General features: G+C 60.3%; 44 protein-coding genes and 10 pseudogenes. 33 read left to right on the plus strand and 21 right to left on the minus strand.

Features of this window, described 5'->3' with window-relative positions; genetic code table 11:
• Positions 1–671: 671 nt before the first annotated feature.
• The 8 genes from NKH89_RS32950 to panB form a co-directional block, all read right to left on the minus strand.
• Positions 672–932, minus strand: a complete 261-nt coding sequence (locus NKH89_RS32950; RefSeq protein WP_352496595.1) for a helix-turn-helix domain-containing protein — start codon at positions 930–932, stop codon at positions 672–674.
• A 415-nt stretch (positions 933–1,347) separates the two neighbouring features.
• The gene (gene glmS, locus NKH89_RS32955; protein ID WP_352911447.1) at positions 1,348–3,171 is read right to left on the minus strand and encodes a glutamine--fructose-6-phosphate transaminase (isomerizing); all 1,824 of its coding nucleotides are present in this window, start codon (positions 3,169–3,171) and stop codon (positions 1,348–1,350) included.
• A gap of 799 nt (positions 3,172–3,970) precedes the next feature.
• Complete coding sequence (locus tag NKH89_RS32960; RefSeq protein WP_084643024.1) at positions 3,971–4,381, minus strand: DNA -binding domain-containing protein; 411 nt, start codon at positions 4,379–4,381, stop codon at positions 3,971–3,973.
• A gap of 58 nt (positions 4,382–4,439) precedes the next feature.
• The gene (locus NKH89_RS32965; protein WP_352484151.1) at positions 4,440–4,814 is read right to left on the minus strand and encodes a transcriptional regulator domain-containing protein; all 375 of its coding nucleotides are present in this window, start codon (positions 4,812–4,814) and stop codon (positions 4,440–4,442) included.
• Positions 4,815–4,836: 22 nt separating this feature from the next.
• Positions 4,837–5,469: an acyl-homoserine-lactone synthase gene (locus NKH89_RS32970; RefSeq protein ID WP_352453545.1), complete on the minus strand. Its 633-nt coding sequence runs from the start codon at positions 5,467–5,469 to the stop codon at positions 4,837–4,839.
• 93 nt (positions 5,470–5,562) lie between these two features.
• Positions 5,563–6,288: a LuxR family transcriptional regulator gene (locus tag NKH89_RS32975; protein ID WP_352453544.1), complete on the minus strand. Its 726-nt coding sequence runs from the start codon at positions 6,286–6,288 to the stop codon at positions 5,563–5,565.
• A gap of 94 nt (positions 6,289–6,382) precedes the next feature.
• Positions 6,383–7,243, minus strand: coding sequence for a pantoate--beta-alanine ligase (gene panC, locus NKH89_RS32980; RefSeq protein ID WP_352453543.1), 861 nt, complete (start codon positions 7,241–7,243; stop codon positions 6,383–6,385).
• On the minus strand, positions 7,240–8,100 hold the full coding sequence (panB, locus tag NKH89_RS32985) for a 3-methyl-2-oxobutanoate hydroxymethyltransferase (protein ID WP_352458526.1): 861 nt from the start codon (positions 8,098–8,100) through the stop codon (positions 7,240–7,242). Before panB ends, panC begins: the two co-directional genes overlap by 4 nt.
• Before the next feature lie 172 nt (positions 8,101–8,272).
• On the opposite strand from panB, the gene NKH89_RS32990 reads away from it, so the two are divergent.
• The 11 genes and pseudogenes from NKH89_RS32990 to NKH89_RS33040 all read left to right on the plus strand — a co-directional run.
• Positions 8,273–9,241 carry an NUDIX hydrolase gene (locus tag NKH89_RS32990; RefSeq protein WP_023722073.1) on the plus strand — a complete coding sequence of 323 codons (969 nt, stop codon included), beginning with the start codon at positions 8,273–8,275 and terminating at the stop codon, positions 9,239–9,241.
• Positions 9,242–9,308: 67 nt separating this feature from the next.
• Positions 9,309–10,283: a quinolinate synthase NadA gene (nadA, locus tag NKH89_RS32995; protein ID WP_352508058.1), complete on the plus strand. Its 975-nt coding sequence runs from the start codon at positions 9,309–9,311 to the stop codon at positions 10,281–10,283.
• Positions 10,280–11,821 carry an L-aspartate oxidase gene (locus NKH89_RS33000; protein WP_352911449.1) on the plus strand — a complete coding sequence of 514 codons (1,542 nt, stop codon included), beginning with the start codon at positions 10,280–10,282 and terminating at the stop codon, positions 11,819–11,821. The genes nadA and NKH89_RS33000 overlap by 4 nt, the downstream gene beginning before the upstream one ends.
• Complete coding sequence (gene nadC, locus NKH89_RS33005) at positions 11,821–12,675, plus strand: carboxylating nicotinate-nucleotide diphosphorylase (protein ID WP_352684191.1); 855 nt, start codon at positions 11,821–11,823, stop codon at positions 12,673–12,675. Before NKH89_RS33000 ends, nadC begins: the two co-directional genes overlap by 1 nt.
• Positions 12,676–12,770: 95 nt before the next feature.
• Positions 12,771–13,769 (plus strand): biotin synthase BioB, encoded by a 999-nt coding sequence (gene bioB, locus NKH89_RS33010; RefSeq protein WP_352911493.1) that lies wholly within the window; start codon positions 12,771–12,773, stop codon positions 13,767–13,769.
• Positions 13,766–14,905, plus strand: coding sequence for an 8-amino-7-oxononanoate synthase (locus NKH89_RS33015; protein WP_352911452.1), 1,140 nt, complete (start codon positions 13,766–13,768; stop codon positions 14,903–14,905). Before bioB ends, NKH89_RS33015 begins: the two co-directional genes overlap by 4 nt.
• Before the next feature lie 11 nt (positions 14,906–14,916).
• Positions 14,917–15,552, plus strand: coding sequence for a dethiobiotin synthase (gene bioD, locus NKH89_RS33020; protein WP_023679599.1), 636 nt, complete (start codon positions 14,917–14,919; stop codon positions 15,550–15,552).
• Positions 15,552–16,817, plus strand: coding sequence for an adenosylmethionine--8-amino-7-oxononanoate transaminase (locus tag NKH89_RS33025; RefSeq protein WP_352453537.1), 1,266 nt, complete (start codon positions 15,552–15,554; stop codon positions 16,815–16,817). Before bioD ends, NKH89_RS33025 begins: the two co-directional genes overlap by 1 nt.
• Positions 16,814–17,797, plus strand: coding sequence for a 3-oxopimeloyl-[acyl-carrier-protein] synthase BioZ (bioZ, locus tag NKH89_RS33030; RefSeq protein WP_352911455.1), 984 nt, complete (start codon positions 16,814–16,816; stop codon positions 17,795–17,797). The genes NKH89_RS33025 and bioZ overlap by 4 nt, the downstream gene beginning before the upstream one ends.
• Positions 17,798–17,848: 51 nt before the next feature.
• Entirely contained in the window at positions 17,849–18,130 is a 282-nt protein-coding gene (locus NKH89_RS33035; RefSeq protein WP_352911457.1) for an aspartate 1-decarboxylase, read from the plus strand.
• Between the two features lie 58 nt (positions 18,131–18,188).
• Positions 18,189–18,395: pseudogene (locus tag NKH89_RS33040) on the plus strand (NrtR DNA-binding winged helix domain-containing protein); the annotation flags it as partial.
• Between the two features lie 770 nt (positions 18,396–19,165).
• Here the strand turns inward: NKH89_RS33040 and NKH89_RS33045 are convergent.
• Complete coding sequence (locus tag NKH89_RS33045) at positions 19,166–19,768, minus strand: S46 family peptidase (RefSeq protein WP_352911460.1); 603 nt, start codon at positions 19,766–19,768, stop codon at positions 19,166–19,168.
• A 4-nt stretch (positions 19,769–19,772) separates the two neighbouring features.
• Positions 19,773–20,135 (minus strand): S46 family peptidase, encoded by a 363-nt coding sequence (locus NKH89_RS33050; RefSeq protein WP_352707389.1) that lies wholly within the window; start codon positions 20,133–20,135, stop codon positions 19,773–19,775.
• A gap of 426 nt (positions 20,136–20,561) precedes the next feature.
• Here NKH89_RS33050 and groES point away from each other — a divergent pair, with 426 nt between their 5' ends.
• The 5 genes from groES to NKH89_RS33075 all read left to right on the plus strand — a co-directional run bounded on the left by groES (position 20,562) and on the right by NKH89_RS33075 (position 23,292).
• Positions 20,562–20,858 (plus strand): co-chaperone GroES, encoded by a 297-nt coding sequence (gene groES / locus NKH89_RS33055; RefSeq protein WP_352458515.1) that lies wholly within the window; start codon positions 20,562–20,564, stop codon positions 20,856–20,858.
• A 65-nt stretch (positions 20,859–20,923) separates the two neighbouring features.
• Complete coding sequence (groL, locus tag NKH89_RS33060) at positions 20,924–22,579, plus strand: chaperonin GroEL (RefSeq protein ID WP_352509329.1); 1,656 nt, start codon at positions 20,924–20,926, stop codon at positions 22,577–22,579.
• 185 nt (positions 22,580–22,764) lie between these two features.
• Positions 22,765–22,920, plus strand: a complete 156-nt coding sequence (locus tag NKH89_RS33065; protein ID WP_352503077.1) for a hypothetical protein — start codon at positions 22,765–22,767, stop codon at positions 22,918–22,920.
• On the plus strand, positions 22,871–23,038 hold the full coding sequence (locus tag NKH89_RS33070) for a hypothetical protein (RefSeq protein ID WP_352452641.1): 168 nt from the start codon (positions 22,871–22,873) through the stop codon (positions 23,036–23,038). The genes NKH89_RS33065 and NKH89_RS33070 overlap by 50 nt, the downstream gene beginning before the upstream one ends.
• A gap of 98 nt (positions 23,039–23,136) precedes the next feature.
• Positions 23,137–23,292: a hypothetical protein gene (locus tag NKH89_RS33075; protein WP_352452640.1), complete on the plus strand. Its 156-nt coding sequence runs from the start codon at positions 23,137–23,139 to the stop codon at positions 23,290–23,292.
• Positions 23,293–23,354: 62 nt separating this feature from the next.
• Here the strand turns inward: NKH89_RS33075 and NKH89_RS33080 are convergent, their stop codons facing one another.
• Positions 23,355–23,756: a hypothetical protein gene (locus NKH89_RS33080; RefSeq protein WP_352911462.1), complete on the minus strand. Its 402-nt coding sequence runs from the start codon at positions 23,754–23,756 to the stop codon at positions 23,355–23,357.
• 259 nt (positions 23,757–24,015) lie between these two features.
• On the opposite strand from NKH89_RS33080, the gene NKH89_RS33085 reads away from it, so the two are divergent.
• Complete coding sequence (locus NKH89_RS33085) at positions 24,016–25,098, plus strand: HPP family protein (RefSeq protein WP_352911465.1); 1,083 nt, start codon at positions 24,016–24,018, stop codon at positions 25,096–25,098.
• A 1,053-nt stretch (positions 25,099–26,151) separates the two neighbouring features.
• Here the strand turns inward: NKH89_RS33085 and NKH89_RS33090 are convergent.
• The 3 genes from NKH89_RS33090 to NKH89_RS33100 all read right to left on the minus strand — a co-directional run bounded on the left by NKH89_RS33090 (position 26,152) and on the right by NKH89_RS33100 (position 27,660).
• Positions 26,152–26,790 carry a hypothetical protein gene (locus NKH89_RS33090; protein ID WP_352593218.1) on the minus strand — a complete coding sequence of 213 codons (639 nt, stop codon included), beginning with the start codon at positions 26,788–26,790 and terminating at the stop codon, positions 26,152–26,154.
• 33 nt (positions 26,791–26,823) lie between these two features.
• Entirely contained in the window at positions 26,824–27,354 is a 531-nt protein-coding gene (locus tag NKH89_RS33095; RefSeq protein ID WP_352593215.1) for a DUF7931 domain-containing protein, read from the minus strand.
• A 66-nt stretch (positions 27,355–27,420) separates the two neighbouring features.
• Positions 27,421–27,660 (minus strand): DUF6471 domain-containing protein, encoded by a 240-nt coding sequence (locus tag NKH89_RS33100; protein WP_352593212.1) that lies wholly within the window; start codon positions 27,658–27,660, stop codon positions 27,421–27,423.
• A 102-nt stretch (positions 27,661–27,762) separates the two neighbouring features.
• Between NKH89_RS33100 and NKH89_RS33105 the strand changes: the two are divergent.
• Positions 27,763–28,437, plus strand: a pseudogene (locus tag NKH89_RS33105) (IS1595 family transposase); the annotation flags it as partial.
• Between the two features lie 362 nt (positions 28,438–28,799).
• Here NKH89_RS33105 and NKH89_RS33110 read toward each other — a convergent pair.
• Positions 28,800–29,524, minus strand: a pseudogene (locus tag NKH89_RS33110) (IS110 family RNA-guided transposase); the annotation flags it as partial.
• Between the two features lie 178 nt (positions 29,525–29,702).
• Here NKH89_RS33110 and NKH89_RS33115 point away from each other — a divergent pair.
• The 3 genes and pseudogenes from NKH89_RS33115 to NKH89_RS33125 all read left to right on the plus strand — a co-directional run.
• Positions 29,703–30,807 (plus strand): annotated as a pseudogene (locus tag NKH89_RS33115) (IS5 family transposase).
• A complete protein-coding gene (locus NKH89_RS33120) occupies positions 30,804–31,148 on the plus strand; it encodes a hypothetical protein (RefSeq protein WP_352593209.1) in 345 nt (114 codons plus the stop codon). The pseudogene NKH89_RS33115 and the gene NKH89_RS33120 overlap by 4 nt, the downstream one beginning before the upstream one ends.
• Before the next feature lie 20 nt (positions 31,149–31,168).
• Positions 31,169–31,438, plus strand: a pseudogene (locus NKH89_RS33125) (transposase); the annotation flags it as partial.
• Here the strand turns inward: NKH89_RS33125 and NKH89_RS33130 are convergent.
• Positions 31,383–33,149: a DNA methyltransferase gene (locus NKH89_RS33130; RefSeq protein ID WP_352593206.1), complete on the minus strand. Its 1,767-nt coding sequence runs from the start codon at positions 33,147–33,149 to the stop codon at positions 31,383–31,385. The pseudogene NKH89_RS33125 and the gene NKH89_RS33130 overlap by 56 nt on opposite strands.
• A 1,090-nt stretch (positions 33,150–34,239) precedes the next feature.
• On the opposite strand from NKH89_RS33130, the gene NKH89_RS33135 reads away from it, so the two are divergent.
• Positions 34,240–35,895 carry an MFS transporter gene (locus NKH89_RS33135; protein WP_352911497.1) on the plus strand — a complete coding sequence of 552 codons (1,656 nt, stop codon included), beginning with the start codon at positions 34,240–34,242 and terminating at the stop codon, positions 35,893–35,895.
• Between the two features lie 32 nt (positions 35,896–35,927).
• Positions 35,928–36,475, plus strand: a pseudogene (locus NKH89_RS33140) (ABC transporter transmembrane domain-containing protein); the annotation flags it as partial.
• Here NKH89_RS33140 and NKH89_RS33145 read toward each other — a convergent pair.
• Both NKH89_RS33145 and NKH89_RS33150 read right to left on the minus strand, forming a co-directional pair.
• Positions 36,450–37,049 (minus strand): cold-shock protein, encoded by a 600-nt coding sequence (locus NKH89_RS33145; protein ID WP_352911471.1) that lies wholly within the window; start codon positions 37,047–37,049, stop codon positions 36,450–36,452. The pseudogene NKH89_RS33140 and the gene NKH89_RS33145 sit on opposite strands and share 26 nt — an antisense overlap.
• 279 nt (positions 37,050–37,328) lie before the next feature.
• Positions 37,329–37,545: pseudogene (locus NKH89_RS33150) on the minus strand (3-methyl-2-oxobutanoate hydroxymethyltransferase); the annotation flags it as partial.
• A gap of 147 nt (positions 37,546–37,692) precedes the next feature.
• On the opposite strand from NKH89_RS33150, the gene NKH89_RS33155 reads away from it, so the two are divergent.
• The gene (locus tag NKH89_RS33155; RefSeq protein ID WP_352452634.1) at positions 37,693–38,655 is read left to right on the plus strand and encodes an NUDIX hydrolase; all 963 of its coding nucleotides are present in this window, start codon (positions 37,693–37,695) and stop codon (positions 38,653–38,655) included.
• A 7-nt stretch (positions 38,656–38,662) separates the two neighbouring features.
• On the opposite strand, the pseudogene NKH89_RS33160 reads toward NKH89_RS33155, so the two are convergent.
• Positions 38,663–39,055 (minus strand): annotated as a pseudogene (locus tag NKH89_RS33160) (transposase); the annotation flags it as partial.
• 92 nt (positions 39,056–39,147) lie between these two features.
• On the opposite strand from NKH89_RS33160, the gene NKH89_RS33165 reads away from it, so the two are divergent.
• Positions 39,148–39,432 (plus strand): hypothetical protein, encoded by a 285-nt coding sequence (locus NKH89_RS33165; RefSeq protein ID WP_352452632.1) that lies wholly within the window; start codon positions 39,148–39,150, stop codon positions 39,430–39,432.
• 171 nt (positions 39,433–39,603) lie between these two features.
• Here the strand turns inward: NKH89_RS33165 and NKH89_RS33170 are convergent, their stop codons facing one another.
• On the minus strand, positions 39,604–40,290 hold the full coding sequence (locus NKH89_RS33170) for an isopentenyl transferase family protein (protein WP_352593192.1): 687 nt from the start codon (positions 40,288–40,290) through the stop codon (positions 39,604–39,606).
• Positions 40,291–40,814: 524 nt separating this feature from the next.
• Here NKH89_RS33170 and NKH89_RS33175 point away from each other — a divergent pair.
• A pseudogene (locus NKH89_RS33175) lies at positions 40,815–40,943 on the plus strand (VapC toxin family PIN domain ribonuclease); the annotation flags it as partial.
• Between the two features lie 226 nt (positions 40,944–41,169).
• Here the strand turns inward: NKH89_RS33175 and hemN are convergent.
• The gene (gene hemN, locus NKH89_RS33180; protein ID WP_352911475.1) at positions 41,170–42,510 is read right to left on the minus strand and encodes an oxygen-independent coproporphyrinogen III oxidase; all 1,341 of its coding nucleotides are present in this window, start codon (positions 42,508–42,510) and stop codon (positions 41,170–41,172) included.
• Between the two features lie 1,045 nt (positions 42,511–43,555).
• On the opposite strand from hemN, the gene NKH89_RS33185 reads away from it, so the two are divergent.
• The 7 genes and pseudogenes from NKH89_RS33185 (at position 43,556) to NKH89_RS33215 (ending at position 48,847) form a co-directional block, all read left to right on the plus strand.
• A complete protein-coding gene (locus NKH89_RS33185) occupies positions 43,556–44,716 on the plus strand; it encodes a porin (protein WP_352911477.1) in 1,161 nt (386 codons plus the stop codon).
• Positions 44,717–44,730: 14 nt separating this feature from the next.
• Positions 44,731–44,940, plus strand: a pseudogene (locus tag NKH89_RS33190) (bifunctional hydroxymethylpyrimidine kinase/phosphomethylpyrimidine kinase); the annotation flags it as partial.
• Between the two features lie 402 nt (positions 44,941–45,342).
• The gene (locus tag NKH89_RS33195) at positions 45,343–46,875 is read left to right on the plus strand and encodes a Fic family protein (RefSeq protein WP_352911480.1); all 1,533 of its coding nucleotides are present in this window, start codon (positions 45,343–45,345) and stop codon (positions 46,873–46,875) included.
• Positions 46,876–46,890: 15 nt separating this feature from the next.
• Positions 46,891–47,496 (plus strand): hypothetical protein, encoded by a 606-nt coding sequence (locus NKH89_RS33200; protein WP_352911484.1) that lies wholly within the window; start codon positions 46,891–46,893, stop codon positions 47,494–47,496.
• Between the two features lie 32 nt (positions 47,497–47,528).
• Positions 47,529–47,789: a hypothetical protein gene (locus NKH89_RS33205; RefSeq protein WP_352700377.1), complete on the plus strand. Its 261-nt coding sequence runs from the start codon at positions 47,529–47,531 to the stop codon at positions 47,787–47,789.
• 234 nt (positions 47,790–48,023) lie between these two features.
• Complete coding sequence (locus tag NKH89_RS33210; protein WP_352911487.1) at positions 48,024–48,425, plus strand: hypothetical protein; 402 nt, start codon at positions 48,024–48,026, stop codon at positions 48,423–48,425.
• 41 nt (positions 48,426–48,466) lie between these two features.
• Positions 48,467–48,847, plus strand: a complete 381-nt coding sequence (locus tag NKH89_RS33215; RefSeq protein ID WP_352911490.1) for a hypothetical protein — start codon at positions 48,467–48,469, stop codon at positions 48,845–48,847.
• The last annotated feature ends 126 nt before the right edge of the window (positions 48,848–48,973 follow it).

Here is a 48,973-nt window from a genome sequence, read left to right on the forward strand (position 1 = left end):
ACGAACCCGTCGACCGCAACCTGCAAACCCCCGCCTGCCATCACGACGGAGCAATCCCGGCGCCTGACGAGGCGCGTGGAAAAGCACCGCAACGGCGACCACAACGTCGCTTCAGGCCGTCAAAAGCTTATCGTGTGCATCAAGGCGGCTAGAAGCGCGCCGGCAGCCTGGCGGGGGGCTTGGGGTTAGACTGCCGGCGCACGCCACTCATGAAGAGCGGCCCCTTTTTGCGGTTCCGACACCCATAGTCAACCCGGCAGCGTCTGGATGCCCGCTGTGCTCTTTTCAGAGCGGCTCGCGATGCCGGCCATGTCGGCCGATCCTGCTTAGGATGGGGGGCCACTCTCGTCGGCCGAGTTGATGCTCCAGCCAGTATCACCTTGCCGACCAGCATGGGTTCGCCGTTAGCAATCCATCCTCGCGAGCCAATGCTATCGTGCACGTGTCGCAGCACTCCGGGCGGCTATATCGCCTAAGACAGCATGACGAAGCGTTCCAACTTCCTGTTCGGCGAGCCCGCGTGCAGTTCCTGACTCGGACAGTGGACGAGAATTCTCTTGGCGGTACTGCGCCAGAAGGCATTCGCGTACAACGGAATCAAGCGACGACTATCAGCCGCAAACGTCACATCACAAGAGCGGTCTTCCACCCATTGCAGATTATCCGACTGATCAGGCGGCGTCCGATATGTCCGACTCTGCCTCAAGAATTCCCACAGGTATGGACAGCGATCTCGCTATCCGATTCCGATAGCCCTTATTGTACTTTAGACCCCGCTCGATGTTTTGGATTTCCTGAGCGGCAAGCCCGCACGCGACCGCGAGGTCCTCGATTGAATACCCAAGGTGCTCACGATAAGCGCGGATGATGTGGGTCCCCTGCGACATAGCCGTCAAGACTGGCTCGGGAATGCGCGAATCCTTCATAAACATCTCCAAGAAGATGGGAGCGCCTGACAAATCGGGAGATTTCCTCCCCGACCCTGGCGCACACCCAGCAAATCAAAAAAATGGACGTCCATTCGGCCGGACCGGCCTCATCCATGGAATGGGCCACTTGAAATTGGCAGCCGGGTCGGAATATGGCGGCTCACCTGCTTTTGATCAAGTTCTAAGAACCTGCCCGCCATGAGATGGCCTGATCGGCTGTAGCGCATTCGACCTGCGATCCTACACGACTCATTCTCCCCGATGGCTTTCTTGAACAGCAACTCGAACTCTCACTGACGCCTCCAGTGGCTATTCGCGGCACCGTCCACCCAGCCTCGCGGACGCTGATACCTTCGACCAATTTCCACCGCCGATGCAGCGAAAATGGACAAGCATCGCCACCTATAAAGGTTCACAATCACTCGACCGTGACCGATTTTGCGAGATTGCGCGGCTGGTCTACGTCTGTGCCCATGAAGAGCGCCGTGTGGTAGGCAAGAAGCTGTATCGGCAGCGAGAAGATCATCGGCGCGATAATCTCGTCGACAGCCGGCAACACGAGCGTGTGCATGATGTTGAGTTTCGATGCGGCTGCCCCTTTTTCATCGGTGATGAGGATAATCCGCCCTCCACGGGCAGCCACTTCCTGCATGTTGGAGACGGTCTTGTCGAAAAAGCGATCATGGGGCGCGATGACGATCACTGGCATGTTGTCGTCGATCAATGCGATCGGACCGTGCTTCAATTCACCCGCCGCATAGCCCTCGGCATGGATGTAGGAAATCTCCTTGAGCTTCAGCGCACCTTCCATGGCTAGCGGGAAACTGGTGCCACGGCCGAGATACAGGACGTCACGACACTTTGACAGTTCGCGCGACAGGAACTCGATCTCCGGCTGGATGCTGTTGAGTACCTGGCCCATGACGCGCGGCACTTCGGCGAGGCTCCTGACGAGCGCCTGCAGCTCGTCTTCGGTTACGGTCCCGCGGGCTCTGGCGGCGCCGATGGCGAGTGCGGCTAGAACCGCAAGCTGGCAGGTAAACGCCTTGGTGGAGGCGACGCCAATCTCCGGTCCGGCAAGGATCGGGAAGACCGCATCGGCCTCCCGAGCGATGGTCGATTCGCAGGCATTGACGATAGCGCCAATTTTCAGCCCACGCTCCTTGCAGTACCTCAACGATGCGAGCGTATCGGCGGTTTCGCCGGACTGCGAAATGAAAAGAGCCGCCGACTGCGGCGACAACGGGATCTCGCGGTAACGGAATTCGGACGCAACGTCGATTTCAACCGTCAGGCGCGCATAGCGCTCGAACCAGTATTTTCCGATCAGTCCGGCGAGATAGGCGGTCCCGCAGGCCGAGATCGCCAAGCTCGGGATCCTGGCGAAATCGATGCCAGAAACCATGTCGGCGCGATTCTCTATGATGTTGCTATAGTGACGGAGAGCATGGGCGATGACTTCGGGCTGCTCGTAGATTTCCTTCTCCATGAAGTGGCGATGGTTGCCCTTGTTGGCCAGATCGGCCGCGGCCGTGGAGGTATGGCGCGGACGCTCGACGGGATGGCCGTCGAAATCGAAGATATGGGCGCCCGAATTGCCGACAATGGCCCAGTCGCCCTCGATGAGATAGGTAATTTCATTGGTGAAGGGAGCAAGCGCGATCGCGTCGGAGCCCAGGAACATCTCGCCGTCGCCGTGACCGATCGCCAGCGGTGGTCCGTTGCGCGCCGCCATGATGGTCGACGGATCATCTTCGAAGAGGACGGCAAGCGCATAGGCGCCCCTGACGCGTTTCAGCATGGCACGCATCGCCTCTTGCCGCCTCATGCCCTCCCGGCGGTGTCTTGCCAAGAGATGCGCGATGACCTCGGTGTCGGTGTCGGTCTGGAACTCGGCGCCAGCCGCCGCCAATTCGTCCTTCAGCTCGGTGAAATTCTCGATGATCCCGTTATGGACGACGGCGACACCGTCGGTAAAGTGCGGGTGCGCATTGCGTTCCGTCGAGGCCCCATGGGTTGCCCAACGCGTGTGGCCGATGCCGATGTTGCCGCTCAGCGGCTCTTCCTTCAGTCTCCTCTCGAGATTGACGAGCTTGCCCTCGGCGCGCCGGCGGTGCAAGGCACCTTCGGTGATCGTCGCAACGCCGGCGGAATCATAGCCGCGATATTCCAAACGCTTCAATGCGTCGACCAACCGATCCGACACCGGCTGTTGCCCAACGATGCCAACAATCCCGCACATGTTCGTCTTCCCATTCTTGCCGGCAGCTTCAGCCCACGCGAGACGGATACCCATCCGGCCGCTTTCATTGGGGATCTTGTAGTAGTATTCGGTAATATTGGTACAATTGATTGTAGGGATAACTATCATCCACCCCATGGATGAGCCCCTGATCTAAACTTCTCGTTGCGCCTGACGCCCTCATGACCGAACGCAAGCCCACACCCCGCGGCACGAAGGAACAATCGGCCATGCGCGACCATCCCGGCTACGCACCTGACACGAAGCGCCGCCGCTCGTGATCACGCGGTGATCGGCATGATCACAAGCACTGTAGTTAGGCAGCATCAGCGACGCATGATCGGCATCATCATCATCGGCAGCGTCGGCGCCGTCGGCATGATTCACGTGTTCGTCACGTTGATCATAATCATCGTCGCCGCCGATCAAGTTTAATGCCTGCCGCTGTTGACGCGGCTTTCGCCGGTAGAGTTTAGCCCGCGATGGCCTGTCAATACGCTGTTGGTCGGCATGGCCGAAACCGAGAGTCAGGCGGCACAGGCCACAGAGCACGTTCAGCGACCGTTTCAGTCAGCGCCGGCTTTGTCGGGGTTCGTAACGTCATCAGGATTCTCGGGGCATGAATGCACTATCACGAAAACGTTGGTTCTCAGTGCTTCGTCCGTATTACTCAAACCCGATTCCCGCTGCGGAAGAACTAGGCGCGTGTCACGTCTTGTACAAGGCACAATAGCAGTGAGAAATGGAGATTGATGCCTGCGCGTTTTCGAATAAGACAATCACCAAGCTGTCACCCGAATTACATCAGGAACTGTCTATAGCCGCCGCCCATCAGGTAGCGGCCACGTTGGATGGCGCGACGCACCTGATCGCGAAGATGGCTACCTGGATGAGACCAATCTTCTTCGACACGGCGTCTCCCGAACAGGGCAATGGCGATCTCCTGATGAGATGCTCCCGCAAGCGAGCCATCCAAAGCCTGGAGCACGATACGCAGACGCGCTCCGCGGGGTTCCGGCGGAAAGCAAGCAGCTGCCAGGCGGCCGCAACCATTGATGTCGTTCAGGAACTGAAGGGCAGCGACATGGAACTTCAGGTGCTGCGGCTGCACGATCGCGTCGACATATAGCCGCAACGGGCGGAGAACGGATGCACCGGAAAGGGCGATCTGCAGACTCCGGCAGTCCTCCCTCAGCAGCACGTGCTGCACGCCGGCAGGTGTCAGCAGGATGTCCTTGCAGCATGAGAGCGAAGGGAGATCAAGCGGTTCAAAATCGTGGTCGAGCCCAACCGGCTCCGCGGCCGCTCGTAGAATACGGGCGCAGTCGCGCGGATCCCAAAAGACCCTTGCCGACGTAGCGTCCGACTGTGGCGCGTCCGCGAAAAAGGAGGCTCCATTGTCTTAGGAAAGATGATCCTGTCGTCAACTCGATTATCTTCATGTCGGCCTGAGCTCCGACAATGCAGGCGGACGGTGCCATTTTGGCGTGGTCGCGTTGGAATTGTGGATTGCGCCGAAGAAACTCCCAGGCCCAGGCAGTGCGTGGCAATCGTCTGGCGTAGTGGTAAGCTTCGTGACGACGCCAGTCCGGCCAGCATACAAGACCGACCGTCGCTTCCTTGGGCAGACCAGCATCCTTCACGGCTCAGGTGTCCACAATGGCGCTATGCCGACGGGCCTAGAACCGGTTGCCACAGTACCGGCCCGCTCAGACGTCCCCTGCTGCGGATGCGCAAAAGGCTCGCGCGGGAAATCTCGAGAAACCCGGCCACCGCCTCCGTTTTGCCGACGGACTTGGGTTGTCCGATGCGCGACAATGGCCACGTCGCGAGGCGAAGGATCCGTTCCATGCGCGTGTCCGTCACCGTTACTATCCGGGTCAGATCCTTGGCCAAGCCGAACTCGATCATGCCCGCGAAGAGCTCGTAGGTTGCCTGGGCCAGTCCGCCCGCTGCCTTGGGCGCCGACGGAGGAAGATCGAGCGCGAAACGACTGCTCTCCCATATGTCGGCAGTCGAGGGCACGACGTCAGCACCCAGCAGCACCGGGAACGTGTCGCGCAACATTGTGGGTCCGGTGCTGGGCAAAAGACGCACGCAACCGCGAATTCGCCAGTCGGATCCCTTGAGGAGCAGATAGACAGGCTTCAGACCATCAAACGGGTCTGTTTCCATCTGGTCTTCGGTATCAACTTCCCAATCGAGCCTTTCCTTGAACACCCGAAACCTGAGCCCGTGCATCTCTTTGAGCTCGCTTGCGAACTCGTCGTAAAGGTCTGGTGTTATCAGCTGCATCATGGTCGCCTCCGTGCGGGATGTGTTCCCGCCATCGAAGGGCAAAGCCGGCAGCGATGCAGCCTGTAGAGGTTTACAGCTATCGTGGCCGACGAATCAGGATCTCGCCTGGCCGGAGGCAGCCAGTCGTGCAACGGCCTGGTTGATCGTCCGAACGCCAAGCTTTGCCTTGGCGTTTTCCAGATGAAAGGTCACGGTGCGCTTTGAGACGCCGAGAAGCTGGCTGATAACCCAAGCCGACTTGCCGCGCGCCGCCCATTTCAGGCACTCGAACTCCCGCGGGGTGAGCGTTACACCATCCACCACGCGATCGTCGGCGAGCCTGCGCCGGACATGGATATGAAAGTTGATGGCCACCAGCTGCAATGCTTTTTCGTAACGTGTCAGTGACCGCAACAGAGGCGGGCGGGACTCGTCGGAAGCAAAGGTCAGGGCAGCAAACCGGCCGCAATGATCATGCATGGACATCGTCAGGCCGCCGCGGATGCCAAACTCAGCCGCACTCTCCAGAATTTGTTGCTGCGAATTCGGCAGACAGTGCCGAGCGCGATCCACACCCCAATCAAAGGTATCCCAGCCTTGCAGCCCGCGCAGGATGACCGGATCAAGACTGTGGTACCGCTGTTGCAGATAACGTGATGTCCAGGATGAAGGATAGTTTGAGATCAATTGCGGGGCGTCGCCGGGGGCCGACGGGTAAGTGAAATAGGCGAATAGCGGAAAATCGAAGCCGGCTGCAGCGGATGCCATTGCCTCACGGAGATCGGCAGCATCAACACTTGCAGACAGTTGCTCAACGAAGTTCTCAAACACGCGATGCATTTGCGCTTTGCGTAACCTCCGTGATCGCTCGATGCCAGGCAGAGACCTTGTTTTAAACGATCCCGGACGGATACAGCGCGTGCCGAGAACCCCGTTAATCTGTTGAAACCCGTGATATTCTGACGTTGTCTATGAGCCGTGTGCCGCCGAGCCAGGCCCCGACAAGCAAGCGTGCAGGTCGGTCAAGGCTTGTCATGGGTCGCAGATCTGCCTCGTCGCGAAGTTCTAGGTATTCGACCTCGCGATAGCCCGCAGCCAGAATTGCTGCGCGCGCTTCGGCAAGCGTTGGCAGGACGGGCGAGCCGCGGGCAAGCCGCTCAGCCGTCTCGAGCAAGACCGATGATAGCTCGGGGGCAACAGCACGCTCTGCTTGCGAGAGCCGGACATTGCGCGATGATAGTGCAAGACCGTCGGCTTCGCGGACTGTCGGACAAGGAACAATGGTGATTGGAATATCCAGGTCCCGGGCCATACGCCTGACTAGCTGAAGCTGCTGAAAGTCCTTTTCGCCAAAGAAGCCGAAGTCAGCGCTGGTCTGCAGGAAGAGCTTGGCGACGACGGTCGCCACGCCATCGAAATGTCCCGGCCGGAAGGCACCGCACAGGCCCTCGCTGACACCGGACACCGAAACGGTCGTGGCGAAGGCCGCCGGATACATCTCCTCTGCGTCCGGCGCATAAAGCAGGTGCGCGCCAAGCGGTGCCAGCTTGGCGGCATCCTCGTCCTCGGTGCTCGGATACGCGGCGAGATCGGCCTCGCTGTTGAATTGCTTCGGGTTGACGAAGAGCGTCACGATCACCCGGTCGGCCTTCACGAGTGCCGCGCGCACCAGGCTGAGATGGCCCTCATGCAGGACGCCCATCGTTGGCACGACGGCAATCCTCACGCCCTCGCGGCGCCATGCGGCGACGATTTGGCGAAGCTGGGCAACGCTCCTGACAATCGGCACGCTCACGCTGCTTCTCCGCTCTTGGTGGCGTCCCCGTCGGCGGGCTTGGGCGCATCGGCAAACACGTGCTCGGCGGCCGGAAACTGGCGCTCCTTCACTTCCCGCGCATAGGCCGCGATCGCAGCCGCAGCGGCCTCCCCCAGTTCAGCATAGCGCTTGACGAATTTGGGCCGGAAGTCGCCGAAGAGGCCCAGCATGTCGTCGACGACGAGAATCTGGCCGTCACAGGCGGCCGAGGCACCGATGCCAATGGTCGGGGTCGCCACCTCCCCGGTGATCCGGCGGGCGAGCGCCTCGGGAACCTTCTCCAGCACGACCGCAAAGGCGCCCGCTTCGCTCACCGCAAGCGCGTCGCGCCTGATGCGCTCGGCATCCCCGCCTCTGCCCTGCACGCGGTAGCCACCGATGGTGTTGATCGCCTGCGGCGTCAAGCCGACATGGGCCATGACCGGCACGCCGCGCGCGGCGAGGAAGCCGATCGTCTCTGCCATCGTTTCGCCGCCTTCGAGCTTGACGGCCGCGCAGCCGGTCTCGGCCATGACGCGCGCGGCATTGCGGAAAGCCTGCTCGGGGCTTTCCTCGAAGGAACCGAACGGCAGGTCGACGACCATCAGCGCCTGCTCGAGGCCACGGCGCACGGCCTGGCCGTGCGTGATCATCATCTCCAGCGTCACACCGAGCGTCGAGGGCAGGCCGTGGAGAACCATGCCGACGCTGTCGCCGACCAGCACCACATCGCAATGGGGATCGACAAGCCGGGCGACTGGCGTCGTGTAGGCGGTAAGACAGACGAGCGGCGTCCCACCTTTGCGCGAACGAATATCCGGCGGTGTGATCGCCTTGGTGTCACCAAACGCACTCAATGGACCCTCCTTCCCCAACGTTACCAACCGCGGGTGTCGCGTTTGCCACATTTTTGTGCAAGTGCGAAGAGCTAAAAATGGCCGTGCAGCTGTGCGGTGTTGACGTGCGGACAGGCGCGCTTACACTTAAATCGATTCAGGCGCCCCCGAGCTGGCCAACCACTTTCGCGACATGGACGATCAGGCAAAAGGACCCAGGAAAGACAGAGCCGCCGTCAAGGCCGACGAAGTCAAAGTGGACCTGATCGCCTTTGTCGTCGCCGTAAACGACAGTGAACCCTGTGTCCTCACCATCGGCCAGGCGGACACCCTGCCCTCCGGACCATTTGCGCTTGAGCACCGATCGCTGCAATCCGGTTTGAGGGGGTGGGTCGAGCAGCAGACCGGCCATCCGCTGGGGTATATTGAGCAACTCTACACCTTCGCGGATCGGGATCGCATCGGCGCCGAGCGCCAGCAGCGCGTCATCTCCATCAGCTATCTCGCATTGACCCGCAAGGAACAGGCAGCTGGCTCGCCCAAGTGCGGCTGGCAGAGCTGGTATGAATATTTTCCATGGGAGGACCACCGCTCCGGCACGCCTCCGGTCGTGCTGGACGTTCTGCGACCGCGCCTGATTGAATGGGCAGACGGCGTCAGCGACGCGGCCACGCGACGTGAACGCTGGCAGCGGGCGACGATAGCCTTCGGCTTCGACGACCGCCTTTGGAACGAGGAACTCACGCTTCAACGCTATGAGTTAGTCTACGAAGCAGGCCTGGTCCAAGAGGCCGGAAGCGGACGGGACGCGACGCTGCCTCCGCTGGTGCCCAGCAAGTCTATGGTCGCCGATCATCGCCGCATCGTGGCGACCGGCATTGCGCGGCTGCGCTCCAAGATCAAATACCGGCCGGTCGTCTTTGAGCTGATGCCGCCGGTCTTCACGCTTTTGCAGCTGCAGCGAACGGTGGAGGCGCTTGCCGGCAGGCTCGTGCGTAAGCCGAACTTTCGCCGGCTGATCGAGCAGCAGGAGCTGGTCGAAGAGACCGGAGAGGCAACCGCGGAGACCGGCGGCCGGCCAGCGAAGCTTTACCGGTTCCGCCACGCCGTTCTCGACGAGAGGGTCATCGCCGGGACAAAATTGCCGCTGGCGCGGGGTTGACATCGCTTATACTCACAGCAAGTATATGCTGGTTATTTTCACCTAGAGTATAAGCTGGGAGGGGTCGATGAGCGCCATGCTGCCTGCGACCGCGTTTCTCTACGAGCGCGTCCGACGAGTGATCCCGCCGATCGAATGGCCGGCTTTCGTCGAGGATATCGAGGCGATCCTTGCACTGAAGCGCGAGCGCAACGCCATCATCCTGGCGCACAACTATCAGACCCCCGAGATCTTCCATTGCGTGGCCGACATCGTCGGCGACAGCTTGGCACTGGCCCGCACGGCTGCGACGATCGAGGCGCAAGTCATCGTGCTGGCCGGCGTACATTTCATGGCCGAAACGGCCAAGCTGCTCAATCCGCAAAAGACGGTGCTCATTCCCGACCTGCGGGCAGGCTGTTCGTTGGCGGAATCGATCACGGCAGAAGACGTGCGCTTGATGCGCCAGCGTTATCCCGGCGTGCCGATCATCACTTATGTCAACACGTCGGCCGAAGTGAAAGCCGAGTCGGATATCTGCTGTACATCCGGCAACGCCAAGGCGGTGGTCCAATCCCTTGGCGTTCCCCAGGTGATCATGTTGCCGGACGAATATCTGGCCCAGAATATCGCCGCCCAGACCGATGTGCAGATCATCGCCTGGAAAGGGCATTGCGAGGTGCATGAGCGCTTTACACCGGCCGACATCCGCGAGTTGCGCGAAAGCCATCCCGGCGTGATCGTGCTCGCGCATCCCGAATGCCCGCCCGACGTCGTGGCTGAAGCAGATTTTTCCGGCTCGACCGCTGCCATGTCCGACTATGTCGAAAGGCAAAGGCCGGCACGTGTCGTGCTGATGACGGAATGTTCGATGAGCGACAACGTCGCGTTAGCGCACCCAGAGGTCGAGTTCATCCGGCCCTGCAATTTGTGCCCGCACATGAAGCGTATCACGCTTGCCAACATCCGCATGGCGCTCGAGCAGAACCACCATATCGTAACCATCGAACCCGGGATCGCCGGGCGCGCGCGGCTTGCGGTCGAACGGATGCTGGCAATTTGAGCGCCGATGTCCGCAGCTTCTTCGGGCGGCCCATCATCATCGGCGGCGGCATCGCCGGACTGATGACCGCGCTTCAACTGGCGCCGGAGCCGGTGCTGCTTCTGTCCAGGACGCTGCTGGGAGCTGACAATTCGAGCACGTGGGCACAGGGTGGTCTGGCTGCAAGTTTCGGCGAAGACGACGATCCGGCACTGCATCTGGCCGATACGCTTGCCGCCGGGGATGGTCTCTGCGACACAGACGTGGCGAGCCGCATCCTCCAAGCCGCGCCCAAGGCGATAGAGGGGCTTGCGGGCTTTGGGGTTCCCTTCGACCGTACGCCGAAAGGATCACTGTGCCTCGGATTGGAGGCCGCACACAGCCGACGTCGCATCGTTCATGCGCATGGTGACGGCACCGGGCGTGAGATCATGCGTGCCCTGATCGCGGCTGTGCGTTCCACTCCGTCGATTGTTGTCGTGGAGGGCGTGGAAGCGCGCCGGCTGGCGGTGCGAGAGAATGCGATCCGAGGCGTCTGGGCGAGCGGTTCGATAGGACCTGTCTTCTTCGGCTCACGGCGGGTCGTCCTCGCCACCGGTGGGATCGGGGGACTGTTTCTCGACACCACCAATCCTTGCGGCAGTTGCGGACAGGGCCTGGCGCTTGCGGCCCGCGCTGGCGCTGTCCTTGCCGACCTCGAGTTCATCCAGTTCCACCCGACCGCGCTTGACGGCCCGGAACGCCCTATGGTGCTGGTCAGCGAGGCCGTCCGCGGCGAAGGTGCTGCCCTGATCGACGAAACCGGCCAGGCTTTTCTCCAGAGCGTGCTAGGGGCGGAACTTGCGCCTCGTGATGTCTTGGCGCGCGCCGTCTGGAACCATCTTGCCAACGGCCACCGTGTTTTTCTCGACGCGCGGCAACGGCCTGGCCCGGAATTTGCTCGACACTTCCCGACAATCGCATCAGCCTGTCGTGGAGCGGGCATCAATCCCGCGCGCGATCTCATCCCCATTCGTCCGGCCCAACACTACCACATGGGTGGCGTTGCCGTGGACGGCTCCGGTAGGACGTCCGTCAAGGGGCTGTGGGCCTGCGGCGAAGTCGCTTCGACAGGACTGCATGGCGCCAACAGGCTCGCCAGCAATTCCTTGACCGAGGCCGTCGTGTGCGCCCGCTGGGTCGCTGAAAGTGTCGCCGGAACGCCTGCTCGCAAAACAAAGCCTGCGTTTGCGGACGTTTGCCCATCGCCCGCTCCGACACCCGTGCGTGTTTTCCTGTCGCGTGCACTGGGCATCGTCCGGGATGGTGAAGGTTTGAAAGCAGCCGCACGTGCCTTATTGCCGCTCGCCGAAAGCAAGGACGCGGCCTCGGATCCGGCGGCTGTCGGGCTAATGATCGCGGTTGCCGCCCTGTTGCGCGAAGAAAGCCGCGGCGCTCATTACCGGACAGACTTTCCTCATCATGCGACTGTCGCCCGACGGTCCGAAATCACCCTCGAAGCCGCCTTGGCCGCTGCGCGGGAACTCGGACACTCGCCAAGCCTCGAAGGGGCAAAGTGATGACGTTCTCACCGCTTCCCACGATCATGCTTGAGCCGCTTGTAAGGGCAGCTCTTCTTGAAGACCTTGGCAGAGCCGGCGACTTGACCACGGAGGCCATCGTCCCGAAGGAACACCAAGCGGGAACCGTGCTGGCGGCGCGCCAGTCCGGAGTTGTCGCCGGCCTCGATCTTGCGATGCTCGCTTTCCGCTTGATTGATCCTGATATCGAAATCTCGGTGGAGCGGGCAGACGGCTCCAATGTCATGGATGGAGAGGTCATTGCATCAGTGGTTGGCCCTGCCCGGGCCATTCTCACAGCCGAACGGACGGCACTCAATTTTTTGTGCCATCTGAGCGGCATCGCTACAGCAACGGCATCGATCGTCGCTGCGGTTCGTGGATATGGCGCGAAGATCGTCTGCACGCGCAAGACGACGCCCGGATTGAGGGCAGTCGAAAAGTATGCGGTGCGCGCGGGTGGCGGATCCAATCACCGTTTCGGCCTCGACGACGCAATTCTGATCAAGGACAACCACATCGCCATCGCAGGCGGCGTTCGCCCGGCGCTCGAGCGAGCACGAAGACGGGCCGGTCATCTCGTCAAGATCGAAGTCGAGGTCGATACGCTGGCCCAGTTGGAGGAGGTACTTGGCTTCGCTCCCGATGCGGTTCTGCTCGACAACATGTCCCTCGCCGATCTTCGCCGGGCCGTCGCAATCGTTGGCGGCCGTGCTATCACCGAGGCTTCTGGCGGGATCGCATCCGATACAGCGCGAGCGATTGCCGCGACCGGCGTTGATCTGATTTCGGTCGGCCGACTGACCCACAGCGCGCCGATCCTGGATATCGGCCTCGACTATTGGGGCTCATGATTGTCTGAGGAACGAACAGGATCGAATCAACTGTCCTTTCCGATCGTCGTCAATCAGACAGCAAAGCAAGGCAGAACCGGAGGAACAGCATGGACATGCAAACAGCCAGTCCAACGCAGACATCGCCACAGGCTCAATCCCCTGACCCTGGAGCGTGGACCCTGGAGAAGGCTCGGGCACTTCACGATGCCCCCTTCAACAATCTCCTCTTCCTCGCGCAAACCGTGCACCGCCAGAATTTCGATCCCAACAAGGTCCAGCTCAGCCGGCTGCTCAGCATCAAGACGGGCGGATGCCCGGAGGACTGCGGCTATTGCAGCCAGTCGGCGCATCACGAGACCGGCCTGAAGGCGTCGAAGCTGATGGAGGTCCGGCACGTCGTCGCCGAAGCGAAGAAAGCGCGTGACGCCGGCGCCACCCGCTATTGCATGGGCGCGGCCTGGCGAAACCCCAAGGCGCGCGACATGGATGCGGTGGTGGCGATGGTCGAAGGCGTCAAGGCGCTCGGCATGGAGACCTGCATGACGCTCGGCATGCTCGATCTTGAGCAAGCCGCTCGACTGAAGCAGGCTGGTCTCGACTTCTACAACCACAACATCGATACGTCGGAACGCTACTATAGCGAGATCATCAGCACGCGGAGCTTTGCCGAGCGGCTCGAGACGCTCGAGCACGTTCGCCAATCCGGCATCAAGGTCTGCTGCGGCGGCATTGTCGGCATGGGCGAGGAGCCGGTGGACCGGATCGGCATGCTGGTGACGCTGGCCAACCTGCCGGAACATCCGCAAAGCGTTCCGATCAACATGCTGATCCCGATCCCCGGCACCCCGCTTGCCGACGCCAAGCCCATCGAGCCGATCGAATTCGTGCGCGTGATCGCGCTGGCGCGCATCATGATGCCGAAATCGCATATCCGTCTTTCCGCCGGCCGTACGGCCATGACCGACGAGATGCAGGCGCTGTGCTTTTTTGCCGGCGCCAACTCGATCTTCGTCGGCGACACGCTGCTGACGGCGGACAATCCCGGTGAGGACAGGGATACCCTGCTGTTCCGGCGCCTTGGCATCGAGCCGATGGAACTCGAGGCGCAATGAACGGGGCACCGCTTGCCCGCTATGAGGCGACCTTGCAGGGACTGGCGCGCAAGGACCGGCTGCGGACGCTGAAGCCGTGCGCCGGGCGCGACTTCTCGTCGAACGACTATCTCGGGCTTGCCGCCTCCAAAAGACTTGGCGAAGCGGTTGCGGCGGCGATTGCGCGGGGCACGCCGGTTGGCGCCACCGGGTCGCGGCTGTTGCGCGGCAATGCACCGGAACACGAGCAGCTCGAGGCAGACGCGGCGGCATTCTTTGGAGCCGACCGCGCGCTGTTCTTCGGCAGCGGCTACATCGCCAACTTCGCTCTGCTGACGGCGCTGCCGCAGAAGGGCGACCTTTTGGTCCTCGATGAGCTCGCCCATGCCAGCATGCATGAGGGGGCACAGGCCGGACGTGCCGAGTTCAAGCTGGCCGCGCACAACGACGTCGATGCTGTCGAGGACGCGATCAAGCGTTGGCGCGCCGAAGGCGGCATGGGATGCGTCTGGATTGCGGTGGAAAGCCTATACAGCATGGATGGCGACTGCGCGCCTTTGGAGAGCCTGGCCGCGCTTGCCGATCGGCACGACGCATTCATCGTCATTGACGAGGCGCATGCCACCGGCGTCTGGGGACCGGACGGCCGGGGGCTGGCCGCCGCTTTCGAGGGCCGCGACAACATCGTCGCGCTCCACACCTGCGGCAAGGCGCTCGGCGCATCTGGTGGGCTCGTGACCGGGCCGAGGACACTGTGCGAGTATCTGATCAACCGTTGCCGGCCATTCATCTACGCCACCGCGCCATCGCCGCTGATGGCGGTCGCGGCGCGCGAAGCGCTCGCAATGCTCGCCGACGAGCCTATGCGGCGTGTTCAGCTGCGTGAACGCGTTGCCCTCGCAGGCCGCCAATTGGTCGATGGCTGCGGCGTGATGCCAAGTGGCTCTCAGATCCAGCCCTTGGTGATCGGCGATGTCAGGCGCACCATGGCAGTGGCGGCGCGCCTGCAGGCCCGCGGCTTCGACATACGCGGCATTCGTCCGCCGACCGTGCCCGAGGGCACGTCGCGGCTGCGCATTTCGCTGACGCTCAATATCGGCGAAGCCGACATTTCCGCCATGGTCGAGGCGCTCGTCGAGGTGTTGGCCCAGACATGACCGGAGGCGACATGACCAAGCGCATCGTCATCACCGGAACAGACACCGGAATTGGCAAGACGGTGTTTTCGGCCGGGCTTGCCGGCCTGCTTGACGGTTTCTACTGGAAGCCGGTGCAATCGGGCCTCGACGGCGAGACCGACAGCGAGGCGGTTGCGCGACTTGCCGGGCTGCCGTCGGGGCGCGTGCTGCCGGAAGCCTACCGCTTGAAGAGCCCGCTTTCGCCGCATCGTTCGGCCGAAATCGACGACGTTTCGATCGAGGCTGCCGATCTTTCGTTTCCGGTCCTGCCGACACCGCTCGTCATCGAAGGCGCCGGCGGGCTGATGGTGCCGCTGAACCGCCGGACAAGGTTCATCGACATATTTGAGCAATGGCAGTTGCCGGTCATTCTGTGCGCCCGCACCGCGCTCGGAACAATCAATCATACCCTGCTGTCGATCGAGGCCCTGCGGGCGCGCGCTATCCCGCTGGCTGGCATCGCCTTCATCGGCGATGAGATGACCGATACGCAACGGACGATCGTGGAATTCGGCGACGTGCCGCAACTCGGCAGGCTGCCGCACCTCGATCCGCTGACGGACAAAACGCTGAGACAAGCGATGATTGCGGGCTTCGACCTCGCTTTGATTGCCGGAGGCGAATGATGCCGCAATCCCGTGTGTGGCACCCGTTCACCCAGCACGCGCTCGAGCCGGCGATCCCTGAAATCGTCCTGACTGAAGGCGCCTACCTCCACAAAGCCAATGGCGCGCGCATTCTGGACGCCATTTCCTCCTGGTGGGTGGTCACCCATGGCCACCGCCATCCCCGCATCATGAAAGCTATCGAGACGACCGCCTCGAGCCTCGACCAGATCATCTTTGCAGGCTTCACGCACGAGCCAGCCGAACGCCTGGCCAAGGCGCTTGTCGGACTCGCTCCTCCCGGCCTCGACCGGGTGTTCTATTCCGACAGCGGCTCGACCTGCGTCGAAGTCGCGTTGAAGATGGCGCTCGGTTATTTCCGCAACATCGGCGCGCCCCGCTCGCGCATCGTCGTCATGGAGCACAGCTATCACGGCGACACGATCGGCACGATGAGCGTCGGTGCGCGTGGCGTGTTCAACGCCGCCTACGAACCCTTGCTGTTCGAGGTCGACACCATTCCCTTCCCGGCCGCCGGCCGCGAGCAGGAAACGCTGGATAGATTCGAGGCAGTCTCCCGCGACCGGCGCGCCGCCGCGCTGATCGTCGAACCGCTCGTGCTTGGCGCCGGCGGCATGCTGATGTATCCGGCCTCGGTTCTGACCGGATTGAAGAAGATTGCCGAAGCCTCCGGCACGCTGCTGATTGCCGACGAGGTGATGACCGGCTGGGGCCGCACCGGGAGCATGTTCGCCTGCGAGCAGGCATCGATTTCTCCAGATATCCTGTGCACCTCCAAAGGCTTGACCGGCGGCGTGATCCCGCTGGCGGCCACGCTTGCCACCGATGCGATCTTCCAGGCTCATTATTCAGCGGATCGCAAGAAGACGTTTTTCCACTCGAGTTCCTACACGGCCAATCCGATTGCCTGCGCGGCAGCACTCGCCAATGTCGAGATCTGGCGTGACGAGCCGGTGGCCGAGCGGATCGCGGCCTTGAGCGAGAGACAGGCCGCCGGGTTTCGACGCTTTCGCGACAATGCCAACTTCACCGACAGCCGCGCGATCGGCACGATCCTGGCTCTCGACCTGCGCGCCGGCTCTGCCGGCTATCTGGCCGAGATCGGACCTAAGCTGCGGGCCTTTTTCCTCGAGCTCGGCCTGCTTGTGCGCCCGCTCGGCAATGTCCTTTATCTCCTGCCGCCCTATTGCGTCACCGGCGACGAGCTCGATCGGCTCCATGACGCGATCGAGGAGGCCGGCGAACGCTTCGGCTCAAAGCCATGAGCAGGTCGTCGCGCCTTCTCGGGTTTGGCCATCATGCGCCTGGGCGAAAGGTGGCGAATGCCGAAATCGAGAACAATCTCGGCCTCGAACCGGGCTGGATCGAGCGGCGTACTGGAGTCCGGTCGCGCTTCTGGGCAACGGACGAAGACACGCTGTCTGGTCTTGCTGCCCAGGCCGGCGCCATGGCGCTGGCCAGCGCCGGCATTGCGCGCCACGACATCGGTCTGCTGCTGCTTGCCACCTCGACGCCCGATCACCTCCTGCCGCCCAGCGCGCCCTTGGTCGCACATCGGCTGGGGCTCGGCCGCGCCGGCGCTGTCGATCTGACCGGCGCCTGCGCCGGCTTCATCTATGCGCTGATGTTTGCGGACGGATTTACCCGCCTGCACGGCAAAGCGAGCCTTGTTATCGCCGCCAATATCCTCAGCCGCCGCATCAATCCCTCTGAGCGCGCCAGCGCCGTGCTGTTTGCCGATGCCGCCGGCGCCCTCGTGATCGGTCCCTGCGAGGATACTGATCGGGGGATTCTCGGTGCCTCCGTGGATTCGGACGGCTCGCGATACGGGCTGATCCAGATTCCCGCAGGAGGAAGCAACAAGCCGTTCCACGGTGACCTCGACCTCGAGCAAACCCGAATGACGATCACCGACGGCCGTGAAGTGTTTAGCAAGGCCGTAGACATGATGACTGCCTGCTCGCTGGACGCACTCGCCGCAGCCCGCATGCGGCCGCAAGACATCGATCGGTTCGTGCCGCATCAGGCCAATGCCCGCATTTTCGATGCGGTGGGGCGAAACCTCGGCATTGCGGATGAGACGATCGTGAAAACGATCGCCGAATATGGCAACTCTTCCGCCGCGACGATCCCGCTCTCACTGTCGCTCGCCAATCAAGCGGAGCCGTTTCGGCCGGGCGAGAAAATACTCCTGGCGGCGGCAGGTGCGGGACTCAGCGGCGGGGCGCTCGTCGTCGGGATTTAGCCCAGCGAAGCTGCTCACTGGCTCTGTGAGATGAATAGGACAACGGGACCAATGCGAAAAAAGAAAATAGTCGCCGGCAAGCTGCACGGCATCCACGTCACCGAGCAAAGCTCAACTACCACGGTTCGATACTGCTCGACCCTGACCACGCGAAGAACCCGGGATCCTGCCAATGGATTCGTGGAGACATGGAGCAAGACTTCCGGCGCGCGAATCTCGACCTATGTCATCCTCGGCGAGCGCGGCTCTCGATGCTGCATCCTCAACGGCGCGGCCGCCCGGAACCTGCCAGCCCACTCCATCCATCTGGACGAAGCGCACATTCCTGTCTGAAGCCGCGGATCGTTACGTTCGTCATCAACAATGTCGTCGGCTTCTCGATGGCAATGCGCTGACGCGGACGGCGTTGACGATTACATCGGCAGGGGCGCTTCAGCAGAACTTTCGCCGGTTGATGGAGCAGCAGGAACTGGTGGAGGAGACCGGCGAAAGTGCTTTTGATACCGGCGGTCGGCCGGCGAAGCTTTATCGCTTCCGCCACCATGTCCTCGACGAAACGGCGGTCGCCCGGACAAAATTGCCGCTGGCGCGGGCTTGACATCCTTTATACTCAACGTAGAAATATCCCTTATAATCAATTCGATTATAACGAGAAATTCATTCGCACCGTCCGAACCCACGGTCTCGCTCGGGAAGCCCGTATGAGTGGATCGAAGTGATCTTGGAAATGAAACGCCCGAGGACGGGCTTTCAACCTTTGTCGTGAAGGAGGTGCCGCGCGCCTGGGCCAATGCCTTGCGGCAACGGTGAAGGATGTATACCGCCAGTAAACGCGTGCGTCAAAGTCGCTATCGAATGTACAGTTCGTCTAAATGTGCGATACGTTCAGATTTGTGCAAGTACTTGGAAAAGTGTTGCATAAAAGAAACCGTCTAATTACATAAATCAGGCAAGCTAAACTTTAAACTTGCACAAATGAGCGTGGGGCGCCCTGTTCCATGGCGCTCCCGGGGGAACTGTGGGTGAAGAAACAACGCATCGTCCTGCTGGCAGCTGTTTTGGCGTCTGCCTTTGGCTTTTTTTTGCTGATCCTGATCCTGCAGATGGTCAGTTTTTTGGTTGACTAGGCACGCGCAAGCGGGATGGATCGCGCAGAGACACGCGGAAGTTTTTTTCGCCAGCGAAACCCCGACGACCTGATGGGGAGTCGCGCCAGCAGCGTGGGAGCCACGTCCAGTGCCACCATGCGAGATGCCGATTGTTGGCGCGTCTGTCAGTTCGCGCGGCCATATTCATTCTGGTGCCGATCTGTTGCCTTTTCTGCTTTTCCCATGCGTTTTAGGCCGAGCCAATTTGTGAAGCGGGCGGTCAATGGATCTGCGCCTCGCGATTGCCTGCCGTTGCCTGATTGATCTGGGCGGGATAATCCGAGAGCGAACGCTGCAACCGCGGTTCGAATTGCGCGAAGTTGAACCGGACTTCATCCGCGGTCAGGAACTGGTGGGTTGCGCCGGGAAAGCCGGCGACCATCACAAGGTCGCCTTCCTTGACGCCTTCACAGGCTATGGGTAGCCAACTCTCCGGCCGGTAAGGCACATTGTCGCGCGCATATGGCCGGGAGGAACCATCAGGAGCGACATAGGCGCGATAAAAGCCGAAGTGGCCCGTGTGGCGCAGCCACATCCAGTTGTCCGTTTGGCCGCCGAAGTTGCCGATGCCGAGCGCGGGCGCATAGACGAGGCGCACGTCCTCAATTTCGAGCTTCTGGAGGAGATAGTAGGAGACGCCGCCATACGTCGCAACGGCGATGGGCTGTCCTTCACATGCGGCGATCAGGGCCTTTTTGTTCGTGGCGAGCCGCTCATAGCGGGCAAACCCGTTCAGCTTGTCCGAGACGCTCTTGAGCATTTCGGCGGTCACATCCCGCATGTCCTCGATCACATAGCTGCGGCTGCCTGGCGCCGCGGGCAATTCTTCACCCAGGGCTCTTCGCCAGAAAGCCGTCTGTGAGATAGTCCTGGCCCTCCTTGCTGTGGTATTGGATGGATTCTAACACGCAATGATGATTGGTTGCGACCAGCCCTTGTGGACTGACGAACGAGGCGGAGCATCCGCCCAGTGATACGATCGCGTTGAGCGGGTCAGCGTCTAGACGGCCCAGCTGGGCGGGATCGATCTGGAGCCCATCCGCGCGCATGGCCGCGCACACTTCCGCAGTCTGGCCCGGCATCCACATACCTTCGTCCGCCGATGTAGCCGTGACCGTCCAGAGCAAGGCGATGGCAGTTGCTTTGGCCAAACATTTCAAATTCGAGTTCGTGCTGACTGTCGCTCTCATCTTGCCTCCTGTTCTCCGCAGATTGGATTGGTGACTATCGGGATGGCCGGAGTCCTGGCGCCCGCGCGGCGGCCACACCGTAAAGACCGAGTGGACGGTTAACGCAGGAATCCTGATGGCGCTCACCTCTCATTATATCGGTCGCGCGCAACGTTTGCGGATCATTCGCTGCACCAATCGTGCCAAATGAATAAAGCCTTCAGTTGCAAATGGTGAGCCGCCCCATCCATGTCCGATCTCCGACGTCGTTCACGTAAAACGCTCGGTGCTTCCACGCTCGTTTGCTCTTCGCCCGTCCCTCTTCCGTCTTGACTAGCAGGAGCCTACGGCCTATCTCACTGCCGCGTTAGCACTCGCTTCTGGTGAGTGCTAAACACGCTCCGGCAACGGAGAACCGTTCAACATCCGCACCAGGGAAATCCAAAAATGGCAAAGTCGAATTTCCGGCCGCTGCATGACCGCGTGGTCGTTCGCCGCGTCGAGTCCGAAGCGAAGACCGCGGGCGGGATCATCATCCCCGACACGGCGAAGGAAAAGCCGCAGGAAGGCGAGATCATCGCCGTCGGTTCCGGCGCCCGTGACGAGGTCGGCAAGCTCGTCCCGCTGGACGTCAAGGCCGGCGACCGCATCCTGTTCGGCAAGTGGTCGGGCACCGAAGTCAAGCTCAACGGCGAAGACCTTCTGATCATGAAGGAAGCGGACATCATGGGCGTCATCGGCTGACACGCCGCCGCCTTTCATCCGCACCATCCAATCTGAATTTCGGGCGAAATGCCCAGGAGTAACAAATGGCTGCCAAAGACGTAAAATTCTCCCGTGACGCTCGTGAGCGCATGCTGCGCGGCGTCAACATCCTCGCCGACGCGGTGAAGGTCACGCTCGGCCCCAAGGGCCGCAACGTCGTCATCGACAAGTCGTTCGGCGCACCGCGCATCACCAAGGACGGCGTCACCGTCGCCAAGGAAATCGAGCTTGAGGACAAGTTCGAGAACATGGGCGCGCAGATGGTCCGCGAAGTTGCTTCGAAGACCAACGACATCGCCGGCGACGGCACTACGACCGCGACCGTTCTGGCACAGTCGATCGTCCAGGAAGGCCACAAGTCGGTTGCCGCCGGCATGAACCCGATGGACCTCAAGCGCGGCATCGACCTCGCCGTCGCCGACGTCGTCGCGACGCTGATCAAGAACGCCAAGAAGATCAAGACCTCGGAAGAGGTTGCCCAGGTCGGCACCATCGCCGGCAATGGCGACGTTTCGGTCGGCTCGATGATCGCGGAAGCGATGCAGAAGGTCGGCAATGAGGGCGTCATCACGGTCGAGGAAGCAAAGACCGCCGAGACCGAGCTCGAAGTCGTTGAAGGCATGCAGTTCGACCGCGGCTATCTCTCGCCCTACTTCGTCACCAACGCCGAAAAGATGGTTGCGGATCTGGAAGACGCCTACATCCTGCTCCACGAGAAGAAGCTCTCCAACCTGCAGGCCATGCTGCCGATCCTCGAGGCTGTCGTGCAGACCTCGAAGCCGCTGGTCATCATCTCGGAAGACGTCGAAGGCGAGGCCCTGGCCACGCTGGTCGTCAACAAGCTGCGTGGCGGCCTGAAGATCGCCGCCGTCAAGGCGCCTGGCTTCGGTGATCGCCGCAAGGCCATGCTGGAAGACATCGCTATCCTCACCGGTGGCCAGGTCATTTCCGAAGACCTCGGCATCAAGCTCGAGAATGTCGGCCTCAACATGCTCGGCCGCGCCAAGAAGGTGTCGATCTCCAAGGAGAACACCACCATCGTCGACGGCGCCGGCAAGAAGGAAGAAATCCAGGGCCGCGTCGCCCAGATCAAGCAGCAGATCGAGGAGACCACCTCGGACTACGACAAGGAGAAGCTGCAGGAACGTCTCGCCAAGCTGGCGGGCGGCGTTGCCGTCATCCGCGTCGGCGGTGCGACCGAAGTGGAAGTCAAGGAAAAGAAGGACCGCGTCGATGACGCCCTCAACGCGACCCGTGCCGCCGTCGAAGAAGGCATCGTTCCCGGCGGCGGCGTCGCCCTGCTGCGCGCTTCGCTGGCCATCACCGTCACCGGCGCTAACTCCGACCAGACCGCGGGCATCGCAATCGTGCGTCGCGCGCTGCAGGCTCCGGCCCGCCAGATCGCGGCCAACGCCGGTGCGGAAGCATCGATCGTTGCCGGCAAGATCCTTGAGAACAAGGGCGCGACCTTCGGCTTCAACGCCCAGACCGGCGAATATGGCGACATGATCGCCATGGGTATCGTCGATCCGGTCAAGGTTGTGCGCACGGCCCTGCAGGACGCGGCCTCGGTCGCCGGCCTGCTGGTCACCACCGAAGCCATGATCGCCGAGGCTCCGAAGAAGGAGTCGGCTGGCGGCGGCATGCCGGCTGGTATGCCCGGCGGTGGCATGGGCGGCATGGGCGGTATGGATTTCTAATCCAGCCCCCTATCAACCTACAGCGGAAAGGGCGGCAGCAATGCCGCCCTTTTTTGTGTGCCGAGCATGATCGACAGCTTGGAGGTGCAAGTCCTCTACCCAGCTGATGGCGGCGAAGCGCAACGGCGTCGTCGTGAGACGGGTCTGGCCGTGTCCTTTCGTTCAGCCGCTGGTCGAAACTCACGATGATCGTGCTGCCTTCCGCCGTGCCGTGGATCTTTACAGGGCTGCGAGAAGGCCTTGCCAACGGCTGGCAGACCCTGGTTGCGGTAGAACTCATCGCATCGTTCGATGGGCTCCGATTACCTGATGGCCTATGGTCGTCAGCTCTTTCAATTTGAACTCGTTCTTTCGGCCATGATCGTGGTCGGCCTGACCGAATTGGTGATCCACGGCCTGCTCACGATTGCCGAAAACTATCTGCAACGCTGGCGTCCGGAGACCCCACGATCAGCCTGATCACGATTGCAGGTCGGGATAGGCTGTCGCACGGCGCTTCCATCGCACCGCCGGCCTTCCGCTTCATCGGCCGACATATGCGGCCGCTTGCGGTGTCGATGGCGCTGCTCGCGATTTGGGAGTTGCTCGCCCATGCCGGCGCTGCTGACCCACGTTTTCTACCGCGGCTGGAAGAGGTGGCGGCCGCGGCATGGCAGAGTTCAGCCGAGGTGGCCTTGGCTCCAATCTTCTGGCGAGCCTGGAACGTGACCTGATCGGTTTCGTGTGTGGCAGTGTGGCGGAAACGCGTTTGGTCTGGTGATCGGATTTTCCCGCCTCATCGAACGCCTGAGAGGCTCGTGGTCGCGGTTGTATTACCGCTATTACGTGACCTGATCACGTTGACGATGCCAGCACCTTCATTGGCCACTTTCTGGACCATGTACGTCACATCAGGCTCCCCCGCCCGATCGACACGAGCCGGCTCTGTAACCAAGCCGCCGTCATATAGCGGTTCCACGACGGCACTGGCGGCAGTCGTCTTCTCAGCGGCTACAGGTGGACGTTTCAGCATGACGCCAACGAATCCGATGGTGGCAAGGACAGCCAGACCAAGCACCGCTAGAAGCTGTACTCCGCTGGAGTTCGCCTCGGAAGTGGAGCGACAAGGGCCTGATTTGTCTTGCCATGCCACATTGTCAGCACGCTTTTCGAAGCCTCTGAATTCCTTAGTGTCCATCCCAGCTCGACCTCCGACCATCCCCCATTTCCGGCTGCCCGCGGCACGGCAGCCCTTGGCCTCTAGCTGCGCTCGAGCGGATCAGCGTGCCGTCTGCCTTCTCTAGCCGATCAAAATGTCTGCACCCATTTGGCAATGGCCGTTTCGCGCAAAAGTATTCCCCCGTGAGCCGACTTTCCGAATTGGCTTAACTTCCAAATCTGTGGCTTTGCCTGCATTGCGGAGCGCGGAGTTCCGACCACTCGCCCAAGGGTATGCCATGGCGTTTCGTCTCTTTGTTCCCATCCTTGCCGGTGCAACGCTGCGCGAGCGGCTGCTCGCCTGCATCGGGGCCATGATCGGCATCGCATTGACTGGCGTGATCAGTGCGCTGGCGAACGGGTCTGGCCCACATGTCGCACTGCTGGTTGCTCCAATGGGAGCATCGGCCGTGCTGCTCTTTGCCGTGCCTTCAAGCCCGCTGGCGCAACCTTGGTCGATTATCGGTGGCAATACGATTTCGGCGCTGGTCGGGGTGATCGTGGCGCATTTCGTGCGTGAACCCGTTGTTGCTACCGGCATTGCGGTGGCGCTGGCCATCGCCGCCATGTCGTTTACGCGCTGCCTGCATCCGCCGGGTGGCGCCGCCGCCTTAACTGCGGTGTTCGGCGGACCGGCCGTCTTCAGTTCCGGCTTGCTGTTTCCCTTCGTTCCGGTAGCGCTGAACTCGATCGTGCTGGTCGCACTCGGCTACGGCATCCATAAACTGTCGCGGCGCAACTATCCACATGTGGCGGCCCCCGCCCTTAAAAGCGCGCATGGAACCATCGATCCGCCGGCGCGGGAGCGGGTCGGCTTCCAGCCCGAGGATATCGATGCCGCGCTCGGCGCGCTGGAGGAAACCTTCGATATCGACCGCAACGATCTTGAGCGGCTGCTGCGGCAGGTCGAGTTGCAGGCGATGGTGCGCTCCCACCGCACCCTGCTGTGCGAGGACATCATGTCGCGCGATGTGATTTCGGTCGATGAACATGCGCCTGCCGACCAGGCGCGTCATTTGCTGCTCGATCACAACATCCGGACGCTGCCGGTGACCGACGCCGACGGCGGGCTGGTCGGTGTAGTTGGCCTGCGCGAGCTGACGAAGGCGACCGACGCGGTGAGGGCTGTGATGTCGAAGGCTGGCACCGCCTCTCCCGATACGCCGGCGATGAGCCTGCTGCCGGTCCTCACCGACGGCCGCAGCCATGCCGTGGTCATCGTCGATGCCGAGCGACGCATTATTGGGCTGATCACCCAGACCGACCTGCTGGCAGCGGCAGCGCGCGTGCACATGGAGGACACAACGCTGGCAGCGGCATAAAATAGTGGTCCGGACTTGCTCAATCCGGGAACCCGATGGGGCGCCAATAGGATAGTGGTATTAGGTGCGGCCTTCCGCCTAAGACAATTCCTTTTTACGAGTAGATCAACCCTGAAACGCGACCGCGTGCTCAGGCATCTGGTTCACGTAGGCCAAGTACGACTGCAACAACGGAACACTCTTCAACCTTGCCGGTGGCCAGAGCCAGTCCGCTATGTCGACCAAAGGCGCGGACTACAAATGGAACCATCTGGTGGACGGCTCCTCTGCAACGATGGTAGCGCGGTTCGCATGTCCAAGGCTGGCTTGAAGCTCTACGTCGCGGGTTGAATGATCCTTGGCAAGGGTCGCGGCTCAGACGCCGAGGACGCGGTTCGCAATTCCATGCAGGTGGTCCTTTCCTTTGGTTCCTGCATTTCGCCTATGGTGAGGCGCCGCCGACTCCCGTCATGCATCACGCCGACGACCGCCGCTTCCTCGCCGCGCCAAGGGTTTGACTAGGCCGACGATAGACCCTGAAATAAGCAATTCCGAAACGATGTGGCTTCCTTGCGCGAAGTCGGCTCTGTCGAACAGCGATGTCAACATGATCCTGAGTTCCGAGGGTTCGCCGCGCATCAATCCTATAACCTTGATGACGTTCCTGACTAGGAGGATGAGGCTGCTCCAACACGTCCACCGTGTTAGGAATTGCCATTGCACGAGTTGATCTCGGACTTCTTCGTCGCGCGTCGCCAATTTCCAGCCCAATACCGCGCCTACGCTTGGTACCCGAACCACGCGGCCTATCGCCCTCATGCCCACTTCGAGGACCCTCCAGGATCGGGCCTGTTCGGATAGGTGTGGGAGGCCGAAGCATCAGAGGGAACGGCCAGACGCTACCATGAGGATGCGCCATCTGCCGAAGAGCCGTACCGTTACCTTCGTCACTGTGCGGAACGCGGGGCGACCGTCGCTTCAGCCATCCGGCTTTGGGTGTCATTTCTCCCCTGGCGGAGTCCACCGCCCCCGACAAAAGCCCGGTCTTATGTAGCAAACGCACCAAGCGAGAAATTACGCAGCGGGCTGTACGGTAGTAGCCGTGCCCGTGGCAGCGTCGACCGCCTTGGATGCCGCCGCAGTGGTGGCTGCGGCTTCCATAAGTGCTGCCTTACCAAGAGACGTGACTTGGTATCGCAGAAACCTTCGCGCTGCGAGTTGCACCCACGCGCCCGCCCAAGCCATCAACATAGGCCATACAAATGCCAAGACTGAGAGTAAGAAGTAGAAGCTGATGGAATTGGCATCTTTGCAAAGAAACCATCCAATGATCCCAGCACTGTGAGCCGTTCCAAGGATTAACATAAACGCAACAAATACAGTTAAAACAATTGATAGAAGCTTTCCAAGCCTCCAGAAGAAAAACACGTTGAACAATATGCCCCACACACTAGGTGGGGTATTTATCCATCGTGTTTCGGGAATCAGGATACGATTTTTATCAATCGTCTTTACGTCTGCAATGGCTCTTAGCTGTCCATACCAGATAGTATCCTTTACAGCGTCAGTTGCGCTGGCCTCCACCGCTGCAAGCGACTCGCTGACGCTGTCGCTAATACGAGTGATGTAGGCAAATACCGCAAGATTGAGATATGCAAGGTTTAGCCCCAGCGCCGCCCCGAGAACGGGCTCCAGCTGGGGCAACATAGACACACAGGACGCCGGCTCACCCAAAATGGTCTTTGCCTACGCCGCGACAGTCGCGGCGCGAAGGTTCATTGGAGCACTGGTCTGCCAAACACGATCAAAGAGGCGGATCAGGTCATTGGTTAAAGGAGATTCGCCGAACAGCGCTATTGCCGCTGTTTCAGTGTTGTCCTTCTCAAAACGAAGTCCTTTGTTGTCCATGATCGCAAAATTCATCTGGATTGGCGCCCTAAGGTGCTGTGGTACAACCCGGATTTGCAAGTTTGGATGACCTACCAAACTGTGAAAAAACGGGTGGTTGCTGGTATCCAGATTATGCGGCTCCTCGATCAGAACCTCAGCTTTGCGGTTTGGCAGGCCCAGGAAGAGGTTCGCGTGAGCTACGGTGTCCGGCGCCCCGTAAATTCGGGGGTCGAAGGTTCTGCTGAGGATTCGAATGCACGAGGACGCCCGAGCGAACATACGCTCTATGATGATAGAAGCGTGGATGTGTGAGCCATTCAGAACAACCTCACCGCTCATCTCTCGGATCAGCCGATCTATTTTTGCGCGGTAAACTTCGTCAGACATCGCCACAGCCCATCACATGAATTCGCCTAAATGTAGGCGACCCCCCAGCATCATGCTGGAAATATACTACTCCAAAATTATAGAGGAGCAACCTATGACGGAAAGGGCCTGCAAAAAAAACGCTGCCGTAAACCCGCCTCGACTGATTTTGTTGTTCAAATTGCGCTCGGTCTCATGAACACCGATGGCTGACAGCTTTTCGGCGAGTTGGGCATAGGTGACCCCCTTTCGCTTCAATTCCGCCTTCAACAGGTTCTTGGCCTTCGTCTCATACTCGACGGTTGCCGGGTCGTCCTTCCGTGCCATGTGCCGCCTCAAAAAATACCATCATATCCGGTGATATAAACCCTTGCATTTGGCGGTGCAAGCCGTCATATACGGTGAACAAAATCACCGGATATGATGACAATGGCCCAGCACTTCCTACTTTCCGCCGAAAGCCGCTCGCTCTCCCTCAAAGAAATTTACAAGGGTGGCGAGGAAAAGGCTTACGACACGTTCAAGGTCCTTCGCTGGGCTTCGACGCAAGGTGAGCCTGTTTGTCCGAAATGCGGATGCCTGGACCACTACGACATTCCGACCCGTCGCAAGTTCAAGTGCGCCGCCTGCGGTGCGCAGTTCTCCGTCACGTCCGGTACGATCTTCGCTTCGCGCAAGCTGGCATTTGTCGATCTGTTGGCCGCGATCTGCCTGTTCGTCAACGGCGCAAAGGGCATGTCGGCTGTCCAGTTCTCCCGCGATCTGGACGTTCAGTACAAGACTGCCTTCGTGCTTGGCCACAAGCTGCGCGAAGCCCTGTCGGCTGAAACCAAGAACGAAACGCTTGAAGGCGAAGTCGAAATAGACGGTGCATTTTTCGGAGGCGTCGTGCGCCCTGAGAACCGCGTAGAGGACCGCAAGGACCGTCGCATGAAGGAACATCAGTCAGACCGTCGTCGCGTCGTCATCGCCCTGCGCGAGCGCGCCGGCCGTACCTTGACGTTCATCCGCCATCGCGAAGCCGAGGGCGTTGAGATCGCCCGCGCGCGCATGCTGGCCGGCACCAAGCTGTTCGCAGACGAGGCCAGCCATTGGGACGCTCTAGCAGGCTTCTCTGATTGGGGTCGTTGAGGTCAAGCTCCTCCTGATAATTTTCCGGACCATGTCGCCCGCGGGTCACTCGCTTCTCTTCGCGGTCGGCGTTAGGCCGCCGCATGATGGGGTCAGTAGAGCGAGGCGTCTCAATCTGTTGAACGACCTTAGGAGAGTTCGTCCCAGGATCGTGCCTGCTAACGAGATCGCCTTGCCCGTCGTCCCCACGGGAACGATCCGGCTCACGCCCTTTCGGGCGGAATCAACTCCTCCTTCGTTGGTCCGTTGTGCCTATTTCATGGCCGATACGGAGCCGGGTGCCTTGCCGAAGCGGAATTCTGTCGCATCGCTCCACATGCGATGCAGGATGACAGCGATCGGCGAAAGCGGTCCGGCTGATCGACCGTGGCACGAAAGGCGAGCGCGGTGATGGGTCCCACACCGGGCACGGACATGAGGCGCCGGCAGACTTGCTCCTTGCGGGCGATATTGAAGACCTGCTTTGTCAGTCGCCCGAACTCGCGCAACATCGTTGCCACGATCGCCAGAAGCGGCTCGACAAGCGCCATGATGACCGTATCTGCGCCAATCAGTTCGCGCACGCGATGGGCGAAAGCTGCGCGGCCTGGAGTGCCGAGCTTGATGCCGGCCTCCCGCAGAATCGCCCTGACGACATTTTCGATCGTCCGCATTTATTGAGGACCGTGCGTCGCGCAACGAGGAGGGATCGCCAGAGCCGACACTGCTGGCTCTTCACATGCACCTGCCGATACCAGCCGGTGCGCATGATCTGCGCCAAGGCGCGGGCGTCGTTGCGATCGGTTTTGTTCGGCATCGTTTTCATCGCCGCGTTGGCCTGCCGGGTCTCGATGCAGATCGCCGGCAATCCTTCGGCGCGAATACCGTCATAAAGCCAGGCTGTCAGCGAACAGGCTTCGAGCCCGATGCGCTCCAGCGGCAGATCGATTTTCCGCAAGGCTTCATAAAGCGCCCTCGGCTCACTCGCCGCCCGCCCTTCCTTCACGATCCGGCCGCTCTCGTCGACGACACAGATCGCGGTCTCTTCCAAAGACACGTCAAGTCCGGCAAAATACTTCATGGCTGCTCCTCCTGATGTTTGTGGCGATCTACATCGACCACGTTCTCACATCTCGACAGGAGCAGCCGCCCTCAATTTGGCTCGGGCGAGACCCCAATCACCCCATCTGTTGAAAAAGGCCCTCGCCACCGGACCGCAGCGATGATTCACTGGCTCCGAAGGGATTCGGAGGCGACGAGTGCGCGGCGGCGACGATCGAACTGGCGAACTGTTCAGCTACGTGAACCTTGAAGTCCGGGTTCGGCCAATCATCCATTGCGGGCGATCCGGACGGTCGTGGCTGAAGCCCTGTCGACGCTAGATCGTGAGTTCGCGGCGCTGTATTCGCCGATCGGACGGCCATCGATCCCGCCGGAGAAGCTGCTGCGGGCGATGCTTTTGCAGGCGTTCTATTCGATCCACTCGGAGCGGCTTTTGATGGAGCGGTTGGAATACGACCTCCTGTTCCGCTGGTTCGTCGGCATCGGCGTCGACGACGCAGCCTGGGACCATTCGGTGTTCTCCAAAAACCGTGACCGGCTGCTGGAGGGCGATATCGCGGCGAAGTTCCTGGCGGCCGTGCTGGCGCAGCCCAAAGTCAAGAAGCTCCTGTCCACGGATCACTTCTCGGTCGACGGCACGCTGATCGAGGCCTGGGCTTCGATGAAGAGCGTCAAGCCGAAGGGCGGTTCGGGCGAAGATGACTCAGGCGAGCCGCCGGCAGACGGCGGCGGACGCAATGCGGAAGCGGACTTCCACGGCGAGAGGCGATCGAACGAGACGCACACCTCGACTACCACCCCGACGGCAGGCTCTACCGCAAAGGGCGGGGCAAGGAGGCCAGGCTTTGCTTCATGGGACATAGGTTGATGGAGAACCGCCATGGCCTGCTGGTCGATGCCTGTCTGACGCTGGCCGACGGGCATGCCGAGCGAGTGGCGGCCCTGCACATGATCGAACCTCGCGCCGACCGGCCGCAGGCGATCACGCTCGGCGCCGACAAGGCCTATGACGCGGAGGACTTCGTCAACGAGTTGCGCTCGATGAAGGTGACACCCCACGTAGCGCAGAACACGAACGGCCGTCGTTCGGCGATCGATCGCCGCACCACGCGCCACGGTGGCTATGCCGTCAGCCAGCGCATCAGAAAGCGCATCGAAGAGGCGTTCGGCTGGATCAAAACCGTCGCTGGGCAGGAGAAGACCAAATTGCGCGGCCGCGACCGCGTTGGGTGGGCCTTCACCTTCGCGGCCGCCGCCTACAATCTGGTGCGGCTGCCCAAGCTCTTGGCGGCGTCGAAATGACCGTGCCCGCGGGTTGCCAACTGATCGGCCGCTGGCGGATCATCGAAGCCGATCTGTGGGATCGCGGTTACCTGAACCTCGATGGACCCGCAACGATCACCATCGGAGCCGACAACAACGGCGAGATCGCCTTTGGCGCCCTGCAAGCCGGTCTCGATCTGAGCTACAGCCCCTCGATAGTTCACTTCACATGGGGCGGATGTGACGAGATGGATGAAGTCACAGGCGATGGCCATGCCGAATTGCTCGACGACGGCTCGATCGAGATCACGTTCGCCTACCACAACGGCGACGAGGCCATCCTCAAGGCAATACGGCAGACTTCTTCAACAACCTGCTAGAGGTTGATTACGCTTCGACCCGCATCAACCACTCGGAAAGCTACAGCGACGGCCACGGCAAGCACACCAACATGGTGGAAAGCTATTTCAGCCGCCTTCGCCGCATGGTCGCTGGCCAGCACCACCACGTTTCGCACCGCTACCTGTGTCAGTACGCCAATCACGCCGCATGGCTGGAAGATCATCGCCGCCGGTCAAATGGCGGCAATGCCTTCGCCCTGCTTGGCGGCGCGCTCAACCACCCAGTTTCGCGGATATGGGCTGGCTACTGGCAGCGGGCGTCGGTCTAAGTGACCCGCGCACGACGCGCGGGTTGAGGTGTACATTTTGACCGGCTTGAGGGAGTTCTTTTGTGAACACCAATGGCAACTCTGGCGCATTTGGATCTGGCCTCTTGCCGGTTCCGGTGCGAGATGGCTTCGAAAAGGCAGCGTAGGGAAGGGTCTCTATTGGAGGTAACTGTGGTCGCTGGTTCTGGAACCATTCGTCTATCGCCATAATTTGGATTCTAGGAATTGACCCATGCACAGTCTTAGCAAAGCCGGCGACGACGGCTTCCTTGAGCATTTCCCGAGTCGGCGCATTCAGACAGATAAACAAACCCATCTCTGCCTGCTCGCGCTCAATGACGCCGCGAAACTCCCGCACCATAGCCGGATTAACATTCTTTCCCGCCTTAACTGAGGTAAGCAATCTTCCGTATGATCGGCCGGGGCCATTAGGGAAAAACAATTCTCCATCAATGCCTCGGTCGGCACCTTTCTTCACTTCCTTCAGAAGATGAACACCTAACAGATAATTTGCCCACCACTGGAACTGGAACGGATCGTTCTTCGCCAAGTCGGCTGCAGTTTCGTAGTCGGCTGGGATGCCGATTGATCTTGGAACACGCAACGCGCCGAAGTGCTCGCCAAGCCGCTCTTCGATCACGTGGATAGCGTGAATTGATACATCGATACCAATCCAACGGCGACCTAGGGTCTCAGATGCGTGAACTGTGGTTCCGCAACCGCAAAATGGATCAAGGACTAAATCGCCCTCATTCGACGACGCCTTGATGATCCTTTCCAGCAACGCGAGAGGCTTCTGGGTCGGGTAGCCAATTCGCTCTGCTGACTGTGGGTTAAGCGAACTGATGTCAGTCCAGCAATTGCCAACTGGGGCGCCAGTATCATCATCCATCCTAAGCTTGCGGTATGGCTTGCCATTGGAGGTCCAGCCAAGATCGCCTCGCATGTCGATAGCTGCCAGTTTGTCCTCTTCCATTCGCCAGCCCCACGGACTTGGGTCATAATCTTTGTACACGTAGCTGAGGTTTTCTCGCGCCCCCATACTCGGTGAGCGAACTACCGGACCATCCGTAAACGAGCCCAAATTGTCGACTCTGTCATACTTTTCAAGTAATTCCTCTTTTGAAAGAGGTCGCTTAATTCTCTCTATACGGAGAACTGCGTCGTCGCTTTTTGCATAGAATAGTATGGAATCCGTGTCTGGGCTATACCGCTTTGCTTGATGCTGTGAACCTTTTGGGTTTCTGGATCGACGCCACGTTACTTCATTTCGATAGTTTGCAACGCCAAAAATTGCATCAAGTATTATTTTTAGGTAATGGCTAGCGGTCGGATCACAATGCAGGTACATGCACCCAGTGGGCTTTAGCGCGCGATGAAGTTCCACCAAACGAATAGCCATCATGACCAAATAGGCCATCATATCGCTATCGCCCAGCGCTGCGCGAAGCGCTCGAACGATGGCGCCGGTCTCGCCGCCGACCCTCGTCAAGAGATGCTCGTATGCGCGCTCTGCCTCGTAACCCCATATCCAAAAATCTAAAAATGCCCCCACTTGAGCGCTGCTGACATCTTCACGGGGGCTTTTAAATAGAACGTTGTATCGCGCATTGCTGTTGAAAGGCGGGTCGAGATAAATAAGATCGACGCTGCCGGGCTCGACATATTTTCGAGTGACATCAAGATTATCGCCAAAATAAAGCTTGTTCATCGCCGCCACCTTTGCCACGCCGTTTTCAGAATAAACCACGAAGGTTAATTAAGATGAATCGCGCTCAACCAAGCTTTTCGGCGCTGCCAATTCTTTGTGCCTTGGTGCCGGATCGGCTCGACAAGGGACACGCCCCAGCCCTTCGCCTGCACGATGCGGCGCGCCGTCTCTTTGTTCGTCGCGCTGCCTTCCGCCTCGTGCTTCACGATCAGCCTGTAAAGTTCGCCCTTGCGGAAGCGGTTTGGCTTTCGCCGTAAAGGCGTGATCAGCGCCGGGTCGCCCTGATAGCCAAGGATGAGCAGTACGGCGTCAATGTGCTGAAGCTGGTCGGCCAGGTTCGCACCCTTGAACCGAATCGCGCCGGAAATCTCCGCACGCTTCGCGACCAGCGTGTTTACGCGTGCTCATATCGGGTGGAGCGGACAATTGGGGGCAACTCTTGGCATCCCCGGATTCTAGGGGAAACGAGCTACCGCGTGCTTGGTCTATGTTGGTGCGTTTTGCTACATAAGACCGCAAAAGCCTGACCTTTGCCAGTCTTCTACGGGCAAGCGTTCGCGCCAAAAGTTCAAAGCCGCGTCCATAACATTCAACAATGAAAGCCAGCCTCATCAAATCGAGCAGAAAGTCGTCGATGGCACGTGTGAGCGCGTCAGACTTTTGTTCAAGCTGAAGCAGCAAGGCGCGCGCCTCTTCGATCGCGGCCCGGCAACCGTCTGCGTTTATCAGGAATCAATCCTGTCTAAGATCTGCAAGCCCTCACCTCGCCCCAAGCCAGACTCAGCGCATCGAACGCCGTTGGAGAGAGTTTCCGACGAAAGAACATCGTCGCGTTTCGCGAAAAGGCATCGCTCGGCAAAGTGCCCGTTGATGAAGCATGCTGCGTCAAACGACAAGCAAGAATCCGGGCTCCACCCCGTGATGTCTTCGAAGGCGGGGTGAGCCGGCTCGGGCATGCGTCTCGGCCGCAACCCTTAATCACGAGGAACTGTGCCGCAAGGCAAACAGTTTCTCTCTATTCTTCTAGCCGCCACGGTTCAGCCTAGATTACATGGGAAACGGCAATAACGGAAAAGCAAAGGTTGGCAAAATGAGTAGGGTGGCTGGATCAAATGATGATTTGGCTGCACCAACGACCTTTGCGCCACTTTTGCAGCCCACCTTTCGTTCGATCTGGCTCGCCACGCAAGTCTCGAGCCTCGGCTGGTTGATGCAGACTGTTGCCATCAGTTGGCTGATGGCTACCATCTCGACTTCCGATCTGATGGTTGCGCTGGTGCAGGCTTCATCGAACCTGCCCGCTTTCATTTTGTCCGTATTCGCCGGGGTTCTCGCTGACAATTTCAGCCGTCGCAGGGTTATGTTCGCGGGCCGCTGCCTTATGGTGATAGCATCTGCGATGCTGACCGCTGTTGTAGCGCTGGGCTTTCTCGACCCATGGATGATTCTCGGCTTCAGCTTTTTAATCGCATGCGGCGGCGCTCTCAACGATCCCGCCTGGCAGGCGTCGGTTGGCGATATGGTGGACCGGCGCGATGTTCCCGCTGCCGTTACCCTGCTTTCCGTTGGCTTCAACACCGTACGGACCGTCGGCCCGGCGCTCGGCGGCATCGTGGTTGCCTCCTTCGGGCTTTTGGCCGCTTTTACCGTGACCACCCTCACCTATTTGGTACCCTTGGCCACCATATGGCGCTGCAAGTGGAAGGTCCGCTCGTCGCCTCTTCCGCGCGAGTCGATGAGGAGGGCCATCTATGACGGGCTGCGCTTCACGGCGATGTCATCGGAAATCAAAGCGGCGATCGCACGCGGAACCCTCTTTGGCCTGGCGAGCATCGCCATACTCGCGCTGCTGCCGCTGATTGTCCGCGACCAGTTGGGAGGAGGCCCGCTCGCCTATGGCACGCTCATGGCAGGTTTCGGAACAGGCGCGGTCTTCGCCGGCCTCTCCAACAGCCTGTTCAGACGGAGCTTGTCGCAAGAAAAGCTGATGAGGCTCTCCTGCGCCGCCTGCGCGGCGTGCTCCCTCTCCCTGGCGCTTACCTCTTCGATCGGCGTGGCGGCAATTGCACTTGCTTTGGGCGGCGCAGGCTGGGTCACTGCCTGGTCCGGGGTTGGCGTGAGCGTGCAGCTGGCAAGCCCGCGCTGGGTCGTGGGGCGCACGATCTCCATCTACTATGCATTGATAGACGGCGGCATAGCGGCCGGCAGCTGGGTGTGGGGCACCGTTTCCCAGAACCATTCGCTGACCTGGGCGCTAGAGGGTTCCGCTGCGGCCCTGCTGCTCGTTGCTGCAGCCGGCGTTCTGTTTCCTCTTCGGGAGCGCCGCGAGTCCGAGCCCGATCCTTTGGAGGAATTCGACGCCCCAGCTGTCGCTCTCAGTTTGAAGCCGAGAAGCGGCCCGATCGTGGTCAAGATCGAATATCTGATAGCCGAGAGAAATGTCGAGGCCTTCCTCGACCTCATGCGGCAGCGGCGTCATGTACACAGCCGCGTCGGTGCTCGGAACTGGACGCTCCAGCGCAACCTTCAGAAGCCTATGCAGTGGACAGAAACGTTCCGAACGCCGACCTGGACCGACTACCTTCGCCTCAATCATCGTCTCACGGAAGTAGACAAGGAACTGGACGAGCGTGTCTTCCAGTTACACGCGGGAGAGAAAGCGCCTCAAATGACGCTTTCGATTGAGCGGCCGACAAGCTCGGCCCGGAAACCCGACCAGTCAATCCTTCACCTTCCCCGTCATTGAAGCCTGACCTTCCCATATCTGGGCATCAGCGATCGTTAAAGATCCGGGTGATGGATGACAATCTCGGCGGCATCCGTGTCGTGCGTGCCTTCGCCGCGCAGCCGCACGAGCTGGAAAAGTTCGACCGCGCCAAGCAGGACGCGCCTTGATCTCGCCAATGAGCGCGTTGACATCCGTGTCGGCAACCAGCGCCATGAATTTCTCGTTCCTGACCGCCATGGGCCTGGTGCTCTGGTTCGGTGGCCAGAAAGTGATCGCAGGTCAAATCAGCGTCGGCACGCTGGCCCTCTTGCTCACCTTCATGACCATTCTGCAGATGCCGGTGCGCCAGCTCGGACTGCTGGTCAACTCGTTCGCGCGCGCCTCGACCTGCGGCACGCGGCTGTTCGAGTTGCTCGACGCCGAACTTGACACCGAGGACGCGCCGGGCGCCCGGGATCTCGTCGTCACCGACGGCGTGCTGCGCTTCGACAATGTCGGTTTCTGCTACGCGGGCTCGGGCGGCCGCCCTACGCTCTCCGGCATCTCCTCCGAGGCGAGCAATGCATCGCCGTCTAGGCAAGGCGAATGCTCCGGACTTCCCAGCCTTTCTTGCCTTGCCCGCATTCGACAAACACCTTCTGTCCCGCCACCAGCACGCTGAGCCCTGAGCGCGTCAGGGCGCTGGCATGAACGAAGACGTCCTTCTCACCGTTGTCAGGAGCAATGAAGCCGAAGCCCTTTTCGGGTTTGTACCACTTGACCGTGCCCCCGCTCTCCAGCTGCGCACCGGTTTCATCGAAGGTCCCTCCAGCGACGCGCGTATGTGACGGAGTTTTCGCGCGGTGATCGCCGATCTCCAGCACCTGCGCGACTTGATGACCTTTTGGACTTTTTTCGACCGTGATCTTGAGAGGCGTTCCCGCGGCAACATCCCGGCTTCCGGCCGCCTCTAACACTCGCACGTGCAGATAGGCCTCCGTGCCGTCAGACAGTTTGACGAAGCCAAAGCCCTTGCTGACTGTGAACCACAATACCTCCGCATCGACAGGATCTGCCGTCACGGTCGGCGGGCGCTGAAAATAGTTTGGCTCGGAAGTCCGTTCCGAAAAGGAAACGGGGTCATCGTCATAGCGATGCCGGCGTGGCTCGCGATGGTCTCGATATTTGCCCATGATCATCTCGACTGGCATGGATGGCGCACTGCGCTACCGTCAAGGTAATCTCAATCGGGCGACGCGTTTATGTCAAAAAGGCCGTGAAGGCCGCAGCTGTGCCCGGCCTATCGGCCGAACCCTTTGAAACTAGATTCATTTCCCCTGAAACAATAGTGCCGGCGAGTCGATTTACTGACTCGCATAGGTTGTGTTGGAGCGAGAGTGCGATGATGCTGGCGCGGGCGCACTGGAAGGGCTTTATCAGGCATTGCGGAAAGCCTGCTCCGGGTTTCTTCAAAAGGAACCGAACGGCGGGTCGACGACCATTTGCGCCGGCTCCAGGCCACGGGGCAGGCCTGACCGTGCATGATCATCATCTCCAGCGTCACGCCCAGCGTCGACGCCAAGCCGTGGAGAACCATGCCGCGCTGTCGCCGACGAGAACAACGTCGCAATGTCGATCGACGAGCTTTGAATCGGCGCACTCAATGGGCCTCCTTCCCCAAGCACGGATGTCGCGTTGGCACTTTTTGTGCAGCTGCGAAGAGCTAAAATCGCCACGACGGGTGGTGTTGACGCGCCGACAATTATCAGACAAAAACGGAATTCAATCGGTTCAGCGGCCTACGCGGCAGGGCTCTGCTCAACAACCTCGGGGACCATGGACGAACGCGCAAAAGGGATTAGGAAAGGCGGAGCTGGAGGCAAGGCCAACGACGTCAATGCGGACTTAATCGCCGTTGTGGTCGCCATGGACAGCAGCGCCCCCTGCGTTCTGACCATCCCGCAGGCAAACGCCCTGCCCTCGGGCCCGTTCGAGCTTGCTCACCGTTCGCTGCAGTCGGGCCTCAGGGGATGGGTGGAACAACAGACCGGCCAGCCGCTCGGCTATATCGAACAGCTCTACACCTTCGCCGATCGCGACAGGGTTGGCGCTGACGACCGCGTGGTCTCTATCAGCTATCTGGCGCTCACCCACCAAGACGAAGCTGGCGACCCGGCCGGGCGACACTGGGGAAGCTGGTACGACTATTTCCCGTGGGAGGATCACCGCTCCGGCACACCGGCGGTCGTGTTGGACGAATTGCGGCCGCGCCTGATGGAATGGGCGGATGGCACTGACGACAGTACGACACGCCTCGACCGACGACGGCGGGCGGCGATCGCCTTCGGCTTTGACGACCGCCATTGGAACGAGGAACTCGCGCTTCAACGTTATGAGCTGCTCTACGAAGCCGCCCTGGTGGAGGAAGCAATACGCGCCGGACATTCCGCTGCGCCCACCTGGGTCTCGGGCAGATCGATGATCGCCGATCATCGTCGCATCCTGGCGACCGGCATTGCGCGGCTGCGCTCCAAGATCAAATATCGGCCGGTCGTATTCGAACTGATGCCGCCGGTCTTCACGCTTTTGCAGCTGCAGCGCACCGTGGAGGCGCTTGCCGGCAGGCTCGTGCGTAAGCCGAACTTTCGCCGGCTGATCGAGCAGCAGGAGCTGGTCGAGGAGACCGGTGAGACAACCGCGGAAACCGGCGGCCGGCCGGCGCAACTTTATCGCTTCCGTCACGCCGTTCTCGACGAGAGGGTGATAGCCGGAACAAAATTGCCGCTCTCGCGGGCTTGACCCGCCTTGCGCCAGCAGCCCTGACGATGTCGCGGACGGCTTGGCCCTTGTGAGAACCGGGATTGTCGAGAATGACGATGTCGCCCGGCTTCAGTGTTTTGTTGAGTTCGGTTTCGACATAGACGCGAAAGGCCTGCGTATTGATGGGTCCGTCAATGACCCAAGGCGCCTCCACCCGATCATGCCGCAGCGCGGTGATGAAGGTCATCGTCTTCCAATGGCCATATGGTGCGTGGGCCATCAGCCGCTTGCCGCGCACACCCCAGCCGCGCAACGGCGCCATGTTGGTCTTGACCCATGTTTCATCCAGGGAGACCAGGCGCGTAGGGTCAATGCGGGTCTGATAGCGCATCCATTGCGCACGCCCGCGCATCAGCTTTGGCTTGAGCTGCTCGGCCGCCAGAACGGTTTTTTTGAAGCTCTTGCCCTCGCGGTGCAGGAAGCGACCGACGCTCGCAGGAGACCACGTTCAGCCAGTGCCGCCGTCAATTGATGAAGCGTCATGTTGGCATCTCGCTCAACCTCGCCCAGGACGAAAGCACGGTGCTCCCCGTCGATCAGATAGGGCCGATGACCACCCATCTTGCCGGGTGCCGCACTGCCACGGCGACGCTTGCGGCCTCGGGCGTTTCCTGGGCGAAGGCGGTGGCGATGAAAGCCGAGACGACGCCACAGACTGGGCTGGCGGATAGTAGTTCGCGAGTCAGCCACGGTAGCGGTCGCTACGAAGCGCGCAGCACTTTGTCATCGGTACATTCCGTCCCATGCCTGAAATGAGCAGTGCAGCCATGTCGCCTCCTCCGCAGTCACCGTGGCGAAAGCAATCCTTCCGCTGCCACACGGACCTAATGTCGCCTGGCACTAGACTAGCTTGCTTCAGCAAACCACTTAGCGCAATTCTCAGGAGCTACCGTGCCCGCATCGCAGGCGAGGTCCGGGGAGGCTTGCTCACTCAGTTTGCCATTCTGGAAAGTCGCGTTCTTGCCAACGCGCATACTCGAGATATTCTCTCGCAATCGCCTCTACAAGATCTTGTTGGAGCTCTTTGCGAAGGCACGGCATTTCGCTGATTGCCAAGCTGTGCTCTCTCGCAAAATGAATGGCGCAACGATATCCGTCAACGTCTTCCAAAGTGGGACGGACTGCATCTTCCTTCCACTGATCGGCAAGTTCCTGCAGCAATGAAGGTTGTCCTTCTCTTGTGACAAACATGTCTGTGACCCGACGCTTGGCTCTCTCCAGAAAGGCGTTCGAGTTGCCGAGCCGCAACCGCCTTACATGCCACCGAAAAGCGCCATCCCAATGCTGAGTTCGCGCCATTAAATTGAGAAGGGAGATCGAACCGCCTTCGAGGATGAGCCCCGGCTGGGAACTACGCTCATCCACTTGCATTATCAGCTTACGATGGGCGGTCTCGGCGTCGATGATGCCCGCGGTTAGCGGGCGCGAATCCAAGTAGATCCGCTGGGTAGATTGCAGTTCGGAATCCGAGGGACGCCCGCTGCCGGTGGCGATTTGAGGACAGCATTGTACACGATCCAGCGCAATGACCGGCCATCCGGTCTCTCGTGCAATTTGGATTGCCGCGTCTGTTTTGCCGCTGCAGGTCGGCCCGTAAATCAAATAGATTAGCATGTGTATGCCGCATAGTTTATCGGAACTAACCGCCCCCCAAGCACAAGATACTCGGTAGGCTTTCACCGGACTTGTCGCAAACATTTTGACAAGCGGCGATTATGCCCTGAAACGACGCCATTTTCGAACTTTGTGAAGTCCGAAAGGGCGCAAGCAGCCCGTTCTGGTCGTTCAGTCCAGTCACCAACGCCTCTGTTTGACGTTTGACGACGGTCCACTTTGCACATTCGCAAACACACAGACCGCCGGCGCCAAGGATTTGGCGCTTTTTGCGTGGCGTCCGCTCCGATCTTCCGGAAGGGGAGCTGGCTGCTGTTTTCTGGGCACTCGCTGCGCATCGCCGCTGCGCAACGCCGAACTGGACATCGAGCGGCTACGCGATGAACCGCATGGTCTGCCATTGTGAGGCTCTTGCTCGACACTAATGGCCTCTCCGAAGTGACGAGGCCGACGCTGCGGCAGGCCCGGGCGAGCCATCCGGCCAGTGCGTCACGTTTCCGACCTTTGTCCATGAGGGCAGCGGCTTCGAGCCGAGAGTCCTGCCCGTGGACGAACTGGTTGCCCTGGCCTGGGGCGACCTGACGGGCCTCGCGAAGCGGCGTGGCCGCGGTCTGTCATCGATGGACGGGCTGATTGCAGCCACCGCGATTTCCTGACCCATCACATGGCGGGGATCTCATGCGCTGACGGCGAAACACCCAGATGCCCCGCACCTACCACGATCAATATGGAAACGCCTCGGTGGCAGCCACGAGGTCGATGTCATTGAAGATGAGATGAAATAGGCGGATCAGCTCTGCTTTTCGCATCCTTGACGCGCGCTTCATGACAGGCCTCGGCCGAGGGCGTCGAGTTTAGCTTCCGGTTGGATGCTTGCCCTCACCTGTGGCTATGCTTACGGCCATCCCGATCGAGAAAAGCATCGAACGCGGCAGCGACAGCGCGAATTACAAAGCGATGCTCCCGCCGTACGCGGACAAAACCGTTTTCGAAGTCCACTATCCCGTCCTCGGCCAGCATCGCCAAGCGTTCAGCTGAATCGAGAAGACGGATCGGATCAGATCCGTGGGCGGCACAGATTGCCTGCACATCGGCCTCGAGATCGCACATTAGTCGCTCGATAATTGCGGCTCGCACGCGGTGGTCGTCGGTGAGGCGATAGCCCTTTGACGTCGCCAGACGGCCAGCTGCGATGTGCTGGATGTAGGAATCCCGTGTAACTTCGTTTTGGACGTACCCCTCGCCGACGCGGCCGATAGCCGACGCGCCGAAACCGATCAGGGTTCTGCAGGTGGTGGCCGAGTAGCCCAGCGAGTTACGCCGCAGGCGACCCGTTTTCTGTGCCAGCGCGAGCTCGTCGTCCGGCAAGGCGAAATGGTCGAGCCCGATCTCGCGGTAGCCGGCGGCAATCAGCGTCGCGGCCACGGCCGCATACTGTTCGGCGCGGGCAGCGCTGCCCGGAAGAACTGCCTCCTCGATGAGGCGCTGATTCTTTATAAGCGACGGGATGTGCGCATAGCCGAACACCGCAAGCCGGTCGGGGCGCATTGCGACCGCCGCCCTCGCGGTCTCGACGCAGGACTGCACCGTTTGATGCGGGAGACCGAAGATGAGGTCGAAGTTGATGCGGCTTACTCCATGCCGGCGCAGCATTTCCACGGCAGCCGACGTCTGCGCCTCACTCTGAACCCGGTTGATTGCTTTTTGAACAATGGGATCGAAGCTCTGCACGCCGAGACTCACACGGTTCACGCCGGCTGCTCCTAAGGCCTCGGCCATCTCGGCCGTGAACGTGCGCGGATCAATCTCGACGGCAACCGTAGCTGTTTTCGTGAGAGCGAAGCGGCGTCGCAGGAACTCCATCAGAGCCAGGAACTCGGCTGGTCCTATGAGAGACGGCGTTCCGCCGCCGAAATGCATGTCGCTCACGGGCAGCGTCTGCGGCGCTCGCTCCGAGACCAAACGGATCTCGTCACGCAGGGCCGCCAGATAGTTGAGGATCGGCGCATCATGGCGGGTGATGGTGGTGGGGAAGCCACAATACCAGCAAGCTGATCGGCAGAACGGAACGTGGAAATAGAGCGACACCGGATCGTCAGCCGGCAGGTTCCTGAGCCATTCCTCATAAGCCTCGGCGCCGACCGCCCCAGAGAACTCCGACACAGTCGGATAGATAGTGTACCAAGGCAGGCCGGCCTCGCGATATTTTGTGGTCTGCAACAGTTACCGTCCCATGCTGATAACCACCAACCTTACCGCTGCGCTCGCCTGTGTCTTTGCGCTATGTCAGTCCGTTCCGCTTTGGTCTCGAAACTTGTATTTCTCAGCAATAGCGGCCGTTCAGTCTTGGCTGGACGGTCAGCGACTGGCCATGGCTGTTCCCGCCGCGACCCTCACGCGCACCGTTTGGTTCCACCATCCCTTCCCTTCAGCCTGCGCCTGGTCGAGTAGATTCTGCTGAGCGCTGCTGCCGCATCCAACGAGATAACACGGCGTTGGGACCAGACTTTGCTCGCCAGCTAGCCCAGCCCCATAGTGATCTCTGGCATCTCGATGAGCTCGTTGTGTGAATTGCTGGCAAGAAGCATTAGCTGTGGCGCGCCGTCTATCAGGACGAGAGGCTGCTCGACGCGACCGTCAGGTCGGCCGCAATGCCAAGGCCGGCGTGCCTACTGACTCCGTGGTGGAGGCAAGGCTGCGCGTTCAGCGCGTGATTACCGATCATCGCGCTCGCCAAAATGACGGCGTCGTACCGAGCGGTGCCGCCGCATGATGTCTCAACGTCGGGGCTCACAGCAAACAAAGCTGTCGCCATTGAACGAAACTGTCGCGAAGCGAACAGACGAACCGTAGCCGAAACGTTTGCCGTTCGTGCTTGGGTTGATCCGCAAGGCAAAAAGGAAGGAAGAGCGAACCAAGGTCCGCCGGCACACTTGAGCTTCAAGCCGCAGCTGCGTCGTCAGGATGGCACGTCATTTGCGGTAGAAGCCTTTGTGACGGCCCGCCCACAACTAGCGGAGATGACGGGGATGATTTGTACAGAAATGTTGGATGGAGTCGTTTCGGCTATTATTATATTTGTAATAACAATCGCATATTTGTAACAATAACGCCCAATCATATTCTCAATTTGTGATGAATATCTGGCGTGACGAGCGCATCAAACTGCTCAAATTCAACTCAACGCGCATCGTTACCGACTGTCTCCTTAGCAAGAGTTCATCACTGACGTCCATTCCTTTTACTCTTTGAACGGAGATCAACAATGAACATTAGGAGCCTCCTCCTCGGCTCAACTGCGGCACTGATTGCCGTTTCCGACGCTCGCGCCGTGACCGCCGTTGCCGAGCCTGACCCGACTGAGTACGTTAAAGTCTGCGACGTCTACGGCTCGGGCTACGTCTACATTTCAGGCACTGAGACCTGCGTGCGCATCGGCGGCTATGTCCGTTACGACGTCGGCTTGGGCCATGTCGGATTGGTTGATCACGCAAGAACCTCGGATGTGAGGACTGGTGAGCATCAGGGCACATGGCAAAACAACACGCGCTTCACATTGAAAACTTGGACCGGCCAGGAGACCGAACTCGGCACGTTGAAGACCTACACCGAAACCCGCATGAACTTCGGCAACCGCCACACTTCGGTTTCGGACAGTTCTCGGTCCTATGCCTTCAACGGAGACAGCACCTTGACTTTCGCCTGGATTCAGCTTGGTGGCCTCCGAGTTGGTAAGGACTGGTCGGCCTTCGACATGTTTATTGGCGGCGCGGGTGACGTACTCAACCAGACGCCGGTTCCGTACGGCGCTTTCGATACCAATGTGGTTCAGTACTACTTCGACGCCGGGAACGGCTTTTCGGCCGTGGTTTCGCTCGAAGAAGGCTCGGGCGTGGTCGGCACAATCGACAGCTACGCACCGCACGTAGTCGGCGGCTTGAAATACACACATGGCTGGGGCGCGATCACCGGCGTTGCCGCTTATGATAGCAACTACGAATCGGTGGCCGCCAAGGTCCGTGTCGACATCAATGTCACCAACGAACTGTTGCTGTTCGGAATGCTCGGCTACGGTTCCAACGGCAAGCTCAACGACGACTCCACGAACGCCATCGACGCTCATGGTCGCGGCTTCTATAAGAGTTGGGGCGGGAACTGGGCTTTCTGGGCTGGCGCCACTTACAAGCTCAACGAGACAACTTCGTTCAACCTTCAGCTCTCCGGTGATCAGCTCAAGAACCATTGTGTCGCTGCAAACGTCGCCTATGCGTTTCTTCCAGATTTCACAGTTACGGCGGAACTCGACTATGGCCGATACGGTAACTTCGCCGTCGGCAAGGTGGACGGCGCTTCCAACATGAATTGGACCAACGCCAACAAGAAGAGCAGTGTCGGCGGAATCCTGCGTTTCGAACGCTCATTCTAACGGATGAAAGGGCGCTGAGGCAGGCATCGCATGTACTTGTCGTCGGCGGATCGGACTCCAGTGGGGGTGCCGGAATCGCGCGCGATATCGAGACGCTCTCCTCCATGGGCGTGCGCAGCTGCCTTGCCGTCACTGCGGTGACGGTGCAAACACACGACAGCGTCACGGACATCCTTCATCTGCAACCCGGTCTGGTGGCCGATCAGATGCGTGCAGCGATCTCGCGGGCGTCACGGCGTAGTGAGCGCGGGCGCGGCCGTGATGATCGTGGCGGGAGGGAGAGGTAAGGAGCGTCTTTCCTTTGAGAATTCGCGTTTACGGGTACCCACGATGCACAACGGGCGAGTTTTTCAAAGAGGCGCGTCCTCCTTCGAAGCGCTTCGGAGGGCCAGGCTCTAGGCTCGCCCCGAGCCCGTGCGTAGCCTGCGGGGGAGCTGGGTCTCGGCCCATCCGGGTAACGATCCTTCGCGCGGCTATGGAAACGATCGCATTTGCCGATTATCGCATAAAAAACTTGTTATCGCACGACTAAAAAAACTTGCAACTCCACAGCATCATTGACTTGTCGCCTATCAGCACTATATACTTGTAATCGCACAGCTCTAAAAACTTGCAAAGGCACGGCCATGGCCAAGCCCCATGAAAAACTCGCTGTATCACTGGCCGTCCTCAAAGAGCTGCAGGAGGGTGGGCGGCGCATATTCAAATCAGATGAGCTGACCCGCGTCCACCGGGAGCGGCTGCTGCAGAACGGGTTCCTGCGCGATGTTATCAAAGGCTGGCTCATGTCGACCGGCCCACAGGCACGGCAGCAAGACACCACCCCTTGGTACGCGAGCTTCTGGGAGTTCTGCTCCCTTTACTGCAATGACCGGTTCGGCAAGGACTGGTTCCTCTCACCGGAGCAGTCGCTGCTTCTGCACGCGGAAGCGCCCACTATTCCGCCTCAGGTGGTGGTGAACACCCCCAAAGGCACGAATAACAAAATCGACCTGCTGTTCGGCACTTCGCTCTATGACCTCAAGGTCAAGGAGATGCCGGCCGAACTGACAGAGAAAAACGGCCAGCGCGTGTTCACTGTCGAGGCCGCCCTTACCCGGGTGCCGGAAGCGTTCTTCCAGCGCGCCCCTATCGAGATGCAGATCGCCATGGCGTCGGTGCGCGACGTATCAACCGTTCTGGCCCTGCTGCTTGATGGCGGCCATTCCGCCGTGGCGGGACGGCTTGCGGGGGCCTTCCGTCGCGTAGGACGCGACTCCTTTGCCGATGAAATCGTGGCCGCCTTCAAAGCCGCCGGCTATGACGTGCGCGAATCCGATCCGTTCGCGGGACAAATTGGAGTGACAACCATTGCGGCGGGCGTACCGCCGTTGGTCGCCCGCCTGCGCGCGATCTGGCAATCGCAGCGCGAAGCCATCATCGAGATATTCCCGAAGGCACCCGGACTGCCGTCCGACAAAGACGCCTATATGAAGTTCGTCGAGGATATCTACGAAAGCGACGCCTACCATTCGCTGTCGATAGAAGGGTACAGCGTCACCCCGGAACTCATCGACCGGGTGCGCGAGGGGAGCTGGAATCCGGAGATTGATGAAGAGGACCGCAAGAACCGGGATGCGCTTGCCGCGCGTGGCTACTACCTCGCATTCCAGAAGGTCAAAGACTCTGTTGCCGCGATCATCAACGGCAAGCCAGCCGGCGCGTTGACGCGGGACACTCACCGGGAGTGGTACCGGGAGCTGTTCGCGCCGTCAGTGACCGCCGGCATCCTCAAAGCGAGCGCGCTTGCGGGATATCGCGATCACCCTGTGTACCTGCGCGGCTCGCAGCACGTGCCGCCGCGTACCGGAGCGGTGGCCGATGGTATGAATGAGCTGTTCGACCTGCTGGAGGCGGAGAAGGAGGCCTCCGTGCGTGCCGTGCTGGGGCATTGGCTTGTGGGCTATGTGCACCCCTATCCGGACGGCAACGGACGGATGGCGCGGTTCCTCATGAACGCGATGCTGGCTTCAGGCGGTTACCCCTGGACAGTCATCAGAGTCGATGACCGGAAGGCCTACCTCGCAGGGCTGGAGGAGGCGAGCGGCAATATGAATGTGAAAACATTCGCCGCCTTTCTCGCCGAACGGGTGAAGTGGTCTATGGAGAAGGCGGCGTGAGGTCGGTGGTGTGCCATGTTTAACTTGCTTGTCTCGGGCCGCGGCGAGTGGTGGGAAACGCCGCCGTTCACGTCAACCATTGACCGGTTCAAGGAATATAGCGGCGCCGAGGCCGAGGCTATCGACCTCGCGCGTCCTGAAACATTGCGCCGGCTGGAGGAAATCCCGGCGCTGTTGATGTACGAAGTCGGGGCGGGAGGCCCGCACACGCGCGTGGTCCGGCACGGCCGCATACGCAATATCGTTCGGCGCGGACACGAACTGGCCTTCACCTTCGAGCCCGATCCGGAACATGCCTTTCTCGACCGGTCAGCGGTGTTGAGAATTGCGGACCGGCTGGGCATTCAACAGTTCGAACAGCACCGTACGCACTGGGCGATCAAGGATGGTGACATTCCGGCCGAGCTGATTGCCACCGGCACCGCTGAACGGGCGCAGCGCACCGTTGCCGTGGTTGCGGCAGAATATGTAGAAGCGCGCCGCGAGGGACGAAGGAGAGAAGCTGCCGAACTGGCCGAGAACTGGAGGATTTTCCTCCCTCGCTGGAGAAAGCACTGTCGCTCGTGCCGGCGCGTATCCTTCAGCAGCCGACACCCGAATTATACCCCATCCTTGGGATAGAGCCCCGCACGCCCGAAGGCCGCAACGCCGTCGTGGCCGTCGTCGCAAGGGATCACAATGGGCAGGACTTGCCTGCCGACTGGTCTTATTCGCTGGCGTGGTTCCTGGACCTTTACGGCAGCGCGACGGAAGCGGGGCGCCTTGACGGCGCGCTGGCCGAATGCGCAACGCATGTGATCGCGCTCGGCACTGGCGAGGGAGAAGCCGCCGCCCCGGTTGAAGATATCGGCTACGCACTCTGGCTCTGTTCGCGAAGCCCGAAACTTATCGGCGATCTGGCCGGGAATCGCTGAGATAGCGCAGGAGGTTTTGTCGCTTACCAAAATCAACTGGAACTCGACCCAGATCAACCAGAAGCTTCCCATTCCCATTCTAGCAGCCGGAAGAGTGGGTGAGCTCTTTAAATATCTATCCGAGGAATCGATAAGCTCAGACTATCTCCAAGTATACATAGTTTTTCTTGTTATAGAGTCTGCTCGGCTGCAGGCAAAGAGCCAGGATAAACTTCAGCACGAAAGCAGAATTGAATGAAGGTGGGCTACATGGAGTTCTCATTTGGGTATGCCTTCACCGAAAACCTTATCCGGTCATCGTCAGCCGCACCTGTAGGCGCGCCGGTCTTTCCAAACCTCATACAGGAGGGGCATTCTGGCTTTGACATCCGCATCAACTTCCCAGGGGTTCCGCTGTTTTTCCAGTACAAGCTTCCGGAGCTGATGAAGCGAGGAACTGCCTTTGAGGTTGCGAGCGGACATTGTCCCGGTTTGTCGATACCATTTTTTCGGATTGCGATGATGCGCAGGGATGTGTCGCGTCAGCATGAACCGCTTCTTCGGTTTGAGGCGCGCTATCCGTCAAACGTCTTCTATGCGGCTCCTTGTATCGCAAACATCAGCGATTTCGACCGCTCTTATTTGGAGCAACCGTAGCACGGCAGTCCATTTTCGTCTCACCAGGGGATATTGGGCCCTTGCCAGACGACAAAGCGCACAGCCTTGCCTATAAACCTGGACTGGCAACTGGATATTTTTGCTCGAAACCCAAGCCCACCAAAGTTCAAACATTTGATGATCTCGCTGCGCTCTTCAGGGAGCAGTTCGCCGAGAAGCGTTTTGCGGAAGTCGGCGAGGCGGCGCGTGAGATGCGCGAAAACGTACTTGAGCTTGCTTCGCCGTCAATGCGGCAAGCCGAACAGCTCATTGCTGAACGGGTCGGCGCGAGATGCATTCAGATTCTAGACGGCGCAGCCAGACCGCCCGAGGAAGAGCGCGCAGTCACTGACATTCTCGTAGCGCGGGAAATTGCGCGTGTCGATCGTGGCGTCGACCTGCTGGTGGCCCAACCACGCTAACGACATCATACCGCTGATTAGCCCATCTGTGGACGCCCCTTCGGACGCAAGCGATTTTTTTGGCGGTAGGCACGATGTCGGATGCTGCCATCTGTCCGGCCTCCTGATGCAGCCATCGGCTGCGGG

Source organism: Mesorhizobium sp. M0923 (assembly GCF_040319365.1).
Taxonomy (GTDB): Bacteria; Pseudomonadota; Alphaproteobacteria; order Rhizobiales; family Rhizobiaceae; genus Mesorhizobium.

Coding starts and splice junctions, on each gene's coding strand:
- NKH89_RS32950 (WP_352496595.1), bottom strand. CDS start 932: ATGTTTATGAAGGATTCGCGCATTCCCGAGCCAGTCTTGACGGCTATG.
- glmS (WP_352911447.1), bottom strand. CDS start 3,171: ATGTGCGGGATTGTTGGCATCGTTGGGCAACAGCCGGTGTCGGATCGG.
- NKH89_RS32970 (WP_352453545.1), bottom strand. CDS start 5,469: ATGATGCAGCTGATAACACCAGACCTTTACGACGAGTTCGCAAGCGAG.
- NKH89_RS32975 (WP_352453544.1), bottom strand. CDS start 6,288: ATGCATCGCGTGTTTGAGAACTTCGTTGAGCAACTGTCTGCAAGTGTT.
- NKH89_RS32990 (WP_023722073.1), top strand. CDS start 8,273: ATGGACGATCAGGCAAAAGGACCCAGGAAAGACAGAGCCGCCGTCAAG.
- nadA (WP_352508058.1), top strand. CDS start 9,309: ATGAGCGCCATGCTGCCTGCGACCGCGTTTCTCTACGAGCGCGTCCGA.
- nadC (WP_352684191.1), top strand. CDS start 11,821: ATGACGTTCTCACCGCTTCCCACGATCATGCTTGAGCCGCTTGTAAGG.
- bioB (WP_352911493.1), top strand. CDS start 12,771: ATGCAAACAGCCAGTCCAACGCAGACATCGCCACAGGCTCAATCCCCT.
- NKH89_RS33015 (WP_352911452.1), top strand. CDS start 13,766: ATGAACGGGGCACCGCTTGCCCGCTATGAGGCGACCTTGCAGGGACTG.
- bioD (WP_023679599.1), top strand. CDS start 14,917: ATGACCAAGCGCATCGTCATCACCGGAACAGACACCGGAATTGGCAAG.
- NKH89_RS33025 (WP_352453537.1), top strand. CDS start 15,552: ATGCCGCAATCCCGTGTGTGGCACCCGTTCACCCAGCACGCGCTCGAG.
- bioZ (WP_352911455.1), top strand. CDS start 16,814: ATGAGCAGGTCGTCGCGCCTTCTCGGGTTTGGCCATCATGCGCCTGGG.
- NKH89_RS33035 (WP_352911457.1), top strand. CDS start 17,849: ATGCGAAAAAAGAAAATAGTCGCCGGCAAGCTGCACGGCATCCACGTC.
- NKH89_RS33050 (WP_352707389.1), bottom strand. CDS start 20,135: ATGAGAGCGACAGTCAGCACGAACTCGAATTTGAAATGTTTGGCCAAA.
- groES (WP_352458515.1), top strand. CDS start 20,562: ATGGCAAAGTCGAATTTCCGGCCGCTGCATGACCGCGTGGTCGTTCGC.
- groL (WP_352509329.1), top strand. CDS start 20,924: ATGGCTGCCAAAGACGTAAAATTCTCCCGTGACGCTCGTGAGCGCATG.
- NKH89_RS33065 (WP_352503077.1), top strand. CDS start 22,765: ATGATCGTGCTGCCTTCCGCCGTGCCGTGGATCTTTACAGGGCTGCGA.
- NKH89_RS33070 (WP_352452641.1), top strand. CDS start 22,871: ATGGGCTCCGATTACCTGATGGCCTATGGTCGTCAGCTCTTTCAATTT.
- NKH89_RS33075 (WP_352452640.1), top strand. CDS start 23,137: ATGGCGCTGCTCGCGATTTGGGAGTTGCTCGCCCATGCCGGCGCTGCT.
- NKH89_RS33080 (WP_352911462.1), bottom strand. CDS start 23,756: ATGGACACTAAGGAATTCAGAGGCTTCGAAAAGCGTGCTGACAATGTG.
- NKH89_RS33085 (WP_352911465.1), top strand. CDS start 24,016: ATGGCGTTTCGTCTCTTTGTTCCCATCCTTGCCGGTGCAACGCTGCGC.
- NKH89_RS33095 (WP_352593215.1), bottom strand. CDS start 27,354: ATGTCTGACGAAGTTTACCGCGCAAAAATAGATCGGCTGATCCGAGAG.
- NKH89_RS33100 (WP_352593212.1), bottom strand. CDS start 27,660: ATGGCACGGAAGGACGACCCGGCAACCGTCGAGTATGAGACGAAGGCC.
- NKH89_RS33120 (WP_352593209.1), top strand. CDS start 30,804: ATGACCGTGCCCGCGGGTTGCCAACTGATCGGCCGCTGGCGGATCATC.
- NKH89_RS33130 (WP_352593206.1), bottom strand. CDS start 33,149: ATGAACAAGCTTTATTTTGGCGATAATCTTGATGTCACTCGAAAATAT.
- NKH89_RS33135 (WP_352911497.1), top strand. CDS start 34,240: ATGAGTAGGGTGGCTGGATCAAATGATGATTTGGCTGCACCAACGACC.
- NKH89_RS33145 (WP_352911471.1), bottom strand. CDS start 37,049: ATGGGCAAATATCGAGACCATCGCGAGCCACGCCGGCATCGCTATGAC.
- NKH89_RS33155 (WP_352452634.1), top strand. CDS start 37,693: ATGGACGAACGCGCAAAAGGGATTAGGAAAGGCGGAGCTGGAGGCAAG.
- NKH89_RS33165 (WP_352452632.1), top strand. CDS start 39,148: ATGAAGCGTCATGTTGGCATCTCGCTCAACCTCGCCCAGGACGAAAGC.
- NKH89_RS33170 (WP_352593192.1), bottom strand. CDS start 40,290: ATGCTAATCTATTTGATTTACGGGCCGACCTGCAGCGGCAAAACAGAC.
- NKH89_RS33185 (WP_352911477.1), top strand. CDS start 43,556: ATGAACATTAGGAGCCTCCTCCTCGGCTCAACTGCGGCACTGATTGCC.
- NKH89_RS33195 (WP_352911480.1), top strand. CDS start 45,343: ATGGCCAAGCCCCATGAAAAACTCGCTGTATCACTGGCCGTCCTCAAA.
- NKH89_RS33200 (WP_352911484.1), top strand. CDS start 46,891: ATGTTTAACTTGCTTGTCTCGGGCCGCGGCGAGTGGTGGGAAACGCCG.
- NKH89_RS33210 (WP_352911487.1), top strand. CDS start 48,024: ATGAAGGTGGGCTACATGGAGTTCTCATTTGGGTATGCCTTCACCGAA.